The 57,156-nt window shown below is 72.9% G+C and carries 50 protein-coding genes and 1 pseudogene (2 of these 51 cut by a window edge); 30 read left to right on the forward strand and 21 right to left on the reverse strand.

The annotated features are described in order from the left end of the window. The 8 genes from IEY96_RS15340 to IEY96_RS15375 form a co-directional block, all read right to left on the reverse strand. A protein-coding gene (locus IEY96_RS15340) for an ROK family protein (protein ID WP_189195735.1) crosses the window boundary here: on the reverse strand, positions 1–934 show its 5' portion. It extends 248 nt beyond the left edge of the window; 934 of the gene's 1,182 nt are visible here — the first part of the coding sequence; its start codon is at positions 932–934; its stop codon lies off the left edge, out of view. A gap of 25 nt (positions 935–959) precedes the next feature. Continuing rightward, positions 960–2,219, reverse strand: a complete 1,260-nt coding sequence (locus IEY96_RS15345; RefSeq protein WP_189195477.1) for a sugar ABC transporter permease — start codon at positions 2,217–2,219, stop codon at positions 960–962. Next, a complete protein-coding gene (locus tag IEY96_RS15350) occupies positions 2,216–3,025 on the reverse strand; it encodes an ATP-binding cassette domain-containing protein (RefSeq protein WP_107077350.1) in 810 nt (269 codons plus the stop codon). Before IEY96_RS15350 ends, IEY96_RS15345 begins: the two co-directional genes overlap by 4 nt. A 111-nt stretch (positions 3,026–3,136) precedes the next feature. Next, the gene (locus IEY96_RS15355) at positions 3,137–4,237 is read right to left on the reverse strand and encodes a sugar ABC transporter substrate-binding protein (protein ID WP_189195478.1); all 1,101 of its coding nucleotides are present in this window, start codon (positions 4,235–4,237) and stop codon (positions 3,137–3,139) included. Between the two features lie 215 nt (positions 4,238–4,452). Further along, positions 4,453–4,932: a Cys-tRNA(Pro) deacylase gene (gene ybaK, locus IEY96_RS15360; RefSeq protein ID WP_189195479.1), complete on the reverse strand. Its 480-nt coding sequence runs from the start codon at positions 4,930–4,932 to the stop codon at positions 4,453–4,455. A 47-nt stretch (positions 4,933–4,979) separates the two neighbouring features. Next, positions 4,980–6,194 (reverse strand): THUMP-like domain-containing protein, encoded by a 1,215-nt coding sequence (locus tag IEY96_RS15365; protein WP_189195480.1) that lies wholly within the window; start codon positions 6,192–6,194, stop codon positions 4,980–4,982. Positions 6,195–6,237: 43 nt separating this feature from the next. After that, positions 6,238–6,429 (reverse strand): DUF397 domain-containing protein, encoded by a 192-nt coding sequence (locus IEY96_RS15370; RefSeq protein ID WP_189195481.1) that lies wholly within the window; start codon positions 6,427–6,429, stop codon positions 6,238–6,240. After that, entirely contained in the window at positions 6,420–7,220 is an 801-nt protein-coding gene (locus IEY96_RS15375; protein ID WP_189195482.1) for a helix-turn-helix domain-containing protein, read from the reverse strand. Before IEY96_RS15375 ends, IEY96_RS15370 begins: the two co-directional genes overlap by 10 nt. A gap of 337 nt (positions 7,221–7,557) precedes the next feature. Here IEY96_RS15375 and groES point away from each other — a divergent pair, with 337 nt between their 5' ends. The 3 genes from groES (at position 7,558) to IEY96_RS15390 (ending at position 11,366) form a co-directional block, all read left to right on the forward strand. After that, positions 7,558–7,866 carry a co-chaperone GroES gene (gene groES, locus IEY96_RS15380; protein ID WP_012015047.1) on the forward strand — a complete coding sequence of 103 codons (309 nt, stop codon included), beginning with the start codon at positions 7,558–7,560 and terminating at the stop codon, positions 7,864–7,866. 70 nt (positions 7,867–7,936) lie between these two features. Continuing rightward, entirely contained in the window at positions 7,937–9,580 is a 1,644-nt protein-coding gene (gene groL, locus IEY96_RS15385) for a chaperonin GroEL (protein ID WP_189195483.1), read from the forward strand. A gap of 124 nt (positions 9,581–9,704) precedes the next feature. Beyond that, complete coding sequence (locus IEY96_RS15390; protein ID WP_189195484.1) at positions 9,705–11,366, forward strand: molybdopterin-dependent oxidoreductase; 1,662 nt, start codon at positions 9,705–9,707, stop codon at positions 11,364–11,366. A 70-nt stretch (positions 11,367–11,436) separates the two neighbouring features. Here IEY96_RS15390 and IEY96_RS15395 read toward each other — a convergent pair whose 3' ends face one another. Next, positions 11,437–11,820 carry a WhiB family transcriptional regulator gene (locus tag IEY96_RS15395; protein WP_091290851.1) on the reverse strand — a complete coding sequence of 128 codons (384 nt, stop codon included), beginning with the start codon at positions 11,818–11,820 and terminating at the stop codon, positions 11,437–11,439. Positions 11,821–12,074: 254 nt separating this feature from the next. Here IEY96_RS15395 and IEY96_RS15400 point away from each other — a divergent pair, with 254 nt between their 5' ends. Beyond that, positions 12,075–12,890, forward strand: a complete 816-nt coding sequence (locus tag IEY96_RS15400; protein WP_189195485.1) for a helix-turn-helix transcriptional regulator — start codon at positions 12,075–12,077, stop codon at positions 12,888–12,890. A 9-nt stretch (positions 12,891–12,899) separates the two neighbouring features. Here IEY96_RS15400 and IEY96_RS15405 read toward each other — a convergent pair whose 3' ends face one another. Beyond that, the gene (locus tag IEY96_RS15405) at positions 12,900–13,304 is read right to left on the reverse strand and encodes a DUF5319 domain-containing protein (protein WP_148429940.1); all 405 of its coding nucleotides are present in this window, start codon (positions 13,302–13,304) and stop codon (positions 12,900–12,902) included. A gap of 198 nt (positions 13,305–13,502) precedes the next feature. On the opposite strand from IEY96_RS15405, the gene guaB reads away from it, so the two are divergent. The 4 genes from guaB (at position 13,503) to IEY96_RS15425 (ending at position 19,229) form a co-directional block, all read left to right on the forward strand. After that, positions 13,503–15,065 carry an IMP dehydrogenase gene (gene guaB, locus IEY96_RS15410; protein WP_189195486.1) on the forward strand — a complete coding sequence of 521 codons (1,563 nt, stop codon included), beginning with the start codon at positions 13,503–13,505 and terminating at the stop codon, positions 15,063–15,065. Positions 15,066–15,095: 30 nt separating this feature from the next. Next, positions 15,096–16,214 carry a GuaB3 family IMP dehydrogenase-related protein gene (locus tag IEY96_RS15415; RefSeq protein WP_189195487.1) on the forward strand — a complete coding sequence of 373 codons (1,119 nt, stop codon included), beginning with the start codon at positions 15,096–15,098 and terminating at the stop codon, positions 16,212–16,214. A 72-nt stretch (positions 16,215–16,286) separates the two neighbouring features. Continuing rightward, entirely contained in the window at positions 16,287–17,681 is a 1,395-nt protein-coding gene (locus IEY96_RS15420) for a M1 family metallopeptidase (RefSeq protein WP_189195488.1), read from the forward strand. Positions 17,682–17,771: 90 nt separating this feature from the next. Continuing rightward, positions 17,772–19,229 (forward strand): M1 family metallopeptidase, encoded by a 1,458-nt coding sequence (locus IEY96_RS15425; RefSeq protein WP_189195489.1) that lies wholly within the window; start codon positions 17,772–17,774, stop codon positions 19,227–19,229. 1 nt (position 19,230) lies between these two features. On the opposite strand, the gene IEY96_RS15430 is transcribed toward IEY96_RS15425, so the two are convergent. Beyond that, positions 19,231–20,343 (reverse strand): LCP family protein, encoded by a 1,113-nt coding sequence (locus tag IEY96_RS15430; protein WP_189195490.1) that lies wholly within the window; start codon positions 20,341–20,343, stop codon positions 19,231–19,233. A 146-nt stretch (positions 20,344–20,489) separates the two neighbouring features. Here IEY96_RS15430 and IEY96_RS15435 point away from each other — a divergent pair, with 146 nt between their 5' ends. Together IEY96_RS15435 and guaA are read left to right on the forward strand one after the other, a co-directional pair. Then, positions 20,490–22,187: an FAD-dependent oxidoreductase gene (locus tag IEY96_RS15435; RefSeq protein ID WP_189195491.1), complete on the forward strand. Its 1,698-nt coding sequence runs from the start codon at positions 20,490–20,492 to the stop codon at positions 22,185–22,187. A gap of 68 nt (positions 22,188–22,255) precedes the next feature. Then, the gene (gene guaA, locus IEY96_RS15440) at positions 22,256–23,809 is read left to right on the forward strand and encodes a glutamine-hydrolyzing GMP synthase (RefSeq protein ID WP_189195492.1); all 1,554 of its coding nucleotides are present in this window, start codon (positions 22,256–22,258) and stop codon (positions 23,807–23,809) included. A gap of 7 nt (positions 23,810–23,816) precedes the next feature. Here the strand turns inward: guaA and IEY96_RS15445 are convergent, their stop codons facing one another. Continuing rightward, a complete protein-coding gene (locus IEY96_RS15445) occupies positions 23,817–24,179 on the reverse strand; it encodes a PspC domain-containing protein (RefSeq protein ID WP_189195493.1) in 363 nt (120 codons plus the stop codon). A gap of 144 nt (positions 24,180–24,323) precedes the next feature. On the opposite strand from IEY96_RS15445, the gene IEY96_RS15450 reads away from it, so the two are divergent. The 3 genes from IEY96_RS15450 (at position 24,324) to IEY96_RS15460 (ending at position 27,567) form a co-directional block, all read left to right on the forward strand. Beyond that, on the forward strand, positions 24,324–25,271 hold the full coding sequence (locus tag IEY96_RS15450) for an NUDIX domain-containing protein (RefSeq protein ID WP_189195494.1): 948 nt from the start codon (positions 24,324–24,326) through the stop codon (positions 25,269–25,271). 127 nt (positions 25,272–25,398) lie between these two features. Beyond that, entirely contained in the window at positions 25,399–26,310 is a 912-nt protein-coding gene (locus tag IEY96_RS15455; protein ID WP_189195736.1) for an NUDIX hydrolase, read from the forward strand. 345 nt (positions 26,311–26,655) lie between these two features. Then, complete coding sequence (locus IEY96_RS15460) at positions 26,656–27,567, forward strand: CDP-alcohol phosphatidyltransferase family protein (protein WP_189195495.1); 912 nt, start codon at positions 26,656–26,658, stop codon at positions 27,565–27,567. 61 nt (positions 27,568–27,628) lie between these two features. Here IEY96_RS15460 and IEY96_RS15465 read toward each other — a convergent pair whose 3' ends face one another. From IEY96_RS15465 to IEY96_RS15475, 3 genes and pseudogenes are all read right to left on the reverse strand, one after another. Further along, positions 27,629–28,876 (reverse strand): phosphatidylserine decarboxylase, encoded by a 1,248-nt coding sequence (locus IEY96_RS15465; RefSeq protein WP_189195496.1) that lies wholly within the window; start codon positions 28,874–28,876, stop codon positions 27,629–27,631. A gap of 504 nt (positions 28,877–29,380) precedes the next feature. Then, positions 29,381–29,659 (reverse strand): annotated as a pseudogene (locus IEY96_RS33355) (hypothetical protein); the annotation flags it as partial. Further along, on the reverse strand, positions 29,656–31,524 hold the full coding sequence (locus IEY96_RS15475) for a PspC domain-containing protein (RefSeq protein ID WP_189195497.1): 1,869 nt from the start codon (positions 31,522–31,524) through the stop codon (positions 29,656–29,658). The pseudogene IEY96_RS33355 and the gene IEY96_RS15475, both read right to left, overlap by 4 nt. Before the next feature lie 189 nt (positions 31,525–31,713). On the opposite strand from IEY96_RS15475, the gene IEY96_RS15480 reads away from it, so the two are divergent. Beyond that, positions 31,714–32,955 carry an ATP-binding protein gene (locus IEY96_RS15480; RefSeq protein ID WP_189195498.1) on the forward strand — a complete coding sequence of 414 codons (1,242 nt, stop codon included), beginning with the start codon at positions 31,714–31,716 and terminating at the stop codon, positions 32,953–32,955. 2 nt (positions 32,956–32,957) lie between these two features. After that, positions 32,958–33,638 carry a response regulator gene (locus IEY96_RS15485; protein WP_189195499.1) on the forward strand — a complete coding sequence of 227 codons (681 nt, stop codon included), beginning with the start codon at positions 32,958–32,960 and terminating at the stop codon, positions 33,636–33,638. Positions 33,639–33,665: 27 nt separating this feature from the next. Here the strand turns inward: IEY96_RS15485 and IEY96_RS15490 are convergent, their stop codons facing one another. Then, complete coding sequence (locus IEY96_RS15490; protein ID WP_308429916.1) at positions 33,666–34,400, reverse strand: PIG-L deacetylase family protein; 735 nt, start codon at positions 34,398–34,400, stop codon at positions 33,666–33,668. 432 nt (positions 34,401–34,832) lie between these two features. Here IEY96_RS15490 and IEY96_RS15495 point away from each other — a divergent pair, with 432 nt between their 5' ends. From IEY96_RS15495 to IEY96_RS15515, 5 genes are all read left to right on the forward strand, one after another. Continuing rightward, on the forward strand, positions 34,833–36,476 hold the full coding sequence (locus IEY96_RS15495) for a peptide ABC transporter substrate-binding protein (protein WP_189195500.1): 1,644 nt from the start codon (positions 34,833–34,835) through the stop codon (positions 36,474–36,476). A gap of 146 nt (positions 36,477–36,622) precedes the next feature. Further along, positions 36,623–37,549, forward strand: a complete 927-nt coding sequence (locus tag IEY96_RS15500) for an ABC transporter permease (RefSeq protein ID WP_189195501.1) — start codon at positions 36,623–36,625, stop codon at positions 37,547–37,549. Further along, positions 37,542–38,525 (forward strand): ABC transporter permease, encoded by a 984-nt coding sequence (locus IEY96_RS15505; RefSeq protein WP_189195502.1) that lies wholly within the window; start codon positions 37,542–37,544, stop codon positions 38,523–38,525. Before IEY96_RS15500 ends, IEY96_RS15505 begins: the two co-directional genes overlap by 8 nt. A gap of 25 nt (positions 38,526–38,550) precedes the next feature. Beyond that, positions 38,551–39,579 (forward strand): ABC transporter ATP-binding protein, encoded by a 1,029-nt coding sequence (locus tag IEY96_RS15510; RefSeq protein ID WP_189195738.1) that lies wholly within the window; start codon positions 38,551–38,553, stop codon positions 39,577–39,579. Continuing rightward, positions 39,572–40,588: an ABC transporter ATP-binding protein gene (locus IEY96_RS15515; protein ID WP_189195503.1), complete on the forward strand. Its 1,017-nt coding sequence runs from the start codon at positions 39,572–39,574 to the stop codon at positions 40,586–40,588. The genes IEY96_RS15510 and IEY96_RS15515 overlap by 8 nt, the downstream gene beginning before the upstream one ends. Positions 40,589–40,668: 80 nt before the next feature. Here IEY96_RS15515 and IEY96_RS15520 read toward each other — a convergent pair whose 3' ends face one another. Beyond that, positions 40,669–41,022, reverse strand: coding sequence for a chorismate mutase (locus IEY96_RS15520; protein ID WP_189195504.1), 354 nt, complete (start codon positions 41,020–41,022; stop codon positions 40,669–40,671). A gap of 290 nt (positions 41,023–41,312) precedes the next feature. On the opposite strand from IEY96_RS15520, the gene pcrA reads away from it, so the two are divergent. Further along, positions 41,313–43,709 (forward strand): DNA helicase PcrA, encoded by a 2,397-nt coding sequence (pcrA, locus tag IEY96_RS15525; protein WP_189195505.1) that lies wholly within the window; start codon positions 41,313–41,315, stop codon positions 43,707–43,709. A gap of 60 nt (positions 43,710–43,769) precedes the next feature. On the opposite strand, the gene IEY96_RS15530 is transcribed toward pcrA, so the two are convergent. After that, positions 43,770–44,540 carry a M23 family metallopeptidase gene (locus IEY96_RS15530; protein WP_229791610.1) on the reverse strand — a complete coding sequence of 257 codons (771 nt, stop codon included), beginning with the start codon at positions 44,538–44,540 and terminating at the stop codon, positions 43,770–43,772. A 262-nt stretch (positions 44,541–44,802) separates the two neighbouring features. Next, positions 44,803–45,516 (reverse strand): M23 family metallopeptidase, encoded by a 714-nt coding sequence (locus IEY96_RS15535; protein WP_189195507.1) that lies wholly within the window; start codon positions 45,514–45,516, stop codon positions 44,803–44,805. A 386-nt stretch (positions 45,517–45,902) separates the two neighbouring features. Between IEY96_RS15535 and icmB the strand changes: the two genes are divergently transcribed. The 4 genes from icmB to sucD all read left to right on the forward strand — a co-directional run bounded on the left by icmB (position 45,903) and on the right by sucD (position 49,809). After that, a complete protein-coding gene (gene icmB / locus IEY96_RS15540; RefSeq protein ID WP_091318208.1) occupies positions 45,903–46,307 on the forward strand; it encodes a coenzyme B12-dependent isobutyryl CoA mutase small subunit in 405 nt (134 codons plus the stop codon). A 420-nt stretch (positions 46,308–46,727) separates the two neighbouring features. Further along, complete coding sequence (locus tag IEY96_RS15545) at positions 46,728–47,555, forward strand: hypothetical protein (protein ID WP_189195508.1); 828 nt, start codon at positions 46,728–46,730, stop codon at positions 47,553–47,555. Positions 47,556–47,740: 185 nt separating this feature from the next. Next, positions 47,741–48,919 (forward strand): ADP-forming succinate--CoA ligase subunit beta, encoded by a 1,179-nt coding sequence (gene sucC, locus IEY96_RS15550; RefSeq protein WP_189195509.1) that lies wholly within the window; start codon positions 47,741–47,743, stop codon positions 48,917–48,919. Between the two features lie 2 nt (positions 48,920–48,921). Further along, a complete protein-coding gene (gene sucD / locus IEY96_RS15555) occupies positions 48,922–49,809 on the forward strand; it encodes a succinate--CoA ligase subunit alpha (RefSeq protein WP_189195510.1) in 888 nt (295 codons plus the stop codon). Positions 49,810–49,866: 57 nt separating this feature from the next. Here sucD and IEY96_RS15560 read toward each other — a convergent pair whose 3' ends face one another. Next, positions 49,867–50,136: a DUF4190 domain-containing protein gene (locus tag IEY96_RS15560; RefSeq protein WP_189195511.1), complete on the reverse strand. Its 270-nt coding sequence runs from the start codon at positions 50,134–50,136 to the stop codon at positions 49,867–49,869. Positions 50,137–50,295: 159 nt separating this feature from the next. Between IEY96_RS15560 and IEY96_RS15565 the strand changes: the two genes are divergently transcribed. Continuing rightward, positions 50,296–51,627 carry a cell division protein PerM gene (locus IEY96_RS15565; protein WP_189195512.1) on the forward strand — a complete coding sequence of 444 codons (1,332 nt, stop codon included), beginning with the start codon at positions 50,296–50,298 and terminating at the stop codon, positions 51,625–51,627. Positions 51,628–51,689: 62 nt separating this feature from the next. Here IEY96_RS15565 and IEY96_RS15570 read toward each other — a convergent pair whose 3' ends face one another. Further along, positions 51,690–52,271 carry a DUF4190 domain-containing protein gene (locus IEY96_RS15570; protein ID WP_189195513.1) on the reverse strand — a complete coding sequence of 194 codons (582 nt, stop codon included), beginning with the start codon at positions 52,269–52,271 and terminating at the stop codon, positions 51,690–51,692. A 247-nt stretch (positions 52,272–52,518) separates the two neighbouring features. Between IEY96_RS15570 and purN the strand changes: the two genes are divergently transcribed. The 4 genes from purN to IEY96_RS15590 all read left to right on the forward strand — a co-directional run. Further along, entirely contained in the window at positions 52,519–53,139 is a 621-nt protein-coding gene (gene purN / locus IEY96_RS15575) for a phosphoribosylglycinamide formyltransferase (protein WP_189195514.1), read from the forward strand. Further along, positions 53,136–54,707, forward strand: a complete 1,572-nt coding sequence (gene purH, locus IEY96_RS15580) for a bifunctional phosphoribosylaminoimidazolecarboxamide formyltransferase/IMP cyclohydrolase (protein WP_189195515.1) — start codon at positions 53,136–53,138, stop codon at positions 54,705–54,707. Before purN ends, purH begins: the two co-directional genes overlap by 4 nt. A 250-nt stretch (positions 54,708–54,957) precedes the next feature. Then, positions 54,958–55,338: a hypothetical protein gene (locus IEY96_RS15585; protein WP_189195516.1), complete on the forward strand. Its 381-nt coding sequence runs from the start codon at positions 54,958–54,960 to the stop codon at positions 55,336–55,338. 154 nt (positions 55,339–55,492) lie between these two features. After that, positions 55,493–57,156 carry the 5' portion of a beta propeller repeat protein gene (locus IEY96_RS15590; RefSeq protein ID WP_229791611.1) on the forward strand. It continues 970 nt past the right edge of the window, so the window shows 1,664 of its 2,634 coding nt (coding positions 1–1,664); it begins with the start codon at positions 55,493–55,495; its stop codon lies beyond the right edge, outside the window.

Genomic DNA, 57,156 nt, shown 5'->3' on the forward strand with positions numbered 1-57,156 from the left:
GCCAGTCGCCGGCCTGCCGCACCGCGGTCTGGGCGCGCGCGTCGCCCCGGTCGGCGGCGTCGAAGAGGGCCAGCAGCGCCTCCCGGCCCCGGGCGTCGGAGCGTCCGGCGGCCCGGAGCAGCCCGTGCTCGCCGATCTCGGTCTCCCAGCAGCCGCGCCGCCCGCAGTCGCAGCGCACGCCGTCGCGGACCACCACCATGTGGCCGACCTCGCCGCTGTAGCCGCCGTGCCCGGTGAGCCGCCGCCCACCGGCGATGATGCCGGCTCCGACGCCGACGTCCCCGTACAGGTAGATGACGTTGTCGCAGCCGGCCGCGACGCCCCGGGCGTGCTCGGCGAAGGCGGCCACGTCGGCCACGTTGCCCACCGTGATGGGCACGTCGACGCCCAGCTCGGCGGCGAGCGCCGCGCCGATCGGCTCGTCCACCCAGCCGGTGGTCGGGCTGAGCCGGACCAGCCCGTCCTCCCGACGGACCATGCCGCAGACCGCCACCCCGGCGCCGACGCAGATCGAGTCGGGCGGCACCGCCCGGTGCATCTCCCGGACCGCGTCGGCCAGCAGCGGGGCGGCGTCCCCGGCGACCAGGTTCCGCGGCCGTTCCAGCTCCCGGCGGTCGAGCACCTCACCGCCGAGCCCGACCCGCGCGGCCCGCAGCCGGTCCACCTCGATGCTGTACGCGTACGCGTAGACCCGGGCCGACTCGGGCCGGACGACCAGCGACGGTCGTCCGGCCCGGCCGGTCTCCTTCGGCGTCCCCTCGCTGACCAGACCGGCGCCGGCCAGGTCGGCGGTCAGCGCGCCGATGGTGCTGCGGTTGAGACCGAGCGCGGTGGTCAGCTCCGCGCGGGTGGTGGCCCCGCGTACGTGCACGTAGCGGAGCAACGCGCCCAGGTTCTGCCGACGGATCTCGTCCTGGCTCGGGCCCGCGCGCATCGCCACCGTCATGTCCGTACCGGGTTCAGCGGGTGCCGGTGGCGGCCGAGCGGCGCCGCGACAGGGCGTCGACACCGGCGGCGAGCATGAGCACCGCGCCCGTGAAGATGTACTTCAGGCCGGAGCTGAGGTCCAGCAGTCCCATGCCGTTGATGATGACAGCCACCACGGCGCCGCCGAGCACCGCGTTGATCATTCGGCCCTTGCCGCCGAAGAGGCTGGTGCCGCCGATGACGGCCGCGCCGACCGCGTAGAGCAGGACGTTGCTGCCGCCCGTGTTGGGGTCGACCGACCGGTCCTTGCTGGCGGCGATGATGCCACCGATGGCCGCCATCCCCGAGCAGATCACGAAGGCGGAGATCTTGATCCGGTCCACGTTGATACCGGCCCGCCGCGCGGCTTCCGCGTTTCCGCCGACCGCGTAGAGGTGCCGACCGTACGCGGTGCGGTTGAGCACGAACGTCCAGAAGACCAGCAGGACCGCGATGATCGGCACGACCACCGGCATGCCCTTGTTCGACGAGATCAGCGTGTTGATGCTGCGCTCCTGGTTGAGCACGTAGACGGCGAAGCCGATCAGCAGGGCGACCCCGGCGATGCGGGCGCCCACCACGGCGACCGGGTCGGTGACCAGGCCGCGGGCGGCCCGGTTCCGGTGCCGCAGCAGCTGCGCGGCGGCGTACCCGAGGATCGCGACGGCGGCCAGCAGCCAGCCGACGGCCGGCGGGACGCGGCCGTTCTCGATGCCGACGATCACGTCGTCACCGATCGAGATGTTGGTGCCCTCCTTCATCAGCAGCAGCACCACACCCTGGAAGGCGAGGAATCCGGCCAGGGTGACCACGAAGGAGGGGATGCCCACCTTGGCCACCAGGAAGCCGAGGGTCAGGCCGATGACCACGCCGGTGGCGAGGGCGGCCAGCACCGCCACGTACCAGGGGTAGCCGAGCACGCTGACGACGTTGGCCAGGATGGCCGCGCACACGCCGCTGGCGAAGCCGGCGGAGAGGTCGATCTCACCGAGCAGCAGCACGAAGATCAGGCCCATCGCGATCACCGTGACGGCGGCGCCCTGGGTGAAGAGGTTCGCGAAGTTCGCCGCGGAGATGAAGACCGGGCGCACGATCGCGAAGACGACGCAGAGCACGACGAGGCCGATGACGGCGGGCAGGGAACCGAGGTCGCCGCCGCGTACCCGGGCAATGTAGTTGCGGACGTGGTCGGCGACGGCGGGCGTGGGCGTGACGGCCGCCGGTCCGTCCTTCTTCACAGCGGTGGTGGTCATCGAAGGGCTCCCGGGGTCGCGTCGGCGGGCTCGCTGCCGTTGCCCGACCCGGCGCCGAGGCCGAGGTTGCCGGAGCGGCCGGCGGTGATCAGCTCGACCACCTGCGAGTGAGTGATCTCGGTGGTCTTCACCTGGGCGACCATCTGGCCGAGGTAGAGCGCGGCGATCCGGTCGGAGACGGCGAAGACGTCGTTCATGTTGTGCGAGATGAGCACCACGGCCAGGCCCTTGTCGGCCAGCCGGCGGACCAGCTCCAGCACCTGGGCGGTCTGCGCGACGCCGAGCGCGGCGGTCGGCTCGTCCAGGATGACCAGCTTGCTGTTCCAGAGCACGGCCTTGGCGATGGCCACGGTCTGCCGCTGCCCGCCGGAGAGGCTGGACACGTGCTGGCGCAGCGACTTGACGGTGCGGACGCTCAGCCCGGCGAGGGTCTCGGCGGCCAACTGCTCCATGGTCGGCTCGTCCAGCACCACCCCGCTGCGCTTCTCCCGGCCCAGGAACATGTTCTGCACGATGTCGAGGTTGTCGCAGAGCGCGAGGTCCTGGTAGACCACCTCGATGCCGAGCCCGGCGGCGTCACGCGGGTTGTGGATGGTCACCGGTCGCCCGTCGAAGAGAACTTCGCCGGCATCGGTGGGGTAGATGCCGCTGATGCACTTCACCAGGGTCGACTTGCCGGCGCCGTTGTCGCCGACCAGCGCGGTCACCTCACCGGGATGGGCCGAGAAGGCGACGTCGCGCAGAACCTGGACGGGACCGAAGCTCTTGTCGATCCCGCGTAGCTCCAGCAGGGGGGTCGCGGACACGGGGGTCTCCTTTGGACGGAGGGGAGATCTCGGAGCCCGTCCGTGGCGTGCCGCCCGGCACGGTGGTGACCGTGCCGGGCGGCGTCGCCGGAGCGGGTTGTGGGGGACGGGTCAGCTGATGCCGGCGTCGGTGCAGAGCTTCGCGTACGCCGCGGTGCAGAGCTCTTCCTTGGTGACGAAGCCGTCGGCGATGACGTCCTTCACGTTGTCCTTGTAGATGGCCTTCGGGGTGAGCAGGACGGCGGCCACGTCACGGCCACCCTCCGGGTCCTTGACCGTCTGGCCGGTCTCCTTCTTCTCGCCCTTGGCCAGCGAGATCGCCAGGTCCGAGGCGGCCTTCGCCTCCTCCTTGATGGCCTTGTAGACCGTCATGCACTGGTCACCGGCGAGGATGTTCTGCAGGCCCTGGACGGTGGCGTCCTGGCCGGTCACCGGCACCTTGCCGTTGAGCTTGTTCTTCTTCAGCACCGAGATGGCCGCGTTGCCGAGACCGTCGTTGGCGGCCAGCACGCCGTCGATCTTGCCCTTCTTCTGGGTGAGCATCTGCTCGAAGATCACGCCCGCCTGGGCGTTGTCCCAGTCCGGAACCGACTGGTCCGGGCCCTTCTCGTACTCCTTGGAGTCGAACTTCGGCTTGAGCACCGAGTCGTACCCGTTCTTGAACAGCGTGGCGTTGTTGTCGGTGGGGGAGCCGTTCAGGTAGGCCACGACGGGGCTCTTGGCGCCCTTGTCGGTCAGGCACTTGCTCAGGCCCTCGCCCTGGAGCTTGCCGACCGCCTCGTTGTCGAAGCTGACGTAGTACTGGGCGGAGCCGCCCAGGGTCAGCCGGTCGTAGTCGATGGTGGCGACGCCCTGCGACTTGGCCTTCTCCAGCACGGCCTTGCCGGTGCCGGAGTCCAGGTTGACGATCATCAGGGCGGTGACGCCGCTGGTCAGCATGCCGTCGGCGATGGTGGAGAAGGCGGACTTGTCGCCCTGGGCGTTCTGGATGGTGTAGTCGACACCGGCGGCCTTGAAGGCCTCCTCCAGGAACTTGCGGTCCGCGCCTTCCCAGCGGGCGGAGGACTTGCTGTCCGGGAGGATCACGCCGATCTTCGGCTTCTTGTCGGTCGAGCCGCCGGCCTGGTCGGAACCGCCGTTGTCACCGCAGGCGGCCATGCTGCCGGTCGCGAGAAGACCGACGGCCGCGAAAGTGAGGAAGCCCTTGCGCATGTGCATGGGTCCTTTCGGGGGTTGGGGGAGTTGTCGGTGGTTTGTTGTGTCCGGCAACGTATTCCTCCCGTCCGGACAGGCGCAAGAGAGCCGAGGTCAGAAGTTTGTTGGCGGCGGTAACAATTCAGCAACGCAACTGACACCCGACCGTCATCGCGTGGAGAGCGCTCCCCGGCCCGCGTGCGGAAACGCTCCCAGCCGCGTCGACGGGCGGTTCAGCCGGCGGCGATCGGCGCGGTGACGGCCCCGGTCAGGGCGACCAGGTCGGCCGGGGCGAGTTGCAGTTGCAGACCCCGGCGCCCCGCCGAGACGTAGACCGTCGGATGCGCCAGCGCGGAGGCGTCGAGGACCGTGGGCAGCCGCTTGCGCTGGCCGAGCGGGCTGATCCCGCCCCGGACGTAGCCGGTGGCCCGCTCGGCGACCGTCCGGTCCGCCATGGCCGCCCGCTTGCCGCCGACCGCGGCGGCGAGGGCCTTGAGGTCCAGCTCTCCGGTGACCGGCACGACCGCCACGGTCAGCCCGCCGTCGACCTCGGTGACCAGCGACTTGAACACCCGGGCCGGCGGCACCCCGAGGGCCGCCGCGACCAGCGCGCCGTAGTTCGGCGCGTCCGGCGAGACGTCGTACGGGTGGGTGCTGTGGGCGATCTTGCGCTTGGTCAGCAGTGCCGTCGCCGGAGTGCCCTGTCCCGCCATGAGCGACAAGCTAACCGGCCGCCGCCGGCAGGGCGAGCCGAAAACCGTCAGGCGGGAACCGGCCGGCAGATCAGCACGGTCGGGGCACCGGCAACTCGGGTCAGCACCAGGCTGGCCGCCTCGCCGCCGGCCAGCTTCAGGTCCCGGCGCAGCTTCTCCGGTTCCAGCGCCGAGCCGCGCTTGAGGATCTCCACCCGGCCCACCCGGCGCTCCCGGAGCAGGGCGCGCAGCCGCTTCAGCGAGAACGGCAGCACGTCGGTGATCTCCAGGCAGCGGGCGAACGGGGTCGGCCGGGCCTCGTCGCCGTAGAGGTAGGCGATGCTCGGGTCGGCCAGCGTCGCGTCGAGGTCGCCGGCCAACTCGGCGACCAGGTGCGCGCGCACCACCGCGGGGTCCGGGTCGTACAGGAAGCGGCGGGGCCGGCCCACCGGAGCCTCGGCGTCGCCGCTGCCGGTGAGCGGGAAGGCGCGGGCCTCCGCTCCGGCGACGGGCCCTTCCTTCTCCCGCAGCAGGGTGGCCCGGCGGGGCACCTGCGCCAGCGCGCCGCACCAGAGCGCCGCCTCGACCAGGTCGCCGTCGACGCTGACCCACTCCGCCTCGGCGCCCGCCGGGATCAGCGCGTGGTCCAACCCCGGGGCCACCTTCACCACGGTGTGCGGCACCCGCTCGGCCAGGCCGGTGACGAAGTCCCAGGGCGGCGAGTAGGCGCTCGGGTCGAAGATCCGCCGGCCGGTGCCGGCCTTCCGGCGGGCCGGGTCGCAGAAGACCCCGTCGACCCGGGTCACGTCGAACGCCGTGGCGTCCCCGATCTCCACGGTGAACAGGTCGGCCAGCCCGGCGGCCTCGGCGTTCGCGGCTGCCATCGCGGCGGTCAGCGGATCGGCCTCGACGCCGTACACCCGGATGCCGGCGCGGGCCGCGGCGAGCGCGTCGGCCCCGAGGCCGCAACCCAGGTCGGCGAGGGTGGCGACGCCCGCCGCACGCAGGCGTTCCGCCCGGCGCCGCGCGACGACGCCCCGGGTGGCCTGCTCCAGGCCCGCGCGGGTGAGGAACATGCCGCGCGCCGCCGGGCCGAACTTGCCGGTCGCGCGGAGGCGCAGCTCCGCCTGGGTCAGCGCCGCCGCCGCGAGCCCGGCCGGCACGCCGGCGGAGCGGAGCGCGGCCGCCGCCGTCAGCGGGTCGCCGCCGGCCACCCGCGCCGCCGCGTCGAGCGCGGCCGACCCCTCGGGGGTACGCAGGGCGGCGAACTGTTCCAGGTCCACCCGGGCATTCTCCCGGCCGCCCGAATCGGCCGGGACGGTGGTGTCAGCGAGAGGTGGGGGTGGCGGCCACGAAGGCGCGCCAGCTCGCCGGGTCGAAGGTGAGCACCGGGCCGCTCGGGTCCTTGCTGTCCCGGACGGCGACGATGCCGTTCAGGTTGTCGGCGACCTCGACGCAGGCGCCGCCGTTGTTGGTGCTGCGGGTGGCTTTGCGCCAGGTGGCGCGGCTCAGGTCCATGATTTCGCCACTTCCTCGATCAGCCGGGCGGACTGCCGCCGTGGCAGCGCCTCACCCGTCACAGCTTCCCAGCGCCGTTCGAGGGCGGCAACGTCGTTCGGGCTGTCCACGGTCTGCCCGCGAAGCTGGTTGTCCAGGTGGACCAGCTCGGCGCCACTCTCAAGCCGAGCCAGGATGAACGATCCGCCGAGCCCGGTGTGCCAGGGAGCGTCGGCCGGCACGACCCGTACCTGGACGTTGGGTTCTGCGCCGGCGGCCAGCAGGTGCTGTAGCTGCTCCCGCATGACGGCCCGGTCACCGATCTGCCGGCGCAGCGCGCACTCGTCCAGCACCGCGATGAACACCGGACGCAGACCGCCGGTCAGGACCGCCTGCCGCGCGAGTCGGGCCACCACCCGCGCCTCGACCTCCTCGGCGGTCAACTCCCCGCCCAGACCGAGCATCGCCCGGGCGTATCCCTCGGTCTGGAGCAGGCCCGGAATGGCGGTTGCCTCACACCAGCGCAGCACCGACGTCTCCCGCTCGATCTCCTCCCACGGGCGGAACCAGTCGGGCGCGGCGTGGAAGCGGATCAGCTCCAGCATGGTGGCGAAGAGGCCGCCGGTGTCCAGCACCCCGTCGACCCGGGCCAGGTAGTCCGGCCGGACCGGCCGGTCGCCGGTCTCCACCGCGCTCACCTGCGACGACGAATAGTTCACCAGCTTGCCCAGCTCCTCCTGGCTGAGCCCACGCGCCTGCCGCGCCCGCCGGAGCTGGTCGCGCAGGAACGTCAACGTCGGCACCTGGGTCATCCGGCCCTCCTCCCTCGACGGCTACGGTCCCGAACGGTATGGAGCCGGTCACCGTGCGTCGAGGTGCTCCGGGCATGTTGCGGTGACGTGTGGCGGAACTGTGGCGACACGGAACGCGGCGCGTTGGCACTCTCCTTGACGGAGTGCTAGCCGAGGAATAACCTGCGATTAGCACTCTCACCCTGAGGGTGCCAACGCCCGGGCCCTGGTGTCCGGGGGTTGAACGCCAGGCGGACCGGCACCCGCGACGACGGCCCCGCCCGGTGGCATGTGGCAGATTGACGCCGGTCGGCGCGCCGACCGGCAACGACACCAAGTACCCCAGGAGGGTATGCCCGTGACTACCGCGACCAAGGTTGCGATCAAGCCGCTCGAGGACCGCATCGTGGTCCAGGCGAACGAGGCCGAGACCACCACCGCCTCGGGCATCGTGATCCCCGACACCGCCAAGGAGAAGCCGCAGGAGGGCACCGTCCTCGCTGTCGGCCCGGGCCGGATCGACGACAAGGGCAACCGCGTGCCGATCGACGTCAAGGTCGGCGACACCGTCCTCTACTCGAAGTACGGCGGCACCGAGGTCAAGTACGCCGGCGAGGAGTACCTGGTGCTCTCCGCCCGCGACGTCCTCGCGGTCATCGAGAAGTAAGCAACCGATCAGTGTCGTTGCCCCGGTCCGGCTCGCCGGGCCGGGGCAACGTCGCTTCGAAGGGATACAGATGGCGAAGATCCTGAGCTTCTCGGACGACGCCCGGCACCTGCTGGAGCACGGTGTCAACGCCCTCGCGGACGCGGTCAAGGTCACTCTCGGCCCGCGCGGGCGCAACGTCGTCCTGGACAAGAAGTTTGGTGCGCCCACGATCACCAACGACGGCGTGACGATCGCCAAGGAGATCGAGCTCACCAACCCCTACGAGAACCTCGGCGCGCAGCTGGTCAAGGAGGTGGCGACCAAGACCAACGACGTCGCCGGCGACGGGACCACCACCGCGACCGTGCTGGCCCAGGCCATGGTCCGCGAGGGCCTGCGCAACGTGGCCGCCGGCACCAACCCGACCGGCCTCAAGCGGGGCATCGACGCGGCGGCCGCCAAGGTCTCCGAGGCGCTGCTCGGCCGGGCCGTCGAGGTGGCCGACAAGGAGTCGATCGCGCACGTGGCGACGATCTCCGCGCAGGACGCCACCATCGGCGAGCTGATCGCCGAGGCGATGGAGCGGGTCGGCCGCGACGGTGTCATCACCGTCGAGGAGGGCTCCGCCCTCACCACCGAGCTGGAGGTGACCGAGGGTCTCCAGTTCGACAAGGGCTTCATCTCGCCGAACTTCGTCACCGACGTGGAGGGGCAGGAGGCGGTCCTGGAGGACCCGTACATCCTGATCACCACGCAGAAGATCTCGGCGATCGAGGAGCTGCTGCCGCTGCTGGAGAAGGTCCTCCAGAACAACAAGCCGCTGCTCATCATCGCCGAGGACGTCGAGGGCCAGGCCCTGTCCACGCTGGTGGTCAACGCCATCCGCAAGACCATCAAGGTCTGCGCCGTGAAGGCCCCCGGCTTCGGTGACCGCCGCAAGGCGATGCTCCAGGACATGGCGATCCTGACCGGCGCCGAGCTGGTCGCGCCGGAGCTGGGCTACAAGCTCGACCAGGTCGGCCTGGAGGTGCTCGGCACCGCCCGCCGCGTGGTGGTCGACAAGGAGAACACCACGGTCGTCGACGGTGGCGGCCAGGCCGCCGAGGTCGCCGACCGGGTCGCCCAGATCCGCAAGGAGATCGAGGCCTCGGACTCCGAGTGGGACCGGGAGAAGCTGGCCGAGCGGCTGGCGAAGCTCTCCGGCGGCATCGCGGTGATCAAGGTCGGCGCGGCCACCGAGGTCGAGATGAAGGAGCGCAAGCACCGCATCGAGGACGCCATCTCGGCGACCAAGGCCGCGGTCGAGGAGGGCACGGTCCCGGGCGGCGGCGCCGCCCTGGCCCAGATCCTGCCGGTGCTCGACGACGACCTGGGCTTCACCGGTGAGGAGAAGGTCGGCGTCTCGATCGTGCGCAAGGCGCTGGTCGAGCCGCTGCGCTGGATCGCCCAGAACGCCGGTCACGACGGCTACGTGGTGGTGCAGAAGGTCGCCGGCCAGGAATGGGGCAACGGCCTCAACGCCGCCACCGGCGAGTACGTCGACCTGGTCAAGTCCGGCATCCTCGACCCGGTGAAGGTGACCCGCAACGCGGTCTCCAACGCCGCGTCGATCGCCGGCCTGCTGCTCACCACCGAGAGCCTCGTGGTGGAGAAGCCGGAGAAGGCCGAGCCGGCCGCCGCCGGTCACGGCCACGGCCACGGGCACGGCCACCAGCACGGCCCGGGCTTCTGATCCCGCGCCGTACGGCCTGACGTCAGGGCACACCGCCATCCGGCGGTGTGCCCTGACCCGTATCTGCTTACGGAACGCTGACGGAGTTGGCGAACGCCTGCTCCGGGCGACGACACTGGTCGCCGTGAACAGCATGTCGCGCGGTCGAGCCGCGCTGGCCGGGGTCACCGCCGCGGCCGTCGCGATCGGCGTCGCCGAACCGGTGGCCGTCTTCACCGGCCCCCGCTCCGCGCCACTGATCGCGGTCGGCGGGCTGGTGGTCGACGCGGTGCCCGAGCCGCTCAAGCAGTTCGCCATCGCGGTCTTCGGCACGTACGACAAGATCGCCCTGCTGGTCGGCACGGCGGTGCTGCTGACGGCGATCGCCGCGCTGCTCGGCGTGCTGGCGGCCCGTCGGCTCCGGCTCGGCCTGGCCGGCATCGCCGCGTTCGCGGCCCTCGGGGTGGCCGCCGCGCTGACCCGGGCCGGCGCGGACGCCTTCGACGCGCTGCCCTCCCTGGTCGGCGGCGGGCTCGGTGCGGTCACCCTCTGGGCCTTCGTGGCGGGCCCGCTGGCCGAGGACGTCGGGCCGGGAACGGCGCACCGGCCGGGTCCGGCCACGCCCACGTCGCCCACGCCCACCTCGCCCACGCCCACCTCGCCCACGCCACCTCCGGTGCCCGCGGCGCTCGCGCCCGACGAGTCGCCGGCCGGCTGGGAGCCGCTGGAGACCGGCGACCACGAGTCGCGGCGCCGGTTCCTGCGCGGCGTCGGCCTGCTGGCCGGTACGGCGGCGGTGGCGGGGCTGGGCGGGCACTGGCTGGCCGGCCAGCGGGGCGTCTCGGCGGCCCGGCAGGCGGTGAAGCTGCCCACTCCGGTGGCGCCCGCCCCGCCGGTGCCGGCAGGAGCCGACCTGTCGCTGCCCCGGCTCGCCCCCTTCGTCACCCCGAACCGGGAGTTCTACCGGATCGACACCGCGCTGGTGGTGCCGCAGGTGGACCCGGAGACCTGGCGGCTGCGCATCCACGGCCGGGTACGCAACCCGATCGAGCTGAGCTTCGACGACCTGCTCGCCCGGCCGATGGTCGAGCGCTACGTGACCCTGGCCTGTGTCTCCAACGAGGTGGGCGGGGACCTCGTGGGCAACGCCCGCTGGCTGGGCGTGCCGATCAGGGAACTCCTGGACGAGGCGCAGCCGGAGGAGGGCGCGGACCAGGTGGTGGGCCGCTCGGTCGACGGCTGGACCTGCGGCACCCCCACGGCTGTGCTGCGGGACGGGCGGGACGCGCTGCTCGCGGTCGGGATGAACGGTGAGCCGCTGCCGGTCGAGCACGGTTTCCCGGTGCGGATGGTGGTGCCCGGCCTCTACGGGTACGTCTCGGCGTGCAAGTGGGTGACCGAGCTGGAGCTGACCAGCTTCGCGGACTTCGACGCGTACTGGGTGCCGCGCGGGTGGTCGGCGCAGGGCCCGATCAAGACGCAGTCGCGGATCGACACGCCGCGGCCGCGCAACCGGCTGACCGCCGGCCCCGTCACGGTCGCCGGGGTGGCCTGGGCGCAGCAGCGCGGCATCCGCAGGGTGGAGGTACGCGTCGACGGCGGCCCCTGGCAGGAGGCGACGCTGGCCCCGACGGCCTCGGTGGACACCTGGGTGCAGTGGTCGTGGCGCTGGGATGCCGGCCCGGGCGAGCACACGCTCCAGGTCCGGGCCACCGATGCCGGCGGGGAGACCCAGCCGGAGCGGCGTCGCCCGGTCGCGCCCGACGGCGCCACCGGCTGGCACACCGTCACCGTGACGGTGGGCTGAGGTCGGGGCCGGACACGACGCCGCGCCCGGGGGCTCCGGGCGCGGCGTTCAGTGGTCTGGGTGGAACCGGTCAGGCGATCTTGCGCTGGTCCGGGACAGCCGACTTGTGCGGCCGGCCCAGGCGGGCCTCCAGCCGGGCGATGTCCACCCGGGTCTGCCGGCGGTCGGCGAGGTCCTCCCAGCCGAGGGCGAGCAGCCGCAGCCGCTCCGACTCGCTGAACCCGCCCCACACGCCGTACGGCTCGCGGACCGAGAGGGCGTGCGCGGCGCACTCGGCGCGTACCGGGCAGGCACGGCAGACGGCCTTGGCGCCGGACTCGCGGCGCAACCGCGACGAGCCCCGCTCGCCGTCGGGGTGGAAGAACTGCGCGCTGTCGCGCCCACGGCAGGCACCGAGCCGCTGCCAGTCCCACAGGTCGACAATGGGTCCGGGCAGTCTGCGTACGTTCGACATCAGCACCCCTCCTCCCGCGCGGCACCGCGGAAATCCTCGTGGCCAGCTCCTACCGGGCGGCGATCCGCGCGGGACACCGGTTCCGGACTGACCCCTCGGTACCCGGGCTTTCCCGCGCTCACACATGTGTGATCGAAAAGCTCGGACAGTCGGCGGCATATGCCCCATCTGCCAGAAAAGTTCGGATGATTGCCCGGAACCTCCTCCCCAGCACACCCCGCCGTGGTCTGCTCTGAGGCGGAGAGGAGACCACTGTGCGTAGCGTTCTCGTGTGCGTTCGGACACCACTCGCAGCCCAGCATTTGACCTCCGCGGCGGCGCGGCTCGGGCTGGCCGGCGTGCTCCGGACGGCCGTCTCCGATCCCGAGGTGATGCTTCGGCTCGCCGAGCGCCCGGTCGACGTGGTGCTCGCCGACACCGCCCTCACCCGGCCGGACAGCGCCGGCTTCGTCCGCCGGGTGCTCGCCCGCGCCCCGCAGGCCGCGGTGCTGCTGCTCGGCGCCGAGGAGTCGGAGGCGGCCGCCGCCACCATCAGCGCCGGGGCGCGCGGCCTCATCCAGAACGCCGACCACGACCTGACCAGCGCGGTCGCGAAGGCGCTGCTGCTGCTCTCCGCCCCCGGGCGGACGAACCGGCACCGGGTCACCGACCCGGCCCGGGACGCCGCGGCGGTCGGCGGACCGGCCCGGTCGGCCGCGCCGGGGCGTACCCCGGCCGGGGCGGCGTGGCCGGCGGGCCCGGCGGAGGGCCCCGGTGGGGCGCCCACCGTCGTGCCGGTGCAGCGCGGCGAGGACGCCGCCGACCCGGCCGCGGCCGAGGCGGAGCCGGCGCAGGCGGGTGGCCCGCAGCGGCCGGCGCGCAGCCCGCGCAGCGCCATCGGGCTCACGGAGCGTGAGCTTCAGGTGCTGCTCGGCATGGCCGAGGGGAAGAGCAACGCGGAGATCGGGCGGGAGCTGTTCGTCTCGGAGGACACGGTCAAGACGCACGCCCGCCGGCTGTTCCGCAAGCTCGGCGCGCGCGACCGGGCGCACGCCGTGGCCGCCGGCTTCCGCGCCGGCCTGGTCGCCTGAGCCGGCCGGTCAGTCCTCGGCGGAGTCGTCGGTGCCCTCGGTGAGGGTGTCGTGCACACCGTCCGCGTAGCCGCGGGCGTAGTCCCAGCTCACGTAGTGGTCCGGATCGGGGTCGTAGGCCGGCTCGTGCACCCGGGGCCGCCCCGAGTTGAGCAGGTGGCGCAGGTTGCCCCGGAGCAGGTCCCAGTCGAAGTAGTGCGGCTCGCGGCAGTCCTCGCACTCGATGACCAGGCCGCGGACCCCGATGGGCTGGAGCAGGGCCTGGTAGATCTCCAGGTCGGCGAGGTCCTCCAGGACGTCCTGCCGCTCGACCTCGGTCAGGGGATCGAGCGGGTCGGCCTCGCGCGGGTCGTGCAGGCCGGCAGCCGGATCGGCCGGGTCGCCGTTGAACGGGTCGATGGGCTCGTCGTGCACCCCCTCACCGTAGTCCCCGAGCCCCCGGAAAGTCCGCCCCCGGCGCTCCCTGTGGCGCCGCCTACCCGGGCCCGCCGCTGCCGGGGGCTGCGCAGCTCAATGGGTACGATGAAGCGACGCGCCGTCACGCCGGCGTGCGCCGGTGCCCGCGCGCGCCGCCTCGCTGCAGCCCGCCCGACCAGCTCATGGGGAGCAATCGTGGAGAATTCGCCCAGCACCGAGATCCCGGCCGGCCGCGACGGCGGTGAGCTGGGCGGCCATCTGCCCGAGCTGCCCGCCGGCTCGGCCCGGGTGGTGCCGCTCGGGCTGACCTTCGACGACGTGCTCCTCCAGCCGGGCGAGTCGGACGTGGTGCCGAGCCGGGTGAACACCCGCACCATGCTCACCCGCCGCATCGAGCTGAACGTCCCGCTGCTGTCCAGCGCCATGGACACCGTCACCGAGGCGCGGATGGCGATCGCCATGGCCCGCCAGGGTGGCATCGGCGTGCTGCACCGCAACCTCTCCGTCGAGGACCAGGCGCTCCAGGTCGACCTGGTCAAGCGCTCCGAGTCCGGCATGATCACCAACCCGGTGACCGCCAGCCCGGACGACACGCTCCGCGAGGTCGACGCGCTCTGCGGCCGTTACCGCATCTCCGGCGTGCCGGTGGTCGACCGGCAGGGCGAGCTGGTCGGCATCGTGACCAACCGCGACATGCGCTTCGTCTCCGACCCGGCCACCCCGGTCCGCGACATCATGACCCGTACCCCGCTGATCACCGCCCCGGTCGGGGTGAGCAAGGACGAGGCCCTCGACCTGCTGCGCCGCCACAAGGTGGAGAAGCTGCCGATCGTCGACGAGGCCGGCAAGCTGCGCGGGCTGATCACCGTCAAGGACTTCACCAAGAGCGAGCAGTACCCGAACGCCACCAAGGACTCCGCCGGCCGCCTCCGGGTCGCCGCCGCGGTGGGTGTCGGCGAGGACGCGTACAAGCGGGCCCGCACCCTGGTCGACGCCGGGGTGGACGTGCTCATCGTGGACACCGCGCACGGCCACCAGCGGGCCGTGCTGGAGATGGTCGCCCGGCTCAAGAAGGACGTCGCCATCGACATCGTGGGCGGCAACATCGCCACCTACGCGGGTGCCAAAGCGCTGGTCGACGCGGGCGCCGACGGCATCAAGGTGGGCGTCGGCCCGGGCGCCATCTGCACCACCCGGATCGTGGCCGGGGTGGGCGTCCCGCAGATCACCGCGATCATGGAGGCGTCCCGGGCGGCCCGCCCGGCCGGCGTGCCGGTGATCGGCGACGGCGGCATCCAGTACTCGGGCGACATCGCCAAGGCCCTGGTGGCCGGCGCCGACACGGTGATGCTCGGCAGCCTGCTGGCCGGCTGCGAGGAGAGCCCGGGCGAGCTGATCTTCATCAACGGCAAGCAGTACAAGGCGTACCGGGGGATGGGCTCGCTCGGCGCGATGCAGTCGCGGGGCCAGGGCAAGTCCTACTCCAAGGACCGCTACTTCCAGCAGGACGTGCTCGCCGAGGACAAGCTGGTCCCCGAGGGCGTCGAGGGCCAGGTGCCCTACCGGGGCCCGCTCGCCCAGGTCGCCCACCAGCTCACCGGCGGGCTCCGCGCCGCCATGGGTTACGTCGGCGCCGAGAGCATCCCCGAGCTGCACCGGCGCGGCCAGCTCATCCGGATCACCGCGGCCGGCCTCAAGGAGAGCCACCCGCACGACATCCAGATGACCGTCGAGGCGCCCAACTACCACTCCCGCTGACCCACCACCCCCAACCACCAGGAGTCCCCCATGCGTGACGTGGTCGAGATCGGGCTGGGCAAGACCGCGCAGCGCGGCTACCACCTGGACGACATCGCCATCGTGCCGAGCCGCCGCACCCGGGACGTCGACGACGTCTCCACCGCGTGGCAGCTCGACGCCTACCAGTTCGGCATCCCCTGCGTCGGGCACCCCTCCGACGCGACCATGAGCCCCTCCTCGGCGGTGCGCCTCGGCCAGCTCGGCGGCCTCGGCGTGCTCAACGTCGAGGGCCTCTGGACCCGCTACGAGAACCCGGCCAAGGTGCTGGAGGAGCTGGCCGGCCTGGACGAGGACGCCCGGACCACCAAGCGGCTCCAGGAGGTCTACGCGGAGCCGATCCGCCCCGACCTCATCGCCGAGCGGGTCCGCGAGCTGCGGGCCGGCGGCGGCACGGTGGCCGTCCGGGTCTCCCCGCAGCACACCCTGGCGCTCGCCCCGGTGATCCTCGACGCCGGCGTGGACATCCTGGTCATCCAGGGCACCATCGTCTCCGCCGAGCACGTCTCCACCACCGACGAGCCGCTGAACCTCAAGGAGTTCATCGCCGACCTCGACCTGCCGGTCATCGTCGGCGGCTGCACCGACTACAAGACCGCGCTGCACCTGATGCGCACCGGCGCGGCCGGCGTCATCGTCGGCATCGGCGGCGACGACTGGTCCACCACCGAGTCGGTGCTCGGCATCCGGGTGCCGATGGCCACCGCCATCGCCGACGCCGCCGCGGCCCGCCGCGACTACCTCGACGAGACCGGCGGCCGGTACGTGCACCTGATCGCCGACGGCGACATGCAGACCTCCGGCGACATCGCCAAGGCGCTCGGCTGCGGGGCCGACGCCGTGATGCTCGGCGAGCCGCTGTCGCTCTGCGAGGAGGCCCCGGCCGGCGGCGCCTGGTGGCACTCGGCCGCCAGCCACCCGTCGCTGCCGCGCGGCGCGTTCGAGGCGGCCGGCGAGCCGCTCGGCTCGATGGAGAAGCTGCTGTTCGGCCCGGCCGACGAGCCGGACGGCCAGCTCAACCTCTTCGGCGGGCTGCGCCGCGCGATGGCCAAGTGCGGCTACCGCGACCTCAAGGAGTTCCAGAAGGTCGGCCTGGTCCTCGACCGCTGACCCGGGTGACGGCCGACGGCGCGGGTGTGGATTCCGGTCCCACCCGCGCCGTCGCGCGTCTAGGCTCGGCGGATGACGCGGGGCCGACGGTGGTGCGTGGCGGCGCTCGCCGTCGCGCTGCTGGCGGGCGGCTGCACCGGGGACGACGACGAGCGGTTCCGTCCGGGCGCCGCCGACGTGGGGGACCCGTACGTGCCGGGGGCCGGCAACGGCGGCTACGACGTCGGGCACTACGCGCTGAAGGTCCGCTACGACCCGGCCGACGACCGGCTCACCGGCGAGGCCGTGCTGACCGCCACCGCCACGAAGGCCCTGTCCCGGTTCCAGCTCGACCTGGCCGGCCTGACCGTCGACCGGGTACGCGTCGACGGCGCCCCGGCCAGGCACCGGCGCGACGGCGCCGAGCTGGTCGTCACCCCGGAACACGGCCTGCCGGCCGGGCAGCGGTTCACCGTCGCCGTGACCTACGGCGGGGTGCCGCACCCGCTGCCCAGCGCCGAGCTGGGCGACGGCGGCTTCCAGGCCACCCCGGACGGGGCGATCGCGCTGGGCCAGCCGGAGTCGGCGAGCACCTGGTACCCGGTCAACGACCACCCCTCCGACAAGGCCACCTACGACATCGAGGTGACCGTTCCGGACGGGCTCGCCGCGCTGAGCAACGGGGTGCCGGAGGGGAAGCAGACCAAGGACGGCTGGACCACCTGGCGCTGGTCCGAGGGCAGCCCGATGGCCAGCTACCTGTCCACCCTGGTCATCGGTGACTACCGGGTCACGACCGGCACCCACGCCGGGAAACCGATCGTCACCGCCGTCGCCGCCGCGCTGCCCCCGGACGGGCCGGCCGCCGCCTCGGTGGCCCGCACCGGCGAGATCGTCGACTTCCTGGCCGGCCGCTTCGGGCCGTACCCGTTCGACGCGTACGGCGGGATCGTGGTGGCCGACGACCGGATCCGGTACGCGCTGGAGACCCAGTCCCGGCCGGTCTACGGGCCGGGGTTCTTCCGGGGCACCCGGCCGAACACCGAGGTGGTCGCGCACGAGCTGGCCCACCAGTGGTTCGGTGACAGCGTCTCGGTGGCCCGGTGGAGCGACCTGTGGCTCAACGAGGGCTTCGCCACGTACGCGGAATGGCTCTGGGCGGAGCACGACGGCGGGCGCACCGTCGAGCGGGCCTTCGCCGACCGGTACGCGGTCACCGACTGGAGCAAGCCCTCGGTGGACCCGGGCCGGGCCGCGATGTTCGGCGACGCGGTCTACCAGCGCGGCGCGCTCGCCGTGCACGCGCTGCGCCGCGCGGTGGGCGACGCGACCTTCTTCCGCATCCTGAGCGGCTGGCTGGCCGAGCGGCGGGACGGCACCGCCACCACCGCCGACTTCGTCGGGTACGCCGAGCGGACGGCCGGGAAGCCGCTGCGCGCGCTGTTCGACGCCTGGCTGGTCGGGGCGACCGCGCCGGCCCTGCCGTGACGCGGACGTGATCGTTCCTGGGTAGGCTGCCGCGGGCGGAGCGGCCCCGGGCAGGGCCGCCACGGTTCTGCTCCGGAAGGGATCGAGGCGATGGCGCGGCGCGGCGGACGACGACGGCTCGGGCTGCTGACCTGCGGAGCGTTGCTGCTCGCCGGCTGTGGTGCGACCGAGCCGGACCGGTCGACGCCGGCGCTCACCGCCCCCGGCCCGACGGCCGAGCGCAGCTTCGCGCCCGGGGCGCCCGGCGCCGGCGACTCCTACTTCCCGAGCTACGGCAACGGCGGCTACGACGTCGCCCACTACACGGTCAAGGTGCGCTACGACCCGGCGACCGACCGGCTCGCCGGCACGACCACCGTGCGGGCCACGGCGACGGCCGACCTGTCGGCGTTCAACCTGGACCTGGCCGGGCTGACCGTGCGGTCGGTCACCGTGGACGGGGCGAAGGCCGGCCACACCCGCACCGCCGACGAACTGGTCGTCACCCCGGCCACCGGCCTCACCTCGGGCAACGGCTTCGTCGCCGAGATCCGCTACGACGGCCGGCCGGCCGCGCTGGACAACGACGTGCTCGGCGAGGGCGGCTGGCTGCACACCGCCGACGGGGCGATCGCGCTCGGCCAGCCGGAGTCGGCGAGCACCTGGTACCCGGTCAACGACCACCCCTCCGACAAGGCCACCTACGACTTCGAGATCACCGTGCCGAAGGGGCTCACGGCGGTCAGCAACGGGGTCCCGAAGGGGCGGAGCACCACGGGCGACTGGACCACCTGGCGCTGGTCCGAGGGCGCCCCCATGGCCAGCTACCTGACCATGGTGGCGATCGGGAAGTTCCGGGTCACCACCGGCGAGCACAAGGGACGGCCGGTCTACAGCGCGGTCACCGTCCAGGTGGCCGAGGGCGCGCCGGACCGGTCCGTCGCGCGGACCGTCGAGGTGGCCGACTACCTGGAGAGCATCTTCGGGCCGTACCCGTTCGACGCGTACGGCGGGGTGGTGGTCGCCGACGACCGGATCCGGTACGCGCTGGAGACGCAGAGCCGGCCGGTCTACTCGGCCGGGTTCTTCCGGCAGGGCGACAACACCGGCGTGGTCGCGCACGAACTGGCCCACCAGTGGTACGGCGACAGCGTCTCGCTCCAGCGCTGGCAGGACATCTGGCTCAACGAGGGGCTGGCCACGTACGCCGAGTGGCTCTGGGCCGAGCACGCCGGGGAGTCGACCGTCCAGCACACCTTCGAGCAGAAGTACGCGACCGCGTCGAGCCAGGTCTGGCGTACCCCGCCGGGGAAGCCGGGGGTGGCGAACCTGTTCGGCCGGTCGGTCTACGACCGGGGCGGGATGACCGTGCACGCGTTGCGGGTGGCGGTCGGCGACAGCGCCTTCTTCACGATCCTGCGTACCTGGGCGGCGGAGAAGAAGAACGGCAACGGCAGCACCGACGAGTTCGTGGCGCTCGCCGAGCGGGTCTCCGGCAGGAAGCTCGGCAAGCTCTTCGACGCCTGGCTCTACGGGACCGACCGCCCGCCGGCCCCGAAGCCGCTCTGAGTCAGTTCTTCACCCGCAGCGCGGGGTGCGCGGCGAGGAAGGCGTCGGCGTCGCCGCCGCGCAGGGCGGCGAAGAACTGCCGGCCCACCGGGCGCAGCTGCTCGCCCCGGTAGGAGCTGCCGCTGCCCACCCCGTCGCCGGGAAGGCCGACCAGGACGAACTTCTCCGCTGGCAGGCCACCCAGGGCGTACGCGAAGTCGATCAGCCGCCGGCCGCCTCCGACGTACACCATGGTCTTGCCGAGAGTGCGGACCACCTGCTCGACCCGGTCCGGGTCCCGGGCGATCCCCTGGCTCAGGATCTTGAGGGCCAGCGCTCGGATCAGTTGCTGCTGGTGGCGCTGCCGGGCGTAGTCGCCACCCGCGATGTAGCGCTGCCGGGCGTAGTCCCGCGCCTGCCAGCCGTTGAGGTGCCGGGTGCCCTTCTCGTAGACCATCTGCGGCCCGACGTATCCGCTTCCCGTGTGCTGCCGGTACTGCCCGTCGGGGCGCCGGTGGATCGAGGCGACCCGCTGGTCGACGTAGAGGTCCACCCCGCCAAGCGCGTCGACCAGCCGGTCGAAGCCGAAGAAGGTGAGCACCGCGCCGGCGTCGATGCGCAGCCCGGTGTACCGGCTGACCGTGGTGCGCAGCAGCTCGTACCCCTGGGCGGTGCTGGGGTGCGCCTTGTCGCCGGGGACCCGGCTGCCGTAGCTCATGGCGTGGGTGAGCTTGGTGCGGCCGCCCGGGTAGCCGGCCTTCGGGTAGGCCGGGATGTCGACCACCAGGTCGCGGGGGAGCGAGAAGAGGTACGCGCGGCCCAGCCCGGCCGGCACGTGCAGCACCAGCACGGCGTCGGCGTGCGGCTCCCAGCCCGGCACGCTGACCCTGGTGTCCACCCCGACCAGCAGCAGGTTGAGCGGCCCCTTCAGGTCGGCGCCGGGCGGCGGGGTGGGGCTGGAGGTGACCGGGGCCGGGGTGGTCGGCGCGGCGGTGGACGGGCTCGGTGTGGCCGGGCCGGCGACCGGTCCGGGTGACGGGCGGGAGACCAGCCGCGTGGTCACCACCGCGCCGGCGGCGACCAGCACCACGGCCACCAGGGCGGCCAGCCCCAAGAGCCATCGTCGTCGCGTCATCGTGGTCTCCCTCCCCCGTCCTCCACTCGACGCGCGACAGCGGGCCGTGGGTTGCACCAGCGGGAGTCCCGTGTCATCGAGCGCTCTGCATGATCTGCGAAAAACTCTCGCTGGCGCTATAGCTACCCGTCGGTAATGATGCGTGCATGCGGTACGACGTGGTCGTCATCGGTTCCGGATTCGGCGGCAGCGTCACGGCGCTCCGGCTGGCCGAGAAGGGGTACACCGTCGGTGTCCTGGAGGCCGGCCGGCGCTTCGCCGACGACGAGTTCCCCCGCACCTCCTGGCGGGCCCGGCGCTTCCTGTGGGCCCCGAAGCTCGGCTGCTACGGCCTCCAGCGGATCACCCTGCTCCGCTCGGCCGACCGGAAGACCGGCGGCGGGGTCCTGGTGCTCGCCGGCGCCGGGGTGGGCGGCGGCTCGCTGGTCTACGCGAACACGCTCTACGAACCGCTCGACGCATTCTACGCCGACCCGCAGTGGCGGGACATCACCGACTGGCGCGACGAACTGGCCCGCCACTACGACCAGGCGAAGCGGATGCTCGGCGTCACCACGTACCCGATCGACACCGGGGCGGACCGGGCCATGCGGGCGGTGGCCGAGCGGATGGGGGTGGGGCACACCTTCCACGCGACACCGGTGGGCGTGCACATCGGCCGCCCCGGCGAGCGGGTGCCCGACCCGTACTTCGGCGGGGTCGGGCCGGACCGGACGGGATGCAGCCACTGCGGCTCGTGCATGACCGGCTGCCGGCACGGCGCGAAGAACACCCTGGTCAAGAACTACCTCTGGCTGGCCGAGCGGCTCGGCGCGCAGGTCCACCCGCTGACCACGGTGACCGCCGTACGCCCCGCCGCCGGGGGCGGCTACGAGGTGCACACCGAGCGCACCGGCGCCTGGGTACGCAAGCGCCGCCAGGTGATCCACGCCGGCCAGGTGGTCTTCGCGGCCGGCGCGCTGGGCACCCAGCGGCTGCTGCACGAGATGAAGGCGAGCGGCGCGCTGCCCCACCTGTCGCCCCGGCTCGGCGAGCTGACCCGGACCAACTCGGAGGCCATCCTCGGCGCCTCGGTCGGGCCCGGCCAGGCCCGGCGTCGCGGCCTCGACTTCACCGAGGGGGTGGCGATCACCAGCTCGTTCCACCCCGACCCGCAGACCCACATCGAGCCGGTCCGCTACGGCAAGGGCTCCAACGCCATGGGGCTGCTCCAGTCGCTGCTGGTCGACGGCGGCCCGCACCGGATCCGGCGCTGGCTGGGCAGCATCGTCCGGCAGCCCGCGCTGGCCGCCCGGATGCTCTCGGTACGCGGCTGGTCCGAGCGCACCGTGATCGCCCTGGTCATGCAGTCGGCCGACAACTCCCTCACCACCCACTACCGCCGCGGCCGGTTCGGCCGCCAGCTGGTCTCCGGGCCGGGGCACGGCGCGCCCAACCCGACCTGGATCCCGGCCGGCAACGAGGCGGTCCGGCTGCTCGCCGAGGAGATCGACGGCACGCCCGGCGGAGCGGTCACCGAGCCGTTCAACATCCCGATGACCGCGCACATCCTCGGCGGCGCGGTGATCGGCGACGGCCCGGAGCGCGGGGTGATCGACCCGTACCACCGGGTTCACGGCCACCCGGGGCTGCACGTGGTGGACGGCGCGGCGGTCTCGGCGAACCTGGGCGTCAACCCGTCGCTGACGATCACCGCCCAGGCCGAGCGGGCCATGTCGTTCTGGCCCAACAAGGGGGAGGAGGACCCCCGCCCGCCGCTCGGTGCGCCCTACCGCCGGCTCGCCCCGGTGGCCCCGAAGCAGCCCGCCGTCCCCGCCCACGCCCCCGCCGCGCTGCGCCCCTGAGCAGGGCGGCGCACGACACACCGGGGCGCGGCCCGCGCCGGCGGTGACTGTCGGTAGGCTTGCTGCACATGAGCACGCCTCGCCCCGTCCTCGTGGTGGACTTCGGAGCCCAGTACGCCCAGCTCATCGCGCGCCGCGTCCGGGAGGCGAGGGTCTACTCGGAGATCGTCCCGCACTCCATGCCGGTGTCCGAGATGCTGGCCAAGAACCCGGCCGCGATCATCCTGTCCGGCGGCCCGTCCAGCGTCTACGCGCCGGACGCCCCGCAGATCGACGCCGGGATGTTCGACGCCGGTGTCCCGGTCTTCGGCATCTGCTACGGCTTCCAGGCCATGGCCCAGGCGCTCGGTGGCACCGTGGCGCGCACCGGCAACCGGGAGTACGGCGGCACCCCGCTGCACGCCCGCCCGGAGGCCGGCGTGCTGCTCCGCGACCTCCCCGACGACCTGCCGGTCTGGATGAGCCACGGCGACTGCGTCACGGAGGCGCCGGCCGGCTTCGCGGTCACCGCCGAGTCGGCGGGCGCGCCGGTCGCCGCGTTCGAGGACCTGGCCGGCCGGCGGGCCGGGGTGCAGTTCCACCCCGAGGTCGGGCACACGGCGCACGGCCAGGAGATGCTCAGCCGCTTCCTCCACGAGATCGCCGGCATCGAGCCGACCTGGACGCCCGAGAACATCATCGACGAGCAGGTGGCCCGGATCCGGGAGCAGGTCGGCGACAAGGAGGTCATCTGCGGCCTGTCCGGCGGGGTCGACTCGGCGGTCGCCGCGGCGCTGGTGCACAAGGCCGTCGGTGACCAGCTCACCTGCGTCTTCGTCGACCACGGCCTGCTCCGCGCGGGTGAGGCCGAGCAGGTGGAGAAGGACTACGTCGCCGCCACCGGCATCAAGCTCAAGGTGGTCGACGCCCGCGAGCGGTTCCTCGGCGCGCTGGCCGGGGTGACCGACCCCGAGCAGAAGCGCAAGATCATCGGCCGGGAGTTCATCCGGGTCTTCGAGGCCGCCGCCCGGGAGATCGCCGCGCACGGCGACGTCGAGTTCCTGGTGCAGGGCACCCTCTACCCGGACGTGGTGGAGTCCGGCGGCGGCACCGGCACCGCCAACATCAAGAGCCACCACAACGTCGGCGGGCTGCCGGAGGACCTGAGGTTCGCCCTGGTCGAGCCGCTGCGCACGCTGTTCAAGGACGAGGTCCGCACGCTCGGCCTGGAGCTGGGGCTGCCCGAGGCGATGGTCTGGCGGCACCCGTTCCCCGGTCCGGGCCTGGCCATCCGGATCATCGGCGCGGTCGACGAGGAGCGCCTCGCCGTGCTCCGCAAGGCCGACCTGATCGCCCGGCAGGAGCTCACCGCCGCCGGCCTCGACCGGGGCGTCTGGCAGTTCCCCGTGGTGCTCCTGGCCGACGTGCGCAGCGTCGGCGTGCAGGGCGACGGGCGCAGCTACGGGCATCCCGTGGTGCTGCGCCCGGTCTCCAGCGAGGACGCGATGACCGCCGACTGGTCCCGGCTGCCCTACGAGGTGGTGGCCCGGATCTCCACCCGGATCACCAACGAGGTCGCCGAGGTCAACCGGGTGGTCCTGGACGTGACCAGCAAGCCGCCGGGCACCATCGAGTGGGAGTGACGGCGGGTCAGGCCGCCGGCGGCGTCGGCGGCTGAGGCGCCGGCCGGGGCGCGGGCTCCGGCGTGGGTGGCGCCGCGTGCGGACCCTGCGCCGCCGGCGGGACCGGCGGCCAGCCGGGCGCGGTGCCCGGGGGATGCGGCCAGGCGGGCGCGCCCGCCGGCTCCTCGGGCATCAGGAACCACATGATCGGGTACGCCAGCGCGGCGAGCCCGCCGGTGAGCAGGGTCGCCACCGCGAAGGCCACCCGCACGAGGGTGGGGTCGACGGCGAAGTAGCGGCCGAGGCCGCTGGCCACGCCGGCGACCATCCGGTCGGTGACCGGCCGGCGGAGCTGCTTGTACGGGGCCTGGGAGGGGTGCGTGGAGGTCATGCGTCCACGGTCCCGCGCGGGCCGGCGGGCGACCTCGGTGACCGCCCGGACTCCTACCCTGACGCGTCCCTGAGGCGCCAGCCAAGAGTCAGGAATCTGACTCTTTTCGATGCCGGTAACCGCATCCGGGGAGAATTTCCTCCCGTGACCACCTTGCTGGAGCCGCTCCGCAGGATCGCGGCATACGCAGTTTGTGCTGATTCAGACGGCCGAGTGTTGCTGGTCCGCGCATCGGAGCGCTCCGGCACCCCCGGCATCTGGTCGCTGCCCGGCGGGGCGGTCGACCACGGTGAGGACCCCAAGCACACCGTCGTCCGGGAGACCGCCGCGGAGACCGGGCTCTCGGTCGCCGTCGCCGCCCTCCAGGACGTCCTCGCCGACATGCGGGCGCTGCCCGAGCGCGGCATCACGATCCACACCGACCGGCTGCTCTACACGGTCTCGGTGCGGGGCGGGACGCTCGCCGACCGGGTCGACCGCCCCACCGACCTGGCTCGCTGGTTCACCCTCGACGAGGCCCGGGAGCTGCCGCTGCGCTCGTTCACCGCGCGTGCCCTGGGCCTGCCGACCGCCACCGACGACGTCGTGCCGGAGGAGGTCCCCGAGTTCCCCTCGTTCTACGCCGTCCCCGGCCCGGACGGGCTGCACCGGGCGCAGCGCTTCGCCGCGTACGCCGTGGTGACCGACCCGGAGGAGCGGGTGCTGCTCACCCGTGTCTCCGACGGCTACCCGGGCGCCGGCTGCTGGCACCTGCCCGGCGGCGGCACCGACTACGGCGAGCAGCCGGGCGCCGCGCTGATCCGGGAACTGGTCGAGGAGACCGGGCAGACCGGCCGCCTCGTCGAGCTGCTCGGGGTGGCCAGCCACCGGGACGCCGCCTCGCTGGGCCCGGAGGGCTACCCGATCGACTGGCACGGCGTACGCGCCTTCTACCGGGTGGTCGTCGACCAGCCCGCCCCGCCCACGGTGGCCGACGTCGGCGGCTCCACCTGCGAGGCCCGCTGGTTCCGCCGCGAGGAACTGGGCGCCCTCCCGACCGACCGCCTCACCGAGGTGACGGCCGAAGCAGTCCACGCTGCCCACCTGATCTGACCCGGCCGCCTCGCCTCGCCCCACCCTCGCCTGGCGCCGTTGATCATGAGGTTAACGGTGTGAAATGTCCGTCCCGGTGCCGCTAACCTCATGATCGACGGAGTCGACGGGGTGGGAGTGGGTGCGGGTGGAGGAGCGGCGGCGGATCGGGGCTTACGGGGTCTTGCGGGACGGGCGCGGGCGGGTGTTGCTGGCGCGGGGGTCCGACGGGTGTCCCTATCCGGGGGTGTGGCAGCTGCCGGGAGGCGGGATCGAGCACGCCGAGCATCCGGCGCGGGCCGTCGAGCGTGAGTTCGCCGAGGAGACCGGGCTGGTCGTCGCCGCCGGTGCCGTCCGGGCCGCGGTTGCCGACGTGGCCGTCTTCCCGACCGACGGTGTCGCGGTGCACACCGACCGGCTGGTCTTCGAGGTCGAGGCGCGCGGCGGTGAGCTCCGGCCCGAGCCGGCCGGCGGCAGCGACGAGCTGGGCTGGTTCACCCCGGACGAGGCGGCGGCCGTACCGCTGATGCTGTTCACCGCCGAGCTGCTCGGGGTGCCGGTGTCGCCGCTGCCGGCGGACCTGCCCCGGGCGCTGCCGCCCGGGCCCGCCGTCCCACCCGCCGACCGGCGGCAGCGCTTCGCCGCGTACGGGCTGGTCACCGACCCGGCCGGGCGGGTCCTCCTCACCATGATCGCCGACGGCTACCCGGGGGCCGGGAAGTGGCACCTGCCCGGCGGTGGCACCGACCACGGCGAGCAGCCCGCGACCGGCCTGCTCCGCGAACTGGTCGAGGAGGCCGGCCAGCTCGGCCGGGTGGTCGACCTCATGGCCGTGGACAACCTGCACAACCCGGCCGCGCTCGGCCCGGAGGGGCGGCCACTGGACTGGCACGGCGTGCGGGTGATCTACCGGGTGCGGGTGGACGTCCCGACCGAGGCGGTGGTGACCGAACTCGCCGGAGGCTCCACCGCCCGGGCGGCCTGGTTCGCTCCCGAGCAGGTCAGCGGCCTGCGGATGACCGAGGTGGCGGCCCGGGCAACCGGACATCGGGGGAGCTGACGCCCGCTCACCGAGCCACCGTGGGCCGCCTCCGGTACAGTCGGTAGGTGGGATTGGCCGACGAAAACGGGCGTTGAGGCCCGAGATGGGAATAAGTGAGCGGTTCGCGCGGTTAAGCGAGTTATAAGTACCGCCGGCAGCTATCGCCAATCCCCTATCCCCTGTGCAATGGTGTACTCCGCAAATGGGCTGCCGGGCCCGAAAGGTCCGGCACGAGACAGCCGGACACCCGCCCGCGAGGCGGTCACCCGATCCGGTGATGGAGGAAACGTGCCGAGAGCCCCATGGCGCCGGCGTCGTACGACTGACAGTCCGCGCCCCGCAGGGCGTCGCTGGGCGGGCCGGTTGCGCCGCAGCAGCACGTTCGCCCGCCAGGTGCTGCTGGTCCGGGTGGGCCGCCGGGACGGCGCCGCCGTCACCGGGACCGACCTGGTCACCCCCGACCACCGCTGGTCCGACCGCCAGCGTCGCCGCTACGGGCGGTACGACGCCGAGGTCGAGGCCGTCATGCCGGTCAGCCCGGCGCTCGGCCCGGCAGCGCCGGTCGACGAGTCGCCGGCGATGTCGATCCCGCTGCTGCCGGGCGAGCGCACCGCCGCCCGCCGGGCCAAGTTCGCGCTGGTCAACGCCTGCACCCTGAGCAGCCTCATGCTCGGCATGCTGGCGATCTTCCTGGCCATGCAGGGCGAGGTCCGGGTCGCGGCGCTCTGCCTGATCGCCTGCGTCGCGTTCGACGGCCTCGACGGGGCGCTGGCCCGCAAGCTCAACGTGGCCAGCCCGTTCGGCGCGCAGATGGACTCGCTGGCCGACATGTGCTCGTTCGGCCTCGCCGCCCCGGTCGTGGTCTACGCCTCGCTGGCCGGCTCGGTGCCGCCGGCGGCCGCCGCGGTCGCCTGCGCCCTGGTGGCGGCCTGCGCCGCGATCCGGCTCGCCCGGTTCAACGTCTCGCCCAAGGACGGCCGGTTCTTCTGCGGCGTGCCGACCACCATGGCGGCCGCCGTGCTGGCCCTGACCGTGGCGATCGGGCTGCCGGTCTCCGGCCTCGTCATGGTCGCCGGCGTGGCGCTGCTCGCCTTCGCCATGGTGTCCAGCTTCCCCTACGCGAAGCTCGCCCGGCTGGTGAAGCTGCCGCCGTGGCTCTGGCTGGCCCCGGTGGTCGGCGCGCTGGTCGACATCCGGCTCACCTTCGCCCTCGTGGTGGTGGGCTACCTGGTCAGCGGCCCGCTGCTGTGGCTGCACCAGCGCCGCACCGCCTGACCCGTACCACCGAAAAGGGGCGCCGCGAGAGCGGCGCCCCTTTTCGCGTCCCTCCCCGGGATCAGCTCCAGCGGGCGATGACCGTCGAGCCGCCGACGACCTTGTCGCCCGGCCCGACCAGCGGCTCGGCGGCGTCGGCCGGCAGGTAGACGTCGGTGCGCGAGCCGAACCGGATCAGGCCGAAGCGCTCACCCCGGGCCAGCAGCGAGCCGACCGGCGCCCGCTGCACGATCCGGCGGGCGATCAGCCCGGTCCGCTGCGCCACGACGACCGTGCCGTGGTCGGTGTCCAGCACCGTGTACGCCGCCACGTTGTGCTCGGCGTCCGGCTTCATGGCGTTGACGAAGCCGCCGTCGGCGACGAAGTAGTCGACCACCTTGCCGGCCACCGGCGAGCGGTTGACGTGCACGTCCAGCACGGACAGGAAGACGGCGATCCGCAGCCACTCCCCGTCGCCGAAGCGCTCGTCGTGCAGCCGCTGCACCGAGAGGACCTGACCGTCCGCCGAGGCGACCACGGCCGACGGGTCCTCCGGCACGTCCCGCTCCGGGTCCCGGAAGAACGCGGCCACCGGGGCGGCGGCCAGCGCCGGCAGCAGCCAGAGCTTGGACTTCGGCCGGGCGGCCCGGGCCAGCGCGGCCAGGCCGAGGGTGATGCCGGCCGCGGCCACCCCGTTGGAGTCGATGTGCATGCCCCGGGTCAGCGGCACGCTCGACGGCCGGTACGCCGGGGAGAGCGAGGCGGCCAGCGCGGCCGGCGCCGCGGTGAAGCGCAGGTGGTGCACGCGTACCGGCGGGGTGTTGCGCAGGACCAGGTCGGTGCGGACGCCGTGCAGCACCCCCTGCCGGTCCAGCTCGGCCCCGGCGCCCTCGGTGCGGAACAGCGGCGCGGCCACGCTCAGCACGCCGCCCTCGGCGAGGTACTTCGCCAGCCCGTCGATCGCCGTCCGGGCGTCCTCGGCGGTGCCGGTGAACGGTTCGGCCGCGACCACCACGGCGGCGGCGTCCGCCTCGGCGAGGGTGTCGACCACGCGTACCCGGTCGGCGACCCAGCGACCCTGGGCCGTCACGTGCGCGCGGAGCGCGGCGGCGGAGGCGCCCTCCGCCGGCACGACGGTGAGCCGGTCGCCGGGGAGCAGCGCCTCGATCGCCGCGGCCAGCACCGCGGACTCCGGGGTCGCGCCGACCAGCAGGCCGGCCTTCGCGTCGTTACGCCGGGCGAACTCGCTGACGAGGGTACGGGCGGCGCGCTCGCCGGCGCGGACCGCACCGGCGGGGCCGGTGACGCGCACGGCGGGGGACTGGGTCATCTCGGACGGGCTCCTGACGAGGTAGAGACGGAAGGCGGGACCACCCGGGCGACCCGGCCGACCGGGCGCCCCGGCCGCGACCGGGACGCCACGCGTGGGCCGGCCGACGGAGGCGAGATCTCCACCAGCCAGCATAGGCGGCACTGTCGGCGTGCCGCACCGTCGCGGTCAGCCCGGCCCGTCCCCGCCGGTACGCGGACCGCCTCCCGGCCGCTCCGCGCCCTCGTCGACCGCCGGCAGTTCGCGGGTGGCCGGTCCGTCCGTTTCCGGCTCGTCGGTGGCGGCCGGCAGCTCGCGGGTGACCGACCCGGCCCCGCCGTCCGGCTCGCCCTCCGCGGCCGGCAGCTCGCGGGTCACGGGCTCGGCCGGCTCGATCGGGGACAGTTCGCGGGTCGCCGGCTCGTCCAGGACGTTCGGCGGGCCCGGTGACCAGCGTGGCTCCTCGTCGAACGGGCGGTCCTCCCGCGCGGCGAGCGGGGCGTCGGTCACCGCGTCGGTGGCCCACTCGTCCGCCTCCTCGCCGGCCGGAGCGGAGGCGGCCGGCGGGCCCGCCTCGTAGGGGGCGGACACGGTGGCCTCCGCCGGTTCCGGCTCCGGGTGGCGGCCCGAGCGCAGCGCGCCGACGAGCCCGAGGAGTCCGATCAGGATCAGTGCGCCGGCCAGGAACCAGCCCACCGGAGGCAGCGCCAGCCCCAGGATCCGGGCCAGGAGCCACCAGGCGGACAGCCCGAGGAAGGCCAGCCCGAAGGCGAACGACACGATGTCGGTGCGGTGAGCCTTCACCGGGTCACCTCCAGGTTTCCGGCGTTCACGTGGACCAGCAGGCGCAGCGAGCCGCCGCCGCGACCGTCCGGCCCGAGGTCGGTGTTCTCCCACTGGCGGCCGTTCAGCCCGCCGGTGCGCCGGCCGAAGACGGTGGCGTCACCAGCGTTGACGTCGGCCACCGTGGTGACGTCGACGTTCGGCGGCACGACCACCGTCGCCTTGCCGAAGTTGACCGCGACGGTCACCTGGGTGTCCTTCTTGTCGAAGTCGACGTTGCGCAGGTCGAGCACGGCGTCGCCGAAGTTGTTCTCGTACCGGTCGGCCAGGTCGCGGTAGTCGGCCGGGGCCCACGTGACGTTGCCGTCGATACCGCGGACCCGGTCGTACGAGTCGGCGACGGTGGCGATGCCGAGCGCCGCCGCGGTCACCAGACCGAGTGCGATCAGCCAGCGGGCCCGGCCGAACCAGGTGCCCACCAGGAGCCCGAGGCCGATGGTGGCCAGCACCGCCGCGAAGTAGCCGGCCGCGCCGACGGGGAAGACGTCGAGCAGGTCGAGCATCGCCACCACGCCCAGCGCCAGGAAGATCAGCGAGAAGGTGACCGCGCCGAGCGCGGAGCGCTCCTTCGGCCGCTTCGGCGGCCGGGCCGGGCGGGCCGGCGGCGGCGGGGCGGGCGGGGCCGACCCGGCGTACGGGCCGTGCGGGGCGAACGGCGGCCGGTAGCCGCCCGGCGGCAGCGGCGCGCCCATCGGGGCGGGCGGCGGCACGGCGGCGGGCTCGCCGCTCGGGAGGCCCGTGGTCGGTGCGGCGGACCACGCCGGGGCCGGCTCGGTGACCGGCCATGCCTCGCCGGGCCGGCTGCCCGGGACGGCGGGCGGGAATGCCACGGTGGGCTCCGGCTCGGACCAGGCCGGGCGGGCGGCGGTCGCCGCGGGCCAGCCGGCGGCGGAGACCGGCGCGGCCGGGTGGCCCGGCTCGGGCCGTGCGGCCGGCGGGTAGCCCGGCTCGGGCCGGGTGGGCGGGTAGCCCGGCTCCGGTCGGGTGGCCGGGGGGTAGCCCGGCTCGGTCCGTGCCGCCGGCGGGCCGGTGACCGGCGGCTCGCCGGACCACGACACGGCCTCGGCCGGCGCGCCGGACCAGGGTGCCGACGGGGCTGCCGGTGGCGGGACCGGCCCGGCGGCGGCCGGCACGTCGGGGGCGGGCGCGGCGGCCGGCGGGGCCGGCCAGGCCACCGGGGGCACCGGGCCCGGCGGCGGGCCGGAAGGCGCACCGGGCGCCATCCGGGCCGGGCCGCGCTGGTCGCGGTTGAGCAGCAGCGCGCCGCCGATCAGGATCACCGCGCCGAGCAGGATGGCCCGGAAGCCGTTGGTGACGACGTAGCCGAAGCCGACCGCGACCACGATGCTGAGCACGATCACGGTGATCGGGGACATGCTGGATCGGCCCCGGCCGAGCATCGACTCCACCGGCGAGGCGGTGTCGCCCTCACCGGGGATGATCAGCCACGCGGTGACGTAGACCAGGATGCCGATGCCGCCGAAGAAGCCCAGCACCGCCAGGAGCACCCGCCACAGCACCGGGTCGGTGTTGGTGGCCCGGCCGATCGCCGCGCAGACGCCGGCCAGGTAGCGGCCCTCCCGGGGGCGTACCAGCCCGTACCGGGAGGTGAAGCCGGCGCCGCCGGGCGGTGGGGCGTACCCGGCGGGTGGCGGGTCGGCGAACGGCGCGTCGCCCGTGGGCGGCGCGCCCGGCGGCGGGGTGGAGCCGGCCGGTGGGGGCGCCGCGGCGTCGGCGGCGGTGGGCGCCGGCCCCGGCGGGGGTGGCGGTGGCCCGTCCTGTGCTGCCGCCCCGGGGCGGGGCGGACGGGCAGCGTCCTCGGTCATGCCTCCGATCCTGCTGCCCCGGCCGCCCGAGCGTCCTCAGGACCCGACCCTGACCCCACCCTGAGATCCCGGGGCGGCGAATGTCCGGGGCGTCCCCGTGGTCCGGGGCGGTCCGGCCGTGTGACGATCGGGACGTCGGCCGCCGCCGGCACGCCGTCCCCGACCCGGGAGCCTCCGATCAGCAGCACCGTGACTCCGCACCCCCCGCGCCTCTACCGGGCCACCGAGCACCGGCTGGCCGCGGGCGTGGCCGCCGGCCTCGCCGAACACCTGGGCATCTCGGTGCTCCGGGTCCGGGTGGCCTTCATGGTGCTGCTCGGGCTGAGCGGTCTCGGGCTGCTGCTCTACGCCGCCTTCTGGGCGGTGGTCCCGCCGCGGCCCGGCGACACCGCCGTCCCGCCCCGCCGCGACCTCACCCAGCTGCTGCCCTTCGTGGCGATCGGGCTGGGCGTGCTGCTGCTCCAGGTCGTCGCCTTCGACTCGGTCGGCGCGGCCGGCACCGCCGGCTGGCTGGTCGCCATCATCGCGGTCGGCGCCGGGGTGATCTGGCACCAGTCCGCGCCGGAGCGCCGCCGGCAGTGGGGCGGCTCCATGGCGGTGCCCTGGCTGGGTGCGGTGGTGGAGGAGAGCGACCGGCGCTCGTTCGTGCTCCGCTTCATCGGCGGCGGGGTGCTCGTCGCGGTCGGCATCATCGGCGTGGCGGCGGTCTACTCGCCGGCGCAGAACTTCGACGCCGTGCTCAACGGCATCATCTTCGCCCTGGTCGGGCTGGCCGGGGTGGGCGTGGTGACCGGCCCGGTGCTCTGGCGCACGTGGAACCAGCTCCGCTCGGAGCGCGAGGGCCGGATACGCGAGCAGGAGCGGGCCGAGCTGGCCGCCATGGTGCACGACCAGGTGTTGCACACCCTCGCCCTGATCCAGCGCAACGCCAGCGACGTCAAGACGGTGCAGCGGCTGGCCCGGGGCCAGGAGCGGTCGCTGCGGAACTGGCTCTACAAGCCGACCGCCTCGCCGACCGAGCGTTTCGCGGCCGCGCTGGAGCAGGCCGCCGCCGAGGTGGAGGACACCTTCGCGATCACCGTGGAGACGGTGGTGGTCGGCGACCGGGAGACCGACGAGCGGGTCGGGGCGCTGGTCGCCGCGGCCCGGGAGGCGCTGGTGAACGCGGCCCGGCACGCCGAGGTGCGGACCGTCTCGCTCTACGCCGAGGTGGAGCCGGAGCAGGTGAGCGCCTTCGTACGGGACCGGGGCAAGGGCTTCGACCCGGATACCGTGGAGGATCACCGGCACGGCGTCCGAGGTTCGATCATCGGACGGATGAAGCGGCACGGTGGCCGGGCGGAGATCCGGTCCGAGCCGGGGGAGGGGACCGAGGTCCGGCTGATCCTCCCGATCAGCGGCTCGGGCTCCACTGCGGAAAGGGACAAATAACCATGGTCGAGCAGGAACCGGTCGACGGCGCGGCACCCCGGGACGGGCGGTTGCGGGTGTTCCTCGTCGACGACCACGCGATGTTCCGGGCCGGCGTCCGCGCCGAGCTGGGCGAGCGCGTCGAGGTGGTGGGCGAGGCCAGCACGGTGGCGGAGGCGGTCAGCCGGATCGCGGCGACCCAGCCGGACGTGGTGCTGCTCGACGTGCACATGCCCGACGGCGGCGGCCGGGCGGTGCTGGAGGCGATGCGGCGTACCCACCCGCAGGTGCGGTTCCTGGCGCTCAGCGTGTCCGACGCCGCGGAGGACGTGATCGGGTTGATCCGGGCGGGCGCCCGGGGCTACGTCACGAAGACCATCTCGCCGGAGGAGCTGACCGACGCGATCCGGCGGGTGGCCGACGGGGACGCGGTGTTCAGCCCGCGGCTGGCCGGCTTCGTGCTGGACGCCTTCGCGTCCCGGCCGGACGCGCCGGTGGCCGACCCCGAGCTGGACCAGCTCACCAACCGGGAGCGCGAGGTGCTCCGGCTGCTCGCCCGGGGGTACGCGTACAAGGAGATCGCCCGGGAGCTGTACATCTCGATCAAGACGGTCGAGACGCACGTCTCCAACGTGCTGCGCAAGCTCCAGATGTCCAACCGGTACGAGCTGTCCCGCTGGGCCGCCGACCGCCGGCTGGTCTGACCGCCGCGGCCGCCCCGGTCCGGGGCGTCACTCGGTGCGCAGCACGGTGAACGCCTCGGCCAGCCGGCCGGGCGGGAGGCCGGCGTTGTCGGCCATCGTGGTGAGCCGGTCCCGGACCCAGGTCGGCACGTCCAGGTGGGCGGTCTGCGACCGGTGCGCCTCCATCGCGGCGATCTTGCGGTCGACCTGGTCGGTCACGTCGACGACGTGGTCCGGGGCGGGCCCGCCGGCGTACCAGATCTCCCGGACCACCCACGGCTCCAGCCCGTCGTCGAGCAGCTCGGGGAAGGCGAAGGGGTTGCGCGAGTCGGGGTAGACGGCGCAGGTGGTGGCCTCGCCGACGGCCAGGTGGTCGGGATGGCTCGGGCCGGCCAGGTGCTCCCAGCGCCGCAGCGGCGAGCTGGTCAGCACCCGTTCCGGCCGGAACCGGCGGATCGCGGCGCTGATCTGCCGCCGCAGCGCCAGGCTGGGAGTGATGACGCCGTCGGTGTGGCCGTCGAGGAAGTCGACCCGGCGCACGCCCACGGCGGCGGCCGCTGCCCGCTGTTCCGCCTCGCGCCGGGCCGGCATCTCCTCGCGCGGCGTGTCGTCGAAGCCGCCGGAGTCTCCCCGGGTGGCGATGAGGTAGGCCACCTCGATACCCTCATCCACCCAGCTGGCTATGGTGCCCGCACAGCCGAAGTCGACATCATCCGGATGGGCAAAAACTGCGAGGGCCCGGCGAACGTCGGGCAGCACCGGAGCGGACGCGGGGAAGCTCACGAGGCCGAGCCTACGCGGGTGGTCTCGCCCCGTGTGGCCCCGTCTTACCTGTTCAGAGCGGTCCGATCCACGTGTTTCATGATCTTTTCTCAAGTATCGGCAACGTGGCGACCAACTAACGGCTTGATAACGGCACCTTCACGCAAAGGGCCGGTGAGTGTCACAGTGGCAGCACCTCACCCCCCGGTGTGAGGCACCCCGTCGGGCCCGCCGACCACGTGACGCCGCCTCCACGCGCCGGCGCGTGGCTGTCGACCCTGCGCGGTGTCTCTGTCGAAGGGTGTGGCGCCCGGCGGATCGGTACCCCTGGGGGTGTCCCGAATTCCTCTGCGGTAAGCCGGCGACCTGTGGTTCGGGCCGTCGGTGGTGTCACCCCCCAAACGTGCGTGAAACCCACGACGGAACCAGGTTAGAAAGAGGAGGCCCCTCGGAATGAGAGTCTCGAAGCGGGCGAGCGGCGCGCTCGCGGTGGGCGCGGCATTCGCGCTCGTCGCGTCCGGCTGCTCCAGCGGCAACGACGACGGTGGCAACGCCAGCGCCAGCAAGGACGGCGCGATCGTCATCGACGGCACCCAGCCGGAGAACCCCCTGGTTCCGGCGAACACCACCGAGACCGGTGGCGGCAAGATCATCGACTGGGTGTGGAGTGGCCTGGTCGAGTACCCCAACAACGGTGGGGCGCCGCGGAACCTGCTGGCCGAGTCGATCGAAACGAGCGACTCCAAGGTCTTCAAGATCAAGATCAAGCAGAACACCAAGTTCCACGACGGCACCACCGTCAAGGCCGAGAGCTTCGTCAAGGCCTGGAACTGGGCGGCGTACGGCCCGAACGGCGCGCAGAACGCCTCGTTCTTCGCCGACATCCAGGGCTTCAACGACACCTACACCGAGGACCCGGACGGCCCGGACGGCCCGAAGAAGGCCCCGGAGCCTAAGGCCAAGGAGCTGTCGGGCCTCAAGGTCATCGACGACTGGAACTTCGAGGTCACGCTCTCCGCGCCGACCGCCGTGTTCCCGACCAAGCTCGGCTACAGCGCCTTCATGCCGCTGCCGGACAAGTTCTTCACCATGTCCCCGGCCGAGTTCGGCAAGAAGCCGATCGGTAACGGCCCGGTCAGCCTCGTCTCGTGGCAGGACGACGTCGAGATCAAGCTCACCCGCTTCGACGACTACAGCCTGCGCGACAAGATGAAGATCAAGGACGTCACCGTCAAGATCTACCAGGACGACACGGCGGCCTACAACGACCTGCTCGCCGGCAACCTGGACTTCCAGCAGCAGGTCCCGGTCTCCTCGCTGGCCGGTGACAAGTGGAAGAGCGACCTGGGCGAGCGGGCGATCCAGACGACGATCCCGTCGACCGGCATCATCGCCTTCCCGATCTACGACAAGCGCTTCCAGAACCCGAAGCTGCGCAAGGCGATCTCCATGTCGATCAACCGGCAGGAGATCACCGACAAGATCTTCTTCGGTAACCGGAAGCCGGCCGACAGCTGGGCCAACCCGCTGACCCCGGGCGCCGAGCCGGGCAACTGCACCGCCTGCAAGTTCGACCCGACCCAGGCGAAGCAGCTGCTCCAGGAGGCCGGTGGCTTCCAGGGCAAGCTCACCCTGTCGTACAACGCGGACGCCAGCCACAAGGAGTGGATGGAGGCCGTCGCCCAGCAGATCAAGACCAACCTGGGCATCGACGCCGTCGCCGTCGGCGTGCCGACCTTCGCGGTCTTCCGGGCGAACATCAACGCCTACAAGATGACCGGTGCCTACCGGGCCGGTTGGCAGCAGGACTACCCGGACGTGGAGAACTGGATCAACCCGCTCTACGTGACCGGCGGCTCCTCGAACGACGGCAAGTACAGCAACCCGCAGGTGGACGCCCTCGCCAAGGAGGCCTCCGCGGCCCCCAGCCTCGAGGAGGCCCACAAGAAGTTCGCCGAGGCCGTCAAGCTGATCGACCAGGACGTCCCGACGATGCCGATCTACTTCAGCGGTGAGCAGTCCGGTCACTCGGAGAAGATCAAGAAGATTGAGCTGACCAACGTCGGCGAGCTCGACATCACCTCGGTCGAGCTCTGATCCGAACGGTCTGACCCCGGGTCGGGCTCGCCTACCGGTGAGCCCGACCCGGGGCCGTTCCGCGAGGGGGTGTACAACGGACCCCTCGCACGTTGTCACCACTCGTGTCGGCCGCCCGACGCGCCCCCTGTCTGGAGGACCACCCCATGGGCCGTTATCTCTTGAGACGGCTGCTGCAACTCGTACCGGTGTTCATCGGTACGACGTTCCTGATCTACTGGCTCGTCTGGTCGGTTCCCGGCGACCCCTTCGCCGGGAAGTGCGGCGACCGCGGTTGCCCCCCGAACTACCGGGCCATGATGACCGAGAAGTACCATCTCGACGATTCGATCTGGGTGCAGTACGCCAGCTACATGAAGAACCTTTTCCAGGGTGACTTCGGTATCACGTTCGGCGGTCGCGAGATCAGCGACATCATCGCCACGTCGTACCCCAACACCCTGAAGCTGGCGGTGGTGGCGCTCGCCATCGAAGCCATCATCGGCCTCGGTGCGGGCGTCCTGACCGGTCTCCGGCGCAACGGCTTCCTGGACAACCTGGTCCTGATCTCCACCCTGTTCCTGATCGCGCTGCCGGTCTTCGTCATCGGCTTCGTGCTCCAGTGGCTCCTCGGCGTCAAGTGGGGCATCATCACCCCCACCGTCTCCAACGAGATGCGGTTCAGCGAGCTGATCGTCCCGGGCTTCGTGCTCGGCAGCGCCTCGATGGCGTACATCGCCCGGGTGGCGCGGACCAGCATCGCCGAGAACCGGCGGGCCGACTTCGTCCGTACGGCCATCGCCAAGGGCCTCCCCATGCGCCGGGTCGTCGGCGTGCACCTGCTGCGCAACTCGCTCATCCCGGTCGTCACCCTGCTCGGCACCGACCTCGGCGCCCTGATGGGCGGCGCGATCATCACCGAGGGCATCTTCGGCATCAACGGCATCGGCCGCCAGGTGCTCCGGGCGATCGTCACCAAGGAGAGCGCTACCGTTGTCGGCATCGTGGTGGTGCTGGTGCTCGTCTATCTCGTGATGAACCTGCTGGTGGACCTGCTCTACGCCGCCCTGGACCCGAGGATCCGTTATGAGTGACCCGAGTACCGCGTCGATCGTCTCGACGCCGCCCGCGACCATGCCGACCGAGGCGGGTTCCGGTGCGCCCACCAACGCCGGCCTGCCGGAGAACGCGAAGAAGCAGAAGCCGCGTGGCCTGCTCGGCGACGCCTGGCGCGACCTGCGCCGCAAGCCGCTGTTCTGGATCTCCGCGACGTTCATCCTGCTCTTCGTGGTGATGGCGGCGTTCCCCTCGCTGTTCACCTCCGGCGACGCGGTGAACGGCGCATTGGGGCGCAGCCGGGTCGAGCCGTCCTCTTCGGCCTGGTTCGGCTACGACGTGCAGGGCCGTGACGTCTACGCCCGGGTCATCTACGGCGCCCGCGCCTCGATCGTGGTGGCGCTCCTGTCGACCATCCTCACCCTGCTGTTCGGCGGCGCGATGGGCATCATCGCCGGCTACCGCGGTGGCTGGGTGGACGCGGTCCTGTCCCGGATCGCGGACATCTTCTTCGGCCTGCCGTTCGTGCTCGGCGCGATCGTCATCCTGACCACGTTCAACGGCTCGGGCACCGACAACGGTGAGTGGACGATCATGGGGCTGGTCATCCTGTCCCTGACCGTTCTGAGCTGGCCGGTCGTGATGCGGCTGATGCGCTCCTCGGTGCTCGCCACCAAGGAGGCCGACTACATCGTGGCGGCCCGTGCGCTGGGCGCCGGCACCGGCCGGATCATCCTCAAGCACCTGCTGCCGAACTGCCTGGCGCCGCTGCTGGTGTACGGCACGATCATGGTCGGCTCCTTCATCGGCGCTGAGGCCACGCTGTCCTTCCTGGGCATCGGCCTGAAGAGCCCGGTGGTCTCCTGGGGCATCATGATCAGCGAGGCGCAGAACTACATCCGGGTCTCGCCGTTCCTGCTGTTCTTCCCCTCCGCGTTCCTCGTCATCGCCGTGTTGAGCTTCGTGATGCTCGGCGAAGCGGTCCGCGAGGCCCTCGACCCGAAGCTCCGATAGGGGAACTGAGTTGTCCGACATTCTCGTGTCCGAGCAGTCCGCGCCGGGCGCCGACGGATCCGGCCGCCCCTCGGGCCGCCTGCTCGAGGTCGACGGCCTGCGGGTGGAGTTCCGCACCCGGGACGGTGTCGCCAAGGTCATCAACGGGGTGACGTACCACGTCGACGCGGGGGAGACCCTCGCCGTGCTCGGCGAGTCCGGCTCCGGCAAGAGCGTCACCGCGCAGACCATCATGGGCATCCTCGACACCCCGCCCGGCTTCGTCACCGCGGGCCAGGTCCGCTTCCACGGCAAGGACATGCTCAAGATGTCCCCCGAGCAGCGGCGCCGGATCCGTGGTGAAGGCATTGCGATGATCTTCCAGGACTCGCTCTCCGCCCTCAACCCGGTTTTCACCGTCGGCTTCCAGATCGCCGAGCAGTTCCGCATCCGGCGCGGCATGAGCCGCTCGGACGCCAAGAAGCGCGCGATCGAGATGCTCGACCAGGTCAAGATCCCGAACGCCAAGGGCCGGTACAGCAACTACCCGCACCAGTTCTCGGGTGGTATGCGGCAGCGCGCCATGATCGCCATGTCGCTGGCGCTCGACCCCGAGGTGCTGATCGCCGACGAGCCGACCACCGCGCTGGACGTGACCGTGCAGGCCCAGATCATGGACCTGCTCGGGGAGCTTCAGCGTGAGCGGCAGATGGGCATGATCCTGATCACCCACGACCTCGGCGTGGTCGCCGACGTCGCGGACCGGATCGCGGTCATGTACGCCGGCCGGATCGTCGAGGAAGCCGACGTGTACGACCTGTACGCCAAGCCGGCGCACCCGTACACCCTCGGTCTGCTCAACTCGATCCCGCGGATGGACGAGAAGGGGCAGGAGCTCCGCACCATCAAGGGCCTCCCGCCGAACCTGATGAACATCCCGCCGGGCTGCGCCTTCAACCCGCGCTGCCCCATGGCGCAGCCGGTGTGCCGGGAGAAGGTGCCCCCGCTGCTGCAGTTGGGCCGCGGCCGGGCCAGTGCCTGCCACTTCGCCGAGGAGCTCGTGAACCGTGACTGAGAACATCATCGAGGTCCGTGACCTGGTCAAGCACTACCCCGTAACCCGGGGTGTGGTGTTCAAGAAGACCATCGGCCACGTCAAGGCGGTCGACGGCGTCTCCTTCGAACTGAAGGCCGGCGAGACCCTCGGCGTGGTCGGCGAGTCCGGCTGTGGCAAGTCGACGCTGGCCCGGGTGCTGATGAACCTGGAGAAGCCGACCGCCGGCCAGGTGCTCTACAAGGGCCAGGACATCTCCAAGCTCTCCGGCGGCGCATTGCGGCGCCTGCGCCGGCAGATCCAGCTGGTGATGCAGGACCCGTACACCTCGCTGAACCCGCGCATGACGGTCGGTGACCTGATCGGCGAGCCGTTCGAGATCCACCCCGAGGTGGCCCCGAAGCGGTCCCGCCGGGACAAGGTCAAGGAGCTGCTCGACCTGGTCGGTCTCAACCCTGAGCACATCAACCGGTACCCGCACCAGTTCTCCGGCGGCCAGCGGCAGCGCATCGGCATCGCCCGGGCGCTGGCCCTGCGGCCCGAGGTCATCGTCTGCGACGAGCCGGTGTCGGCCCTGGACGTGTCGATCCAGGCGCAGGTGATGAACCTGCTGGAGAAGCTCCAGGCCGAGTTCGGCCTCTCGTACGTCTTCATCGCCCACGACCTGTCGGTCGTGCGTCACCTCTCCGACCGGGTCGCCGTGATGTACCTGGGCAAGATGGTGGAGGTCGGCACCGAGGACGAGATCTACGAGCGGCCGACCCACCCGTACACCCAGGCGCTGCTGTCGGCGGTGCCGGTTCCGGACCCGACCGTGCGGGAGAGCAAGGCGATCATCCGGCTCCAGGGTGACGTCCCCTCGCCGGTCAGCCCGCCCTCGGGCTGCCGGTTCCGCACCCGGTGCTGGAAGGCGCAGGACGTCTGCGCCCAGGAGGTGCCGTTGCTCCAGATCCGGCGGGGCTCGGACCACCCGAGCGCCTGCCACTTCGCGGAGAAGCGGGAGATCGTCGCCACCCACGAGGCGGCCTGATCCACCCCGGACCGCCTGCCGGCGTCACCCGACGCCGGCAGGCGGTCCGTCGTATCCGGCGGCTGCCGCGCCGCCAGCCCTCACAGTGGCCCGCGGCCGGCGCGCAGCAGCAGGAGCGCGAGTTGGGTGCCGTCCGCGCCGAGCGCCTGGCGGAACCGCTCCAGGATCTCCCGCTCGCGGGAGAGCACCAGCCGGGTGCCGCCGGAGGCCATCCGGGTGGCGCCGACCTCCTGGGAGAGCGCGGCCCGCTCCTGCCAGAGCGCGATGATCGTGCGGTCGATCTCGTCGATCCGCTCCCGGATCTCGCTGATTCGCTCGGCCGCCGCCGCGTCGCCGGTGCCGGTCCGGGCCGCCGCGGCCCCGGTCGGGTCACCGCCGGCGGGCCCGTCGTGCCGCGCCAGGCCGCCGCTGGACTCCACCACGTCAGTCATCATCGTCGTACCCCTCGGGGTCTCGGGCCCGGTACCCGGATCCCGGGACGGAAAAGCCCCGGGCTCCAGGAGCCCGGGGCTTTTCGTAGGTCTGTGATCAGGCGCGACCCACGGCTGCCGGACTCCCGGTGCCGTAGTAAAAGTAGAAGCGCTGACCGAACACGCCGTCGAGTATGCCGACCCGCGGGGCGGGCGCGCAAGGAAACCCGCCAACAGGTGGGACGTGACGCCTTCGTCTCGTCGGCACCGCGTGGGCGGGAAGTGTCCGCCCGTCGGCATAGACTCGCCGTGCGATGCATCCTCTCTTCGACATCCCCGCGTCCCCGCCCGCGCCGGAGCCCCGGCCGACCCCGCCGCACCGGCCCGGGGCCCGGCCGGACGCGCAGGCACTCCTCGCCGGCCTGAACGGTCCCCAGCGGGACGCGGTCACCCACGCCGGTTCCCCGCTGCTCATCGTGGCCGGTGCGGGCTCCGGCAAGACCCGGGTGCTGACCAACCGGATCGCCTACCTGCTCGCCGCGCGGGACGTGCACCCCGGCGAGATCATCGCGATCACCTTCACCAACAAGGCCGCCGGCGAGATGAAGGAGCGGGTGGCCGCCCTCGTCGGCCCGCGTGCCCGGTTGATGTGGGTGTCGACCTTCCACTCGGCCTGCGTCCGGATCCTGCGGGCCGAGCACGAGCACGCCGGCCTCAAGTCCACCTTCTCGATCTACGACGCGGACGACTCCCGCCGGCTCATGCAGCTGGTCGCCCGCGAGCTGGACCTGGACCCGAAGCGCTACCCGGCGCGCGGACTGGCCGCCCAGGTCTCCAACCTGAAGAACGAGCTGGTCGACCCGGAGGAGTTCGCCTGCCGGGCCAAGGGCCCCAACGAGCGGGCGCTGGCCGAGGCGTACACGCTCTACCAGCGGCGGCTGCGCGAGGCGCACGCGCTGGACTTCGACGACCTGATCATGACGACGGTGCACCTGCTCCAGTCGCACCCGCACGTGGCGGAGAGCTACCGGCGCCGGTTCCGGCACGTGCTGGTCGACGAGTACCAGGACACCAACCACGCCCAGTACGTGCTGATCAAGGAGCTGGTCTCCGGCACGGAGGGCGTCCCGCCGGCCGAGCTCTGCGTGGTCGGTGACGCCGACCAGTCGATCTACGCGTTCCGCGGCGCCACCATCCGCAACATCCTGGAGTTCGAGCGCGACTTCACCGACGCGCGGACGATCCTGCTCGAACAGAACTACCGCTCCACCCAGACCATCCTCAACGCCGCCAACGCGGTGATCGACCGGAACACCTCCCGCAAGCCCAAGCGGCTGTGGAGCGACGCCGGGGCCGGCGAGCAGATCGTCGGCTACGTGGCCGACACCGAGCACGCCGAGGCGGACTGGGTGGCCCGGGAGATCGACCGGCTGGTCGACGCGGGCGACACCCGCCCGGGCGACGTGGCCGTCTTCTACCGCACCAACGCCATGTCCCGCGTCTTCGAGGAGGTGTTCATCCGGGTCGGCCTGCCCTACAAGGTGGTCGGCGGGGTGCGCTTCTACGAGCGCAAGGAGGTCCGCGACGCGCTGGCCTACCTGCGCGCGGTGGTCAACGACGACGACACGGTCAGCCTGCGCCGGATCCTCAACACCCCGCGCCGGGGCATCGGGGAACGGGCCGAGGCGTGCGTGGAGGCGCTTTCCAGCCGGGACCGGATCTCCTTCGGCGCCGCGCTGCGCCGGGCCAAGGACGCGCCGGGGATCTCCACCCGGGCCGCCAACGGCATCGCCGAGTTCGTCGCGCTGCTCGACGGCGCGCGCGAGCTGGCCGCCACCGGCACCCCGGAGGAGGTGCTGGAGGCCCTGCTGACCCGCTCGGGCTACCTGGCCGAGCTGGAGGAGAGCCTCGACCCGCAGGACGCCGGCCGGGTGGACAACCTCCAGGAACTGGTCAGCGTCGCCCGGGAGTACACCGAGCGGATCGAGGCGCTGGGCGAGGAGGACGAGCAGGCCACCCTGGCCGGTTTCCTGGAGCAGGTCGCGCTGGTCGCCGACGCCGACCAGATCCCCGCCGACGACCCGGACCACCAGGGCGTGGTGACCCTGATGACCCTGCACACCGCCAAGGGGCTGGAGTTCCCGGTGGTGTTCCTCAGCGGCCTGGAGGACGGCGTCTTCCCGCACCTGCGCTCGCTCGGCGACACCCGGGAGCTGGAGGAGGAGCGGCGGCTGGCGTACGTGGGCATCACCCGGGCCCGGCAGCGCCTCTACCTGTCCCGGGCGGTCACCCGCTCGGCCTGGGGCGCCCCGGCCTACAACCCGCCGTCGCGTTTCCTGGAGGAGCTGCCGACCGAGCTGGTCCGCTGGGAGCGCACCGAGGGGTCGTACACCTCGTGGGCCGGTGGGGGCGGCGGCGTCGGTGGCCGGGCGGACCGGGTGCCCGGCGGGCGGGGCGGCTTCACCGGCGGCACGCCGAAGGCGACCCAGCTCGCCAAGCGGCTCGGGGTGGACGCCAGCCGGCTGGCCACCGCGAGCGAGCTGAAGCAGGCGCCCAAGGTCTCGGTGGGCGACCGGGTCAACCACCAGCGCTACGGCCTCGGCCGGGTGCTGGCGGTGGAGGGGCAGGGCCCGGGCGCCCGGGCGCAGATCGACTTCGGCGACCAGACCATGTGGCTGGTCCTCCGGCACGCCCCGATCGACAAGCTCTGAGCCGAGTGAGGCCCGGCCCGGCGACGTGCCGGACCGGGCCCCTCCCTCGTGCCGTGGCCGTCAGCAGGCCACGTCGATGCCCCGGGCCCGCAGGAACGGCGCCGGGTCGATCTGGTTCCACATGGCGCCCTTGTGCACCTCGAAGTGCAGGTGCGGGCCCGTGGAGTCGCCGGTGGAGCCCTCGTAGCCGATGACCTGCCCGGCCTTCACCTTGTCGCCGACGCTGACGATCAGCCGGCTCTGGTGGGCGTAGTGGGTCAGGTAGCCGTTGCCGTGGTCGATGAAGACCGAGTTCCCGTAGCCGTCGCCGGCGTCGCCGGCCTTGACCACGGTGCCCGCGGCGGCGGCGTGGATCGGCGTGCCCGACGGCATGGCAAAGTCGATGCCGGCGTGCAGGGTGCCCCACCGCTGCCCGAAGCAGGAGGTGATCTCGGCGCCCGCCATGGGGATGACCCAGGCCGGCTTCGGCTTGGTGGTCGGCTTCGGCTTCGGCTTGGCCGGGGCCTTCGTCGGCTTCGGGCTGGCCGCGCTCGGACTCGGCGACGGGCTGGCCGGGGTGGCCGAGGGGGTGACCGGGGCGGTCGACTCGCGGGACGAGCGGTCGGCGCGTGCGGCGGCCTCGGCGCGCGCCTGGGCGTCGAAGTCGACGGCGACGGGGGTCGGGGTGCCGTGGCCGACGGTGGCGACGGAGACACCGCCGACGCCGAGGCCGAGCAGGGCCACCGCGCCGATGACGACATATGCGGTACGCCGGGCCGGGCGCTGGCGCCGGTGCCGGGCGGGAGCGTTGTCCGGGGTGTTCTCGTTCTGGATGGAGCTGTCTTCCTGCACGGAAACCTTCATCAGTCGAGGGGCACGTGACCTCGAAATACTGGTGTCGGCCGGCATCGCGGCGGGTACGGGGTTGCGGAGGACCGGCGGGCCCGGTGATGGCACCTGTCCGGGTTTCCACCGTCCTGGCCGGTTTGCTGCCGAAAAGGATCATGCTCGGCTGTGGTGCCGGCCACAATCGTCGCTGTGACCCAGCAGACTTTGCCGCAGACGAAACCGCCCGGATCGACTGATCCGGGCGGTCAACGGGCGATACGCAGCGTCAGGACGCGGCTACCTCGCTGTAGATTGCCTCGACTTCGAGCTGGATGTCCACTCCGCGCTCCTTGAGCCACGGCACCGGGTCGAGCGGCTGGCCGTTGACATGGATCTCCAGGTGCAGGTGCGAGCCGTAGGAGTGGCCGGTGTTGCCGACCAGGCCGAGCTGGTCGCCCGCCTTCACCTGCTGGCCCTCCTTGACGGTCACCGCCGAGGAGTGGCCGTAGATGGCCTCGCTGCCGTCCGCGTGCTGGACGATCACCGCGTAGCCGTAGCCGCCGAACCAGCCGGCCTTGGTGACCTGGCCGTCGTGGATGGCCCGGTAGGGCGTGCCCTCCGGGGCGACCAGGTCGATGCCGGTGTGCAGCTTGCCCCAGCGCATGCCGTAGGGCGACTGGAAGTCGTAGCCGTGCAGGGGGAGCAGCCAGGTGTCCTGCTCGGTGGCGGTCTTGCCGCCGGCGCGGTCGTCACGGGTGGCACGGTCCGCGCTGTCGGCCCGGGCCGCGGCGTCCTGGCTGGTGACCGAGGCCTGCTTGAGCTCGTCGAGGACCGACGGGCTGACGCTCTTGGCGTCGGGGAGGGCGTTCGCGCCGAGGGCGACGATGCCGGCGCCCACGAAGGCGGTGGTCACGACCGCGGCGTAGCGGCTCCGCGGGGGGGTGGGTACGCGGCGGCGGCCGCGATATCTATCGGGCTCAGACGACAGGCGCTGGCGCACGCACACCCTCCGTTGTCGGGGATCCGATGCGACTCCGGACCGTTCGGTGAAGCTCGGTCGAACCTCCGGTGTCGCGTCGTCACCCGTCCGTGGACCTGATGACAACCGTGGACACGTTAGCCAACCGCCACTCCTGTCACAAGCCGAAGCGCCGAATTGGCGTTTCGTTCTGTCCGTTTCCATCCGCTCTTGTCATAGCTCGTGCCCCCGGTCGGCTGGCCCCGCAACTGCCCGTTCGTCGCGGACAGTGACCGATCGGCGGAGGTGTCCGGCTTCCCGCGAGCGGGGTGGGGCGGTAAGGCGCAGCCCGGGTTTCCGGCCCCGGGTGGGGCGGGTTACCGTTCGTTCAGGTCAGGAGTGCCGGAGCCGGTGAAAGGTGTGCGCTGATGAGCTCTCGTATCCGGGTCGTCGTCGCGAAGCCCGGCCTGGACGGCCACGACCGGGGCGCGAAGGTCGTCGCCCGTGCCCTGCGTGACGCGGGCATGGAGGTCATCTACACCGGCCTGCACCAGACCCCGGAGCAGATCGTGGAGACCGCGATCCAGGAGGACGCCGACGCGGTGGGCCTCTCGGTGCTCTCCGGGGCGCACATGACCCTCTTCAAGCGGGTCCTCGAACTGCTCGCCGAGCGCGACGCGGCCGACATCGTGGTCTTCGGCGGCGGCATCATTCCGGACGCCGACATCCCGGAGCTCCAGCGGCTCGGCGTCGCCAAGATCTTCACCCCGGGAGCCACCACCCAGTCGATCGTGGAGTGGGTCCGGGAGAACGTCGCCCAGCCGGTCGCCTGACCTTCCCGGCGGCGCGCGTCCCTCCGGGTGACGCCGGCGAGCTGATGGTGTCGCGGATGCCCGGGATGCCGCCCGGCTCCGGGACGGGGCGGGCCGCCGGTGTGCGGACAGGGGGAGGGGCCGGACGCACCCCTCACACGTCCGGCCCCTCTATGCACGATGCCCCGCCGCCACCCCTCGACCGACAGGGCATCGGCCGCTCCCGTCGTCGCGCCTGACCAGCGCTCCGACATCAGACTCAACGACGCCCCCAACAGGGGGTTACGCCTGTTCCGCAACATCCCCCGGACGGCTGACGGCCCGCGTTCCGCGCACCTCGGACGGGCCGGTTTCCGGGGACCTCGCCGTGCGGGCCGGGGTCGTATCGTGTGCCTGCCCGGACCGCGTCCCGCGGTCGACGATCCCCGCCGGGAGCCCGCCGTGACCCAGCCGCCGTACCCGCAGCCCGACCCCGCCGGCGGCCGGCCCGCGCCGCCCCCGCCGCCCGCGGGGTGGCCGGCACCGCAGCAGCCCGGCCAGGGCTGGCCCGCACCGCAGCAACCGGCTCCGGGTGGCTGGGGCGCTCCGCACCAGCAGCCCGCGCCGGGCTGGCCCGTTCGGCACCCGCAGCACGGCGCTCCCCACCACCAGCCCGCGCCCGGCTGGCCGGCCGCGCCGCCGGCGTACCCCGGTGGGGTCGGGCCGGCGCAGCCGCCGCCGACCGCGAAGCGGATCCCGGAGGACCTGCCGTTCGTGGTCCGGCCGAGCCTAGGCAAGCGGGCGCTGACCCTCGGGTTGGTGACCCTGGTGATCGGCCTGGTGATCGCCTGCCCGATCGGCCTGGCCGCGTCGTCCGAGGACGGCGGCCTCGGGCTGCTCTTCATCATCCCGGTGGTGCTGCTCTTCTTCGCCCTGCCGGTCGGCCTCCAGCTCTGGCTGGTCTCCTCCGGCGGCCCGGTGCTCGCGCTCGGGCCGGCCGGGCTGTGGATCAAGACGCGGCCGACCCGGGGGCAGGCGATCTGGCTGCCGTGGGAGGCGATCGACCGGATCTACGTGCGGCGGTGGGCGCTGGAGAAGATGCTCTGCGTCAAGCCGCGCGACCCGCGGGTCGGCAGCGGGCTGGGCGCGTTCACCGCGCTCGACTCCGGGATGCAGCAGGCGTTCTTCGGCACCGGCTTCACCGCCACGGTCAACCACGCCGACCGTGGCGAGGACGAGATCATGCGAGCCGTGGTCGGATACGCGGCCGGTCGCTGCCGGGTGGGCTGAGCCCGGCCGGCGCACAGACGGCTGTGCATTACCGCACACCGTGCACCCGCTCGGTTGCCGCCGGTTCCCATCTCGTTAGGCTGCGGCAAATGACCTGTCTCATCTGATGACAGGCGTCAAACTGATTTTCCAACGCTGGTGGCGGCGCGACGGCGCGCCGCGGAGACGGGACGGGACGCGCAATCGTGGACCTGTACGAGTACCAGGGGCGGGACCTGTTCGAGCGGCACGGGTTGCCCGTGCTCGCCGGCGGCGTCGCCACTACCCCGGAGGAGGCCCGCGCGATCGCCGAGCGCCTCGGCGGCCGGGTGGTCGTCAAGGCGCAGGTGAAGGTCGGCGGCCGCGGCAAGGCCGGCGGCGTGAAGCTGGCCGAGGGCGCGGAGGAGACGGTGGCCCGTGCCACCGACATCCTCGGCATGGACATCAAGGGTCACACGGTCCACAAGGTCATGATCACCGTGACCGCGGACGTGGCCGAGGAGTACTACTTCTCGTACCTGCTCGACCGGGCGAACCGCACCTTCCTCTGCATCGCCAGCGTGGCCGGCGGCATGGACATCGAGCAGGTCGCCGCCGACACCCCCGAGAAGGTCGTCAAGGCCCCGATCGACGCGAACACCGGCGTGGACGAGGCCAAGGCGCGCGAGATCGTGAGCGCGGCCGGCTTCCCGGCCGAGGTCGCCGACCAGGTGGTCGAGGTCGCGGTCAAGCTGTGGCAGGCGTTCGTCGCCGAGGACGCCACGCTGGTCGAGGTGAACCCGCTGGCCACGACCAAGGACGGCAAGCTGCTGCTGCTGGACGCCAAGGTCACCCTCGACGAGAACGCCGCGTTCCGGCACCCGGACCACGAGGCCCTGGTCGACCAGGCGTCGGTGGATCCGCTGGAGCAGGCCGCCAAGGAGAAGGACCTCAACTACGTCAAGCTCGACGGCGAGGTCGGCATCATCGGCAACGGCGCGGGCCTGGTCATGTCCACCCTCGACGTGGTCGCGTACGCCGGTGAGCGGCACGGCGGCGTCAAGCCGGCCAACTTCCTCGACATCGGCGGCGGCGCGAGCGCCGAGGTGATGGCGAACGGCCTGGAGATCGTGCTCTCCGACCCGTCGGTGAAGAGCGTCTTCGTCAACGTCTTCGGCGGCATCACCGCCTGCGACGCGGTCGCCAACGGCATCGTGCAGGCGCTGGCGCTGCTCGAGCAGCGCGGCGAGAAGGCCACCAAGCCGCTCGTCGTGCGCCTCGACGGCAACAACGCCGAGGCCGGTCGGGCGATCCTCGACGGCGCGAACAACCCGCTGATCCAGCGGGTCGACACCATGGACGGCGCGGCCGAGCGGGCCGCCGAGCTGGCAGCTGCGGGGGTCTGACAATGGCTATCTGGCTGACCAAGGACTCCAAGGTCATCGTGCAGGGGATGACCGGTTCCGAGGGTTCCAAGCACACCCGGCGGATGCTCGCTGCCGGCACCAACGTCGTCGGCGGCGTCAACCCGCGCAAGGCGGGCCAGAAGGTCGACTTCGACGGCACCGAGCTGCCGGTCTTCGCGTCCGTCGCGGACGCCATGAAGGAGACCGGGGCGGAGGTCACGGTCATCTTCGTGCCGCCGCAGTTCACCAAGGCCGCGGTGGTCGAGGCGATCGACGCCGGCATCGACCTGGCCGTCGTGATCACCGAGGGCGTGCCGGTGCACGACACCGCCGCGTTCTGGGCGTACAACGTGGCCAAGGGCGAGCGGACCCGGATCATCGGCCCGAACTGCCCGGGCATCGCCTCGCCGGGGGCCTCCAACGCCGGCATCATCCCGGCCGACATCACCGGCTCCGGCCGGATCGGCCTGGTCAGCAAGAGCGGCACGCTGACCTACCAGATGATGTACGAGCTGCGCGACATCGGCTTCTCCACCTGCGTCGGCATCGGCGGTGACCCGATCATCGGCACCACCCACATCGACGCGCTGGCCGCCTTCGAGGCGGACCCGGAGACCGACGCGATCGTCATGATCGGTGAGATCGGTGGCGACGCCGAGGAGCGGGCGGCCGAGTTCATCAAGGCCAACGTCACCAAGCCGGTGGTCGGCTACATCGCCGGCTTCACCGCCCCGCCCGGCAAGACCATGGGCCACGCCGGCGCGATCATCTCCGGCTCGGCGGGCACCGCCGACGCCAAGAAGGCTGCGCTGGAGGCGGTCGGCGTGAAGGTCGGCAAGACCCCGACCGAGACCGCCAAGCTGATGCGGGAGATCATGTCCGGCCGCTGAGCGGTCCCGTGACGTGCCGAGGGGGTCGACCGGGTACGGTCGGCCCCCTCACGCTTCCTACCGGTACCAGTAGGGGGAGTAGTAGTTGCCCCGGGACCGGATGATGGCGCTGGCGATGAGGTTGATGACACCGAACGCGATGGCCAGCCAGCCGAGCAGCGGGGACTTGCCGAAGCGCTTCGCGTCCCGGATCGACAGGTAGCCGAAGACGATGCCCAGGATGCCGCAGCAGAGCAGGCCGGTGATGATCCCCAGGACGCCCCAGAGGGTGGTCCGGTCCCGCCCGGCGGCCGGTGGCGGCGGGGGCGGCGGATACGGAGCGTTCACGGCTTCCTCCGAGCGGTCGGTGCCGCGACAGGAAAGGTCGCGTCCTGGGCCGAGGCTAAACCGGATCGGGGCCCCCGAGCCGGTGGATCAGGGAACTCGCCGCCGTCCCACGGCGGTATCGGACTGCCGTCACCCGCGCGGCATGCCAGAGTAGAGCCGATGTCACGCGTCACCCCTGACCAGCCCCGCCGCCCCGCCGCCGAAGTCGCCGCCGGAGCCCGGCCGACCGGCCGTGCCGGGCCGACGCCGCGGGTGCCCGCGCCCCGGTCGGGGGAGCCGCCGCGCGGCCGGGCACCGCTGCCCGTCGCCGCCGCGGTGGCGGCCCTCTGGGCCGCCGTGACGTCCTGGCTGCCGGTCACCCTGGTCCTCGGCCTCGCCCAGCTCAGCGAGGACGCCGGCTCGCTGTCCGGCGCGCTCCGCGCCGGCCTGGTCGGCTGGTTGCTCGGCCACGGCGTGCCGCTGGAGACCTCCGCCGGGCCGCTCGGCCTGGCGCCGCTCGCCCTGACCGCCCTCGCCGTCTGGCGGCTCACCCGCGCCGGGGTGCACGTCAGCCGGGCCATCGGCGCCCGGGGCGGTCGCTCGCCCCGGCAGGCGCTCGCCGTCGCGGTCGGGGTCGGCATCGGGTACGCGCTGCTCGGCGCCCTCGCCGCGATCGTGGTCGGAGCCGGCGGCCTACGCGTGTCCCCGGTCCGGGCCGGGCTGACCTTCGCGGTCCTCGGCGGGCTCGCCGCCCTGGTCGGCGCGCTGCGGACCACCGGCGTCTGGGTGCTGCTGGCCCGCCGTTCCCCGGCGGCGCTGCGCGACGGGGTGCGCACCGGGCTGGTCGCCGGCCTGCTGCTGCTCGGCGCGGGCGCCGGGGCGGCCGGGCTCGCGGTGGCCACCGGGGGCGGCGACGCGGCCGACATGATCGGGGCGTACCGCACGGGAGTGGCCGGTCAGGCGGGCATCACCCTGGTCAGCCTCGCGTACGCGCCGAACGCCACCGTCTGGTCGGCCAGTTACCTGCTCGGGCCCGGGTTCGCCGTCGGCACCGACACCGCCGTGCGGACCAGCGAGGTCTCCGTCGGCGCGCTGCCGGCCATACCGCTGCTGGCCGGGCTGCCGCGCGGCCCGGTGGACGGGCTGGGCGCCGGGCTGCTCGCGGTGCCGGTGCTGGCCGCCATGGCGGCCGGCTGGCTGCTGGCCCGCCGGTTGCTGCGGATCGCGGCCGAGGAACGCGCGCCGGTCGGGTGGTCGACGCTGCTGGTCCCGGCGGCGCTCGCCGGCCCGGTCGCCGGGGTGCTGCTCGGCCTGGCGGCGGCGGCCTCGGGCGGTCCGCTCGGCGCCGGCCGGCTGGCCGAGATCGGCCCGTCGCCCTGGCCGGTGGCGGGCGTGGCCACCGTGGTGGTCGCGGCCGGCGCCCTCCTCGGCGCCGCCGCCGGCCGCACCCTGACCGGCGCACCCACCCCGACCCGCCCCACCGCCCCACCGCCCCGCCGCGCCGAGCGCTGACCGGCGCCGGAGACGGCGGAGGGGGCGGCCGGCGGTGCCGGACGCCCCCTCGTGGAGCCGGTTCAGGAACCGAGGTTGTTCAGGTTGATCGCGGCGCCGGCGATGGCGTTGATGATGCCGATGACCACACCGATGCCACCGCAGATGAGGGCGGCCTTGGCCTGGCCGGCGTTGTTCGCCTCGCCCGCCTGGACCTTCTTCTGGCCCATCACGCCGAGCACGATGCCGGCGACGCCGGCCGGGATGCCGATCAGCGGGCAGCAGAGGCCGAGCACGATCGAGGCGATACCGGCGATCATGCCGATCAGCCCGAGCGTGTTGTTCTGGCCGCCACCGGTCGGGTAGCCGGCGGCCGGGTACTGCGGCGCGGCGCCGTACGGCTGCTGCTGCGCGTACGGGTCCTGGCCGTAGGGCTGGCCCGGGGTCGGCTGGCCGTACGGCTGGCCCGAGGTGGGCTGCTGGCCGTACTGCGGGGCCTGCGGCGGCTGGGCGTACGGGTCCTGCCCGTACGGCTGGCCCGAGGTGGGCTGCTGGCCGTACTGGGGAGCCTGCGGGGGCTGGGCGTACGGGTCGTACTGCGGGGAGGTCGGGTCCTGGTTCGGCTGCTGGCCGTGCGGGTCCTGACCGGGGTAACCGGGCTGCATTGCGGAGCGCTCCTCAAACTGGGGGTCGACGGTCCATGGTCGGTTGTCTGCCGCTCATCATTCCGCCCGGACACCGGGACGCCCGCGGCACACGGGCCCGGGACCAAGGTCACGATGCCGACGCCGGGCCGGGCGTGAGCACGGCACCGGGCGACGGCAGCGTATCGTGCCGACGCCACGAGGGAGATCACCTGACGCGTGGCCGCCCGAGCGTCGGAGGCGCCAGCAGGCCCGATAGGGTTGCCGCGTGACCGAGCCCGCGTCCGTCGCCCGCCTCGTCGTCCTCGTCTCCGGCTCCGGCAGCAATCTCCAGGCCTTGCTGGACGCCGCCGCCGACCCCGCGTACGGGGCCCGGGTGGTGGCCGTGGGCGCCGACCGCGACGGGATCGCCGGCCTGGACCGAGCCGCCGCGGCCGGCGTGCCGGCCTTCGTGGAGCGGCTGAAGGACCACCCGACCCGCGAGGACTGGGACAAGGCGCTCACCGCCCGGGTCGCCGAGCACCGGCCGGACCTGGTGATCAGCGCCGGCTTCCTCAAGCTCGTCGGCCCGCAGTTCCTGGCCGCGTTCGGCGACCGCTACCTGAACACGCACAACACCCTGCTGCCGGCGTTCCCCGGCATCCACGGCCCCCGGGACGCGCTGGCGTACGGCGTGAAGGTCACCGGGGCCACCCTGTTCTTCGTCGACGCCGGGATGGACACCGGCCCGATCGTCGCCCAGGTCGCCGTGCCGGTGCTGGACGACGACGACGAGGAGACGCTCACCGAGCGCATCAAGTCCGCCGAGCGGCGCCAGCTCGTCGAGCAGGTCGGTCGGCTGGTCCGTGAAGGTTGGACGATCACCGGCAGAAAGGTCACCATTCCGTGAGTGCCACTGAGGACGCCCGCCGCCCGATCAAGCGGGCGCTGGTCAGCGTCTACGACAAGACCGGCCTGGTCGAGCTGGCCCGGGCCCTGCACGAGGCCGGGGTGGAGATCGTCTCGACGGGCAGCACCGCGTCGACGATCTCCGGCGCGGGCGTGCCGGTGACCCCGGTCGAGCAGGTGACCGGGTTCCCGGAGATCCTCGACGGCCGGGTCAAGACGCTGCACCCGAAGATCCACGGTGGCCTCCTCGCCGACCTCCGCAAGGACGCGCACGCCGCCCAGCTCGACGAGCACGGCATCGCGGGCATCGACCTGCTGGTCTCCAACCTCTACCCGTTCCAGGCGACGGTCGCCTCCGGCGCCAGCCAGGACGAGTGCGTCGAGCAGATCGACATCGGCGGCCCGGCGATGGTCCGGGCCGCGGCCAAGAACCACGCCTCGGTGGCCGTGGTGACCGACCCGGCCGCGTACCCGGCGCTGCGGGCCGCGCTCGCCGAGGGCGGCTTCACCCTGGCCCAGCGGCGGGCCCTCGCGGCCCGCGCGTTCGCCGACATCGCCGACTACGACGTGGCCGTCGCCGAGTGGTTCGCCCGCGAGCTGGCACCGGCCGGCGACGGCTGGCCCGCGTTCGCCGGGCTGGCGCTGCGCCGCCAGGCGGTGCTGCGCTACGGCGAGAACCCGCACCAGGCGGCCGCCCTCTACGCCGACCCGGCCAGCCCGGCCGGCCTGGCCCAGGCGGAGCAGCTGCACGGCAAGGAGATGTCCTACAACAACTACGTCGACGCCGACGCCGCCTGGCGGGCCGCCAACGACTTCCCCGAGCAGCCCGCCGTGGCGATCATCAAGCACGCCAACCCGTGCGGCATCGCGATCGGGGCGGACGTGGCCGAGGCGCACCGCCGGGCGCACGCCTGCGACCCGGTGTCCGCGTACGGCGGGGTGATCGCGGTCAACCGGCCGGTCTCGGTCGAGCTGGCCCGGCAGGTCGCGGAGATCTTCACCGAGGTGCTGGTGGCGCCCGGCTTCGACGAGGGCGCCCTGGAGATCCTCCGGGGGAAGAAGAACATCCGGCTGCTGCGGGCCCCCGGGTTCGACCCGCTGCCGGCCGAGTGGCGGCAGGTCACCGGTGGGGTGCTGGTGCAGCTGCGGGACCGGATCGACGCCGCGGGCGACGACCCGGCGAACTGGACGCTGGCCACCGGCGAGGCGGCCGACGAGGCCACCCTGCGCGACCTGGCGTTCGCCTGGCGGGCGGTCCGCGCGGTGAAGAGCAACGCGATCCTGCTGGCCCGGGAGGGCGCCACCGTCGGCGTCGGGATGGGCCAGGTCAACCGGGTCGACTCGGCGCAGCTCGCGGTGAGCCGGGCCGGGGCCGAGCGGGCCCGCGGCTCGGTCTGCGCCTCGGACGCGTTCTTCCCGTTCGCCGACGGCCCGAAGATCCTCATCGAGGCCGGCGTCCGGGCGATCGTCCAGCCCGGCGGCTCGATCCGCGACGAGGAGACCATCGCCGCCTGCAAGGAGGCCGGGGTGACCATGTACCTCACCGGCACCCGGCACTTCTTCCACTGATCTCCGACCCCGAACGGGGGCGCGGCCGGCCGGCCGCGCCCCCGTTTCACATTGTGTCGTTCCACTTGGGAGCGCTGTCACGTCGAGGCAGCTGACCAGCCGAAAGTACGACCGCCGCGCCATTGCCCGCCCGTAAAAGTTGTTGCTAGCGTGGGTCCGGCAGGCGATCGATCCGTCCCGTTGTCTCCCCCCGGTGGCCGGCGGTGAACCGCCCGCCGGAGCCCCCTCCCCTCGCCCGGCAGGTATGCCCATGCGCGCGCTCGACCGGTTGACCACCGTCGTCGTCGCGCTGGCGTTCGTCCTGGCCGGCCTGGGCGCGCCCGCCTGTGCGGAGACCCACGGCCCCGGCGCGGTGCGCGCCGCGCACCAGCACGCCGTCCACGAGGGACCCGCGGCCTGCACGCCCGACCACGCTCCCTCGGAGCTGCGGGCGGAGTTGTCCGGCGGGCCATGCGGTGACCACCGCGCCGGCGTCGCCTCCGGCGACGGACCGGACGACCTGCTCCCGGCCGCGCCGCCGCGGGTCGGCACGCCGCCGCCGGCGGCCGTCCCGACCCGCTACCGGCAGCCGGCCGTCCCGATGCCCCCGCGCGGCACCCTGCCCGCCCGGGCGCCACCGGCCGCCGCCTGACCCTCCCCGCGCACCCGTCCGTCGGGCCCGCGGGTCGAGGCCGCCCCGGACCCGCCGGGTCCGCTCATGACAGCGCCACGGTCGCCACCGGCCGCCGTGGTTTTCCCTCCCCGGGCCACGCGCCCGGGGGACCCCTGAATCCCGGAGGATTCACATGTCCACATTCCGCTGGCGCAAGCCGGCGACAATCGCGGGCGCGCTGGTGCTCACCGCCGCGCTCGGTGGCGTCGTCGCCACCAACCACGAGGTGCGGGAGGTGCTCGGCCTGGCCGAGGAGCCCGGCGCCAACATGCCCTGGCACCCCAGGGAGTTCATGGAGATGGCGGCCGGGGAGGACTCGGCCGAGGCGGGTGAGGAGGCCTTCGAGGCCCGCACCATCGCCGAGCAGTTCGCCCAGGCCCGCTACGCGCCGGGCATCGTCGCGCCGGGCGCGTACGCCAACGCGCTGAGCCAGCTCAGCGCGTTGCCGGCGACGAAGGGCACCTGGCGCGAGGTCACGAAGATCAAGTACGACGGCGACGACCCGCGCTACCGCGACTACGCGTCCAACTCCTCCGGTGGCGCCGGCCTGGTCACCGGCCGGATGACGGGCCTCGCCGCGGACGACAACGGGTTCGTGTACGCGGCCGGCGCCGACGGTGGCGTGTGGCGTTCCTCGACCGGCGGCGGGAGCTGGACGCCGATCGCGGACGCGCTGCCCACCCTCTCCAGCGGCGACGTCGTGCTCGCCGCGGACGGCTCGCTCTGGTACGCCACCGGTGAGGGGAACACGGGCGCCACCTCGTTCGTGGGCGCCGGCGTCTACCGGCTGGCCAACCCCCGGACCGGCGCCTTCACGGCCACCGACCGGGTCGGCGGGTCCGAGTTGGAGAGCACGGTCATCAACAAGCTGCGCTTCTTCGACGGCAAGGTGTGGGCCGCCACCAACCGGGGCCTGTTCTCGCACGCGATGAGCAGCGGGTCCGGGGCCTGGAAGCTGGAGTTCGCGCCGAACCCGAGCTACCTGCCGGGCGGCGCCAACGCCGGTGACGCGAACGCGGCGTACAAGAACATCGTCAACGACGTGGCGGGCGACCCCCGCAACGCGAAGCACGTGGTGGTGGCCTCGGCCTGGCGCTCGGGCGACACGTACAACGGCTTCTACGAGACCGCCGACTACACCGCCGGGGGCTGGGCCAAGGTCAACCCGACCGGGTCCATCCCGGCCGACGACATCGGGTACGTGACCTTCGCCTTCTCCGCCGACGGCGGGAAGCTCTACGCGATCAACCAGTCACCGAAGCTGCTCAACAAGCCTGCCGGCAATGTGAACAGCTACCTGGACGGCATCTACGTTTCCAACAACGGCTCGCCGTCAGGCCCCTGGAGCAAGATCGCCGACTCGGCGAAGCTGGGGAACTCCGGCTCGGCCCTCAAGCAGACGGTGATCGGCAAGGGCTACGGCCCGGGCATCCAGGCCTGGTACAACCAGTTCCTCACGGTGGACCCGGCCGACCCGAACCACGTGTGGGCCGGCCTGGAGGAGGTCTACGAGTCGACCGACGGCGGGGCCAACTGGAAGACCGTCGGGCCGTACTGGAACTTCAACTTCGCCTGCTGGAACATCTACGACGCCCAGAACCGCTGCGCCAAGACCACTCACTCCGACCAGCACTCGGTGGCGGTCGGCAACGGGTTCGTCTACGTCGGCAACGACGGTGGCGTCTACCGCCGGCCGGTGCGCGGCAGGACCGACAAGGACGGGCACGCGACCGACTGGCAGAGCCTCAACGACGGCACCATCGACGCGCTCCAGTACTACTCGGTGGCGCTGGGCCG

Origin of the sequence: Micromonospora fulviviridis, from assembly GCF_014648395.1 — a bacterium.
Lineage (GTDB): Bacteria > Actinomycetota > Actinomycetes > Mycobacteriales > Micromonosporaceae > Micromonospora > Micromonospora fulviviridis.

What these genes read in the sequence shown, in the direction of transcription:
- sucD (WP_189195510.1), top strand. Translation starts at nt 48,922, where the DNA reads ATGGCTATCTGGCTGACCAAGGACTCCAAGGTCATCGTGCAGGGGATG.
- IEY96_RS15485 (WP_189195499.1), top strand. Translation starts at nt 32,958, where the DNA reads ATGGTCGAGCAGGAACCGGTCGACGGCGCGGCACCCCGGGACGGGCGG.
- IEY96_RS15445 (WP_189195493.1), bottom strand. Translation starts at nt 24,179, where the DNA reads ATGACCTCCACGCACCCCTCCCAGGCCCCGTACAAGCAGCTCCGCCGG.
- IEY96_RS15565 (WP_189195512.1), top strand. Translation starts at nt 50,296, where the DNA reads ATGTCACGCGTCACCCCTGACCAGCCCCGCCGCCCCGCCGCCGAAGTC.
- IEY96_RS15345 (WP_189195477.1), bottom strand. Translation starts at nt 2,219, where the DNA reads ATGACCACCACCGCTGTGAAGAAGGACGGACCGGCGGCCGTCACGCCC.
- IEY96_RS15570 (WP_189195513.1), bottom strand. Translation starts at nt 52,271, where the DNA reads ATGCAGCCCGGTTACCCCGGTCAGGACCCGCACGGCCAGCAGCCGAAC.
- IEY96_RS15425 (WP_189195489.1), top strand. Translation starts at nt 17,772, where the DNA reads ATGGCGCGGCGCGGCGGACGACGACGGCTCGGGCTGCTGACCTGCGGA.
- IEY96_RS15435 (WP_189195491.1), top strand. Translation starts at nt 20,490, where the DNA reads ATGCGGTACGACGTGGTCGTCATCGGTTCCGGATTCGGCGGCAGCGTC.
- IEY96_RS15430 (WP_189195490.1), bottom strand. Translation starts at nt 20,343, where the DNA reads ATGACGCGACGACGATGGCTCTTGGGGCTGGCCGCCCTGGTGGCCGTG.
- pcrA (WP_189195505.1), top strand. Translation starts at nt 41,313, where the DNA reads ATGCATCCTCTCTTCGACATCCCCGCGTCCCCGCCCGCGCCGGAGCCC.
- IEY96_RS15465 (WP_189195496.1), bottom strand. Translation starts at nt 28,876, where the DNA reads ATGACCCAGTCCCCCGCCGTGCGCGTCACCGGCCCCGCCGGTGCGGTC.
- IEY96_RS15475 (WP_189195497.1), bottom strand. Translation starts at nt 31,524, where the DNA reads ATGACCGAGGACGCTGCCCGTCCGCCCCGCCCCGGGGCGGCAGCACAG.
- IEY96_RS15505 (WP_189195502.1), top strand. Translation starts at nt 37,542, where the DNA reads ATGAGTGACCCGAGTACCGCGTCGATCGTCTCGACGCCGCCCGCGACC.
- ybaK (WP_189195479.1), bottom strand. Translation starts at nt 4,932, where the DNA reads ATGGCGGGACAGGGCACTCCGGCGACGGCACTGCTGACCAAGCGCAAG.
- guaA (WP_189195492.1), top strand. Translation starts at nt 22,256, where the DNA reads ATGAGCACGCCTCGCCCCGTCCTCGTGGTGGACTTCGGAGCCCAGTAC.
- IEY96_RS15370 (WP_189195481.1), bottom strand. Translation starts at nt 6,429, where the DNA reads ATGGACCTGAGCCGCGCCACCTGGCGCAAAGCCACCCGCAGCACCAAC.
- IEY96_RS15520 (WP_189195504.1), bottom strand. Translation starts at nt 41,022, where the DNA reads ATGATGACTGACGTGGTGGAGTCCAGCGGCGGCCTGGCGCGGCACGAC.
- IEY96_RS15355 (WP_189195478.1), bottom strand. Translation starts at nt 4,237, where the DNA reads ATGCGCAAGGGCTTCCTCACTTTCGCGGCCGTCGGTCTTCTCGCGACC.
- IEY96_RS15495 (WP_189195500.1), top strand. Translation starts at nt 34,833, where the DNA reads ATGAGAGTCTCGAAGCGGGCGAGCGGCGCGCTCGCGGTGGGCGCGGCA.
- IEY96_RS15415 (WP_189195487.1), top strand. Translation starts at nt 15,096, where the DNA reads ATGCGTGACGTGGTCGAGATCGGGCTGGGCAAGACCGCGCAGCGCGGC.
- IEY96_RS15375 (WP_189195482.1), bottom strand. Translation starts at nt 7,220, where the DNA reads ATGACCCAGGTGCCGACGTTGACGTTCCTGCGCGACCAGCTCCGGCGG.
- IEY96_RS15395 (WP_091290851.1), bottom strand. Translation starts at nt 11,820, where the DNA reads ATGTCGAACGTACGCAGACTGCCCGGACCCATTGTCGACCTGTGGGAC.
- IEY96_RS15420 (WP_189195488.1), top strand. Translation starts at nt 16,287, where the DNA reads ATGACGCGGGGCCGACGGTGGTGCGTGGCGGCGCTCGCCGTCGCGCTG.
- IEY96_RS15500 (WP_189195501.1), top strand. Translation starts at nt 36,623, where the DNA reads ATGGGCCGTTATCTCTTGAGACGGCTGCTGCAACTCGTACCGGTGTTC.
- groL (WP_189195483.1), top strand. Translation starts at nt 7,937, where the DNA reads ATGGCGAAGATCCTGAGCTTCTCGGACGACGCCCGGCACCTGCTGGAG.
- icmB (WP_091318208.1), top strand. Translation starts at nt 45,903, where the DNA reads ATGAGCTCTCGTATCCGGGTCGTCGTCGCGAAGCCCGGCCTGGACGGC.
- IEY96_RS15585 (WP_189195516.1), top strand. Translation starts at nt 54,958, where the DNA reads ATGCGCGCGCTCGACCGGTTGACCACCGTCGTCGTCGCGCTGGCGTTC.